Raw genomic sequence first — 57,671 nt, forward strand, 5'->3', positions numbered from 1 at the left:
ACCTCGGTGAATGCGGCGTCGGCCAGCACCGACGCCATATCGTCCGCGGTGAAGAAGCTCAGGAACGGTTCACCGACCGCGCCCACTCGATCGGCGCGGGCCTTGAGGTCGGTCGCTTCCTCGGAAGTTGTTGCGGGAACCAGGTAGTCGAGCACCACCTGGGTCGGCGGCGTCTGCTGGGCGATGTACTTCAGCGTGCCCGAGATAGCATCGCGGGTCAGGTACATGACCACGCCGAGCCAGACGAAGACAGCAGGCTCGTCACGCGGGAACCCGGCCTCGGCCAAACCTTCTGCCAACGTGCGCGTTTCGAAGTCGATAGGGACGAAGGCGAGGGAATCGGGCACGTCGATACCCGATTCCGCCAGCCGATGACGCTTCCACTCCTGGGTATCGGGATGGTCGACCTCGTACACCCGCAGCTCGGGAAACGGATTGCGGTAGGCGAAGGTATCCAGGCCCGCACCGAGGATCACGACCTGCCGCGTACCGGCCGCGACGGCGGCGCGCACCGTGTCCTCGGCGAAGCGCGCCCGGCCCGCCAGGAACATCCGCCGCCGGCGCGGCCATCTGGGGTCACCCGATTCCAGCGTCGCCGTATTACGTTCGATCAGCTCGGCCTCGTCCACGCCGAGAATCTGCATGGCCAGCGGATCGGTGAATACCCGTGGCTCATCGGCGATCTGATGGTAGGCGCGCTGGTATGCCGTTGCCAGTGCAGTGCGGCTCGGTTGACCCAGTTCCATATAGCGTTCCTCTGCCATTCCTGATTCGGTTCAGCGACTGCGTATCTCGACTCGCACCTACGCTTGCCGCTTACAGCAGCCCGCGCAATCGGAGATCCGTCACGTACTTGCGAATCAGCTCCGGCCCCAGATGCGGGATATCGTGATCGACGCCGATCTCGGCCTCCTGCACGGCGGCCTGGAATCGCTTGGCGGGCAGTACCGATCCCGGAATCGGAACGCCCGGATACCGGTACGCGTGCAGCAGCGGCAACACCGAATTCTGCCGCTGCTGCTCGGGCAGCGCCCGCAGTGCCGTCTCGAAGCGGGCGAACCAGGCGTCGTAATCGTCGAACCGTTCGATGGGATGACCGTCCTCGATCAGCCAGTCCACGAACTCGTCGAGCGAAATCCCGTCGTCGTGCGGATTGAACACGTCGAAGGTCCGGAACCCCGCGGTGGCACGCGCCCCCAGCGTGGTGATCGCCTCGGCGGTGAAATCGGCGGGCAGGCCGTCGTAGTGGGCACGCCGCCGACTTCCGGCACTGTCGGTGCGGTAGAACGACTTCGGTGCGATCCCGGTGGCGAGCAGGCTCAGCAGCAGGCGGCTGAACATATCGGTCAGATTGAACTGGCCCGCGAAGGTGCTGTGCGCCAGGATCATATCCGAACGGAATACCGCGACCGGCAGTCCGCACAGATCGTTGGCCTCGCGCAGCAGGACCTCGCCCGCCCACTTGCTATTGCCGTAACCGTTCGCATACCCGTCGCCGACAACACGTTCCGCGCTGATCTCGCGAATATCGCCGTCCTCGTCGAAGAACTCCGGGTCGACCTGATCGGCCACCCCGACGGTGGACAGGTAGGTGACCGGCTTCAACCGGGTCGTGATCGCCAGCCGGATGACCTCGGCGGTACCGACCACATTGGGGCCGAACAACTGGTCGTACGGCAGCACATGATTGACCAGCGCGGCCGGATGCACGATCAGGTCGGCCGTTTCGGCGAGCTGCTGCCAATCCGCCTGGCTCAGGCCGAGATTCGCATCACCGATATCACCGGCGAGTACCTGTAGTCGCCGGTCGGCCAGGTCCCGGTAGGTACGCAGCAGCTCTGTATCACCGGTGTCGAAGGCCGCGTCCAGCCGTGCCCGCGCCGCTTCGGCGGTGCTGCCGCGGACGACGCAGACGAGAGTGCCGTCCACCTCGTCCATGCGCCGCAGCCATTCCAGGCACAGGAACCGGCCGAGGTAGCCATTGGCTCCGGTCAGCAGCACCGTGCGCGGTCGCTCGACAACCCCCGGAACCTCCGTGGCGGCAGCGAGTGTCGCGGCATCGATGAATTTGCCCAGGGTCAGATCGGCGGCGCGGATCTGCGGACCCGCACCGTGCACCGAGGCGGGCGTGGGGCGGCGGACAACCGAATTCCGCTCTTGCTCAATATATTTCGCCAGTCCGGCAAGATCGTTGGCCGGGCTGACAATCACGCCCACCGGCACCTCGACCCCGAAGATCTCCTGCAGCAGCGTCGAGAACGACAGCGCCGACAGCGAATCGCCGCCCAGATCGGCGAAGTGCACATCGGGCCGCAGATCCGTTTCGGCGCAACTCAGCAGCGCCCGTGCCGCGCGCCCGACACTCTCGAGCACCGGGCGCTGCGCGGCCTCGGACCGCAGAGCCGCCAGCTCATCGGCCTGCTGGGTGGCCAGGTCGGTGTACAACTGCTCGAGTCGCTCCCCGTAGCGCTCTTTGAGCTTGGGCCGCAGGGCCTTTCCGATACCCGACAGCATGCCGTTCTCCATGGTGAACGGCTCGGACTCGATGAGGAAGGCGCGCGGAATCTCGTAGGATTCGAGCTCGGCATCCTTCGCCAGCCGCTGCAGCGATTCACTCAGCGCCGATTGCAGCGAATCACCGAGTGCGCCGCGCAGCGCCTCCTCGGTGGGCACGATCATCGCGAGCAGATACGCGCGCTCACTGCTGCCGTAGACATAGACCTGCTTGATCAGCGGGCTGGTCGAGTACACCGCCTCCAGCTTGGCGACGGTCACGAACTCGCCCTGCGACAGCTTCAGCACATTATTGCGGCGGTCGACGTAGACCAGCTCGTCCGGCCCGAGTTCGGCGACGATATCGCCGGTCCGATAGAAGCCGTCCTCATCGAATATCTCGGCGGTGACCTCCGGCCGCCGGTAGTACCCGGGGATCATGACCGTGGACTTGAGCAGCAGCTCACCGCGCGGGTGCGGCTTATCGGTGCGGAAGTAGCCGAGATCGGGTACATCGACCAGTTTGTAATCGATGACCGGCGGACGATTGATCCGATTGTCCATTAGAATCCCGCCGCCGGCCTCGGTCGAACCGTAACCGTCGTGCAGTTCGAACTCGAGCACGGACTCCATGAAGGACTTCATATCGGCGGAGATCGGCGCACTGCCGACGATCGCGCCGAACAACCGGCCGCCCAGCAATTGTTCCCGCAGTTCGGATTTCACCTGCCGTTCCGTCGTCTCCGGGTCCGCACCGGTGACGAGTCGGCGGGCCACCTCACCCTGGTAGCGCTGGAAGATCATGTCGCACACGCGCGGTACGAAGAAGAACTCCGTCGGCCGCACCAGCGCGATATCTTCGAACAGGGTCGACAGATCGCTCGCGGCCGCGAAGTGGGCGGTACCGCCCCGGGCGATCGCCCCGATAAGCGCCATGCGACCGGCCACATGGCTCATCGGCATGTAGTTGAAATTGATTGCGGGCACGGGAGATCGCGCCGGTCCGCCGATCCACATGGACGCCACCAGGCGCTGCGGGTACATCGCGCCCTTCGGCGCACCGGTGCTGCCGGAGGTGTAGATGAGCAGTGCGAGCGGATCCTCGTCCGGGCCCGGCGTGAACGGCTGCGCGGGCGGCAATGCCCGCCCGCGCTCGAGCACCTCTTCCAAGGTCTCGACGGTCACGGCACTGCCGGCCTCCGCCAGCCGTGCACGCGCGGATTCCAGTGCCGCACAGTGATAGTCGTCATCGCCATGATGATCGAAGACCAGCAGCTGCAGCGGTTCCCGGGCGGCCAGCACCGAGTCGACCGCGGCGTCGAGCAGCTCCGAGCTGGTGGCGAGCAGTCGCGGCCCAGTTTCGGCGATGATCGAATTCCACTGCGCCACCGAACTACTGGACTGCAACGGCACACAGACCAGACCCGAGATCTGGCAGGCCAGGTCCAGCACGATGTAGTCGGCGCTGGTGAAACCGAGAATGCCGACGAAATCACCGGTGCGCAAGGGATTTCGCGAATCGTGCTGCCAGGCGGCGGCAACGGCGCCGATACTCGCCGACAGCTCCCGGTAGGTGGTCGTCGTGAACCCCGGTAGCAAGCGCCGGGTCCGCCGCCCCGCGTCGTCGGTCACGAGTTCATAGGCGCGCTGCCCGAGAGCGGGGCGATCGGCGTATCCGTCCAGCGCCGTCGTGATGATCTCCGCCAGGCTCTGTCCGGGCTGCTGCATGGCCGCGCTCACCTCGGGGCGCTGCACAGCGGAACTGATCTGTTGATCGGCGAGCAATTCGGCGATGCGCTGCGAGCGCACGGCCTCCGGCGTGTCATTACCCACGTTGACCCTCCTGCGTATCCCCGACCGTGATCACACCCCTGGGCATACCGGTGTCGCCCAGTACCCGAGCGCAATCCGACACATTTAGCCTAGCTAATCAATTCACGGTGCGCTCGCGCCGCCGGAATGTCAAGCACCGGCCGTCGGTGTGATGACGGTGGCGGGCAACAGGGTGCTGACCGCCACCACCATCATGACTCAGGAGGGGTGGATCACGACGACTCAGGCCGCATAGCGAACGAGGGCGAAATTATCGCCCTGCGCGGGGTCGGTGGTCGTTCCGGCCACCAGGATCTTGCCGTCCGCCTGCACCGCGGCGGCATTGCCGTGGTCGGCCTGGGTCCCCAGATCCGTCGACACCGTGCCGCCGGTGCCGAAGCTCGGATCGAGCTTGCCATCGGCGGTGTACCGAGCCAGCGCGATATTGTCGCCGGTCTGCGTGCCGTGGCTCGTTCCGACGGCCACGATCCTGCCACCGGACTGCAGTACCACCGCCTGCGCGATATCGGCCTTACCGCCGAAGTCGGTGACCGTCTTGCCATTGTCGCCGAAGGCGCTGTCCAGCTTGCCATCCGAGGCGTAGCGGACCACCGCGAAATTATCGCCCTGTACCGGATCGTGCGTCGAACCGGCCACCACGAACTTGCCATCCTGCTGCAGTGCCACCGCATTGGCGCGATCGGCGGTGGTGCCCAGATCGCTGACCACCTTGCCACCGGCGCCGAAGGTAGCATCCAGCTTGCCGTCCGAGGTGTAGCGCGCGATAGCGAAGTCGTCACCGGAGGTCGTGCCCGCGCTGGTGCCGACCGCGAGAATCCGGCCGTCGGTCTGGACGGCCACCGCATTGGCGACATCGGCCTGACCGTCGAAATCGGTCACCGTCTTACCGCCGTCACCGAAGGCCATGTCCTGCTTGCCATCCGCGGTGTAGCGCACCACCGCGAAATTATCGCCCTGCACAGCGTCGTGCATGGATCCGGCGACCACGATCGCGCCATCCGTCTGCAGCGCAACGGCATTGGCATGATCGGCATCGGTGCCCAGATCCGTCACGACCTTGCCGCCGGTGCCGAAGCTCGCATCCAGCTTGCCGTCCGAGGTATACCGTGCGACGGCGAAATCATCACCGGCCGTCGCGCCCGTGCTGGTGCCGACCGCGACGATCTTGCCATCGGATTGCACCGCAACCGCGTGCACCACATCGGATTTGCCGCCGAAGTCCGTCACGGCCTTGCCGCCGTCGCCGAAGGTGGTGTCCAGCACGCCCTCCGCGGAATAGCGGACCACCGCGAAATTATCGCCCTGCGCCGGATCCTGGGTGGACCCCGCCACCACGATCTTGCCGTCGGACTGCACCGCGATCGCATGGGCGCGATCGGCCGCCGATCCGAGATCGGTGGTCACCTTCCCGCCGGATCCGAACGTGGTATCCAGCACACCGGACGCCACCGGAGTCGAACCCTGCGAGCTCGAGCATCCGCTCAGCGCCAAAATCGCCACCGCGCCGAAAACCATATGGCGCACTGCTTTTCCGCCCGCACCGGGCCGTGGTGAACAAAACATGAGCTACCTCGTTCCACAATTGAATGGGTAGGACGTTGTTCGGCAGATCCACGAAAAACCTGGTCAGTATGGATGCGGGCGGGCACCGGCGTACGCGGTATGAACACGTTCCGCGCGCGCCCGGACGACCGCGCGGCGTGGCGGCATACGGCTCGCGGTCAGACCTCGATGCCGTAGTCGCGGGCGATTCCCGCCAGCCCGGAGGCGTAGCCGCGGCCGATCGCGCGGAACTTCCATTCCGCGCCATGGCGATAGAGCTCACCGCACACCACGGCCGTCTCCTCGGCGGCGTCCTCGGTGAGGTCGTAGCGGGCCAGCTCGGTCTCGGTGGCGCGGTCGACCACCCGGATATAGGCATTGCGGACCTGGCCGAAGGTCTGGCCACGCAGCTCGGCATCGTGAATCGATACGGAGAAAACGACATTCGTGACGGTGGGCGGCAGGGCGACCAGATCGACGGTGATCACCTCGTCGTCGCCCGCCCCGGAACCGGTCAGGTGATCACCGGTGTGTTCTATCGCACCGTCCGGTGAGCGCAGATTGTTGTAGAAAACGAAGTGCTGGTCGGTCGGTACACGTTGATCGCCGCCCACCGCGAGGGCGCTGGCGTCCAGATCGAAATCGTCACCGACAGTGGCGCGTACATCCCAGCCCAGTCCGACCGCCACCGCGGCGAGGTTCGGCGCGCGCCCCGAGAGCGAGACATTGCCGCCGCGCAGCAGGCGCACCCCGCTCGCCTGCGCCGGATCCCAGGGGAAGGCGTTCCACGGCCAGTCACCGGCGGCTTCGGATTCCGGCGGAGCGCCGCTCGCCTCGACCGCCGCGGAACCGTCGTCGAGCTGGTCGGCAATCCGAATGATCCGGCGCTGCAACTCGATCAGTTCGACCAGATCCCGATTCACCGCCAGCCCGGACCCCTGCGCCGCGGTCATCGCCCGGACCGCATCCTCGTGCGCCGCGGATACCGCATCCCGCAGCCGGGCCGCCACCCCCGCTCTGCGCGTGGATGCCGACCGAACCCGAGGTCCCCCCTCATCGGTAGTCACCCTCCCACCGTACCGCGCCGCCACCGCGCCGAAACGCCGCGGCAAACCCGAACTGGCCGTGTTGCTTTGGCCGCACTACCAGCAAGATCGTCCGCGCGGCGGCTACCGGGCCTGTGGCGGCAGCGCGTCGCGCAGCACCTGGACTCCGGCGGTGAGGGCGGAGCCGGCGGTCTGCAGGCTCATGGTGGGTTGTGAACTCAGGACGACCACGGCGTAGCGCAAGTCGGAACCGACCAGTCCAGTTGTGTTGAGGATCAGCGAGGAGGACATCCACATCCAGCCCTGCTTGACCGCCCACGGCGAATCGGAGAGCGCGTCGGGAATGCCGAAGTACTGATCGACGCCGTCGGCCGCGGTCTGGCTGGCATTGCCGAGCGCGTCCAGCACCACCGAGCGCACCGGCGCGGGTGCGCTCGAGGTGAGGTAGCGGTACACAGCCACCACATCCCTTGCGGTGGTGAGCGTTTCGCCCCACTGCCCGGAATCGGCGGCGGGCGTGGTGCCGGACAGGCCGATACGGTCGGCCATGCGCGTCACGATCGCCGCGCCGCCGTGCGACTCCCACAGCTGGTCGGCGATACCGTCGTCACTGGCCGACAGCATGCGCCGCACGGCATCGGTCGTGCTCGAATCGGACTGTGCCGCAGGATCATCGAGCACATCCAGGGCGATCAGCAGTTTCACCACCGAGGCGGTGTAGAACTGCTGATCCTGATTGGTCGCGGCGAGCATCATCCCGCTCTGGGTATCCATGACCTCGATACCGGCCTCGGCGCCCGGCGAGGCGTCCTGGATCGCGGCCAGCATGCGCTCGGCCAGCGCGACCGAGGATACGGTCGACGTGGCGGCGGGTTTCGCATGCGACGGCGGCAATGACGGCACCGGAGCCGGATGCGCGAACGACACCGGCACAGCGAACAGAGTCGAAATTCCCATCGTGGCTACCGCGGCAGCAACCCGTACAACGAAAGCCATGACTCTCCCTCACAACGAACCGGCTGAGCGAGACAGAGCCCGGCAGCTCTACGTCTCGCCGCCGCAGCGAACCATTCGGATAGTACTAATTCCGAATTAATTCGCAAATCCGATGGGTGGGGTATTTGTTACGTTCAGAAGAAGCGACTATTTCCGTAAAATTTCGAGGGCGAACGATTTACCGTGCTACCTCGTAGTAAGAGGACAGGTGAGGCTTCCGCTCACCCGAGATCCGCAGAACTCGGAGATGTGCCATGCACCTTCTGACCACCGAAACGAAAGCCGGACCGGCGCCCTCCCCCCTCGGCGCCGTCGTTCTCGGCCTGTTCCGCATCCTGATCGGCGCCTCGTTCGCCCTGCACGGCTACTCCGAACTCTTCGGAAAACCCGTGCACCCCTACGGCGCCCAGCTCCCCGCCTTCGGCAGCTGGCCGCACTGGTGGGCGGGCATCATCGAGCTGGTGGGCGGCATCGCCGTGGCCCTGGGCCTCGGCACCAGAATCGCCGCCCTGCTCTGCTCTGGGGCGATGGCCTACGCCTTCCTCACCGTGCACCTCAAACACGGCATCCTTCCCATCGTCAACGGCGGCGAACCCGCGGTCCTGTTCTGCTGGTCCTTCTTCCTGATCGCCGTCCTGGGCGCGGGCGCCTTCTCCGCCGACGCCCTGATCACCCGTTTCACCCGCGCACAGCGACATCCGGCCCCGGCTCGGGCGGTAGCGCCACACCTGGGATGAGAATCTCAGCGCCGGCTGAGGAACAGGGTTTGCGTGCTGCGGCCGATCGGGCCCTTCTCGTCGAACAGACGGGATTCGGCCAGCCCCACGCCGGTGCGCTCCGGGTAGGTGGCGGCGTCCAGGCAGACCCATTCGCCGACGGGCTCGCGGTGCAGGGTCACGGTGAGGTCGGTATTGATGAAAACATAGCGGTCCCAGTCCAATACGGCGCTGACGCCATTGCCGGAATCGGCGGCGGCGAGGGTGCGCTCCAGGGGGCTGGGGGTGGTGCCCGCAACGATGGGGTGGCGCAGGCGAATCCAGCAGACGGCCGGACCGGGATCGGTGAAACTTCCGGTGATGAAACGGTATTCGATGGCGGTGTGGAAGCCGACCGGCTGGGTCGACGGGAAGCGCGCGCTGCCCGAGGCGGTGTCCGGGCCGGGGCGGGTGCCGGTGGGCAGAACTTCGGCGGGCAGGTCCAGTTCCGGATCGGCGCTGCGCAGTCGCCAGGCATTGGCCTTCATGACCGGACCCTGCTCGGAGCTCAGCGTGGCCTCGATCAATTCGACGCTGCGACCGGGGCGGACCACCCGCGCCTCGGCCGTGAGCGGGGCGATCGGAATCGGACCGAGGATTTCCACGGCGACGCGGCCGATGCGGAACCCGTCCCGCGGCTCACAGCGCTCGATGACATGCCCGAGCAGCGCCGACGGCGGACCGGCATGCTGCGCGTCCGGCGACCAGGGACCGCGGGTGAGGTCGGTGGAATGGAACCGATCGGGGCTCTCGGGATCCGGTAGGTAGAAGGCATCCATAGTGGTCCCGAGCCTACGTCGGGCTTCCCGAGGGCTGCTGCGGGCAGTCGGTGGTGAGCGGCGCGCCCCGCAGGGCAGCGTCGATCAGCTCCTGCAGTGCGCCGTCGATGGGCTCCTCGCCGTGTGAAACCGTCCGGCCGGGGCAGAACGACTGGATGCTGGCATTGGTCGCGCCGGGCAGCGAATTCTTTTCCGCCCCCGCGCTTTCGGAGAAGAAGTGATAGGCGGTCAGGCCCGGGGGCACCGCGGGATCCGCATTGAGCCGGGTCAGAAAGGGAGAACCGGGGACCAGATCCCGGCACCCCGGTGATACCGCGGAGCAGACCGATCCGAGGTCGTCGCCCTGCTCCGGCGTGCCGTAGTCGACATAGACACCCACGGAATCGAGTCCGCCGAGGAATTTCACGTAATCGCGCTGGGCGAGGCCGCCCATGGAATGCCCGACCAGATCCACCCGCTGCGCACCGGTCTGCCTGCGGATATCGGCTACCTTATCGGCCAAAGCCTGCGCCGAATCCGAAATCGCCGCTGTGCCAGTGGGATTCCCCAGCAGCACCATCGAATACGCGGTATACCCGTGTGAACCGAGCCAGGCTCGAAGGGTTTCCAGTCTTGCCTGATCGGCGTAGATGCCACCGATCACCAGCACCGGATTCCGGCTGTCGCCGCCCGCCGTGGCGGTCGCGTGCGCGGACACAAGACCCATTGCCACACACAGCATTACGACGATCGAGCGCGCGATTCGTGCGAGGGAGTACATCGACCTGCTTCCGAGTAGGACCCGACCACCTCCGAAGCTAGCAGTCGCACCCTCGCCGATCTGCCCCCAGTTTGTGTGAACCTGCTAAAAAATTGAGGCCGGAACGCCGATCAACGCGCAGTGTTGCTCACCGACGCGATTGTTCGCCGTGCGCGCTGTGCCGATTGCTCCACGTGCTCCCGTGGCGCGCCCATGCCCACCAGCAGGTCGATGGTCGCGGGCACGAGAACCGTTGTCTGGCCGCGGCCTTCGGGCCCGAGACTGCCGGTCATCTCCAGCAGGACCGCGCCGTGGATGAGCGCCCACAGCCGTGCCGCCACCTGGCGCGGCGGATCCGCGCGCAGGTGTTCGCCGGTGATCATCCGCTCGACCACGCCGACCAGCTGCTCGAAGGTCTCCGCACCGACGGCGTCGACAGGGCTCTCGGCGGTGAAGTCGCAGATCGGCGGCGATTGTTCGGCGTGCGGTGCGGTGAGGCCGAACATGAGCCGGTAGCGCTGCGGGTTGGCCAGCGCGTAGCCGCGATACGCGGCGCCCATGACCAGAAAGTCGGCTACCGGATCGTCCGACGCCGGGACCGCGGCCAGCGCCGCACCGAATCGCGAGAAGGCCTCGGCCACAACGGCGCCCAGCAGTCCGGTCATACCGCCGAAATGCGTGTAGACCGCCATGGTCGACGCTCCGACGGCGGCCACCACCCGCCGGGTCTGCAATGCCTCCGGGCCGTCCTGTTCGAGCAGCCGGATGCCGGCCTCGATCAGTTCCGCCCGCAGGGCCGCGCCGCGGGGTGGATTCGACGGGCCGATTCGGGAACTCACTGTTGAAACACCTCCATAACAGCGTTATCCTAGTCCGCATAACACTGTTATTCCTCTTGGGGGCAGGCTATGGAGAATCGGTATCTCGAGGGCGGCTTCGCCCCGATCGAACACGAGTACACGCTGACCGAACTAGCGGTCACCGGCGCCATCCCACCCCATCTCGACGGCCGCTATCTGCGCAACGGCCCCAATCCCATCGGTGAGATCGACCCGCAGCTCTACCACTGGTTCAGCGGCGACGGGATGGTGCACGGCATTCGCCTCCGCGACGGGCGGGCCGAGTGGTATCGCAATCGCTGGGTGCGCGGGCCCCAGACCTCGGTCACGCTCGGCGAGCAACCGCTGTTCGATCCGCAGACCGCATCGGGGATCGGCGCGAATACCAATGTAATCGGCCATGCCGGAAGAACTTTCGCACTTGTCGAAGCGGGTCTGGCCAATTACGAACTGTCCGATGAGCTCGACACCGTCGGCATCTGCGATTTCGGCGGCACGGTGGGCGGCGGGTACACCGCGCACCCCAAACGTGATCCGGACACCGGTGAGCTGCACGCGGTGTCGTATTCGTTCATGCGCGGCAACAAGATTCAGTACTCGGTGATCGGCACCGACGGCCACACCCGCCACAGCGTCGATATCGAGGTCGGCGGCGCACCGATGATGCACGACTTCTCACTCACCGAAAAGTACGTCGTGCTCTACGATCTGCCGGTCACCTTCGATGCGCGCCAGGCCGCCGAAATGACGGTGCCCCGCGGACTGCGCCTGCCCGCACGACTGCTGCTGTCCGCACTGATCGGGCGGGTACCGATCCCGAGTCCGCCGCCGCGGCAACCGGAACCGCCGCACGACCGCCGCCTGCCCTACGCCTGGAATCCGAAACACCCCGCGCGCATCGGCGTCCTACCGCGTAATGGATCGGGCTCCTCGGTCCGCTGGTTCGACGTCGAACCGTGCTACGTCTTCCACCCCATGAACGCCTACGACGACGGCGATACCATCGTGCTCGACGTGGTCCGGTATCCGAAGATGTTCGACACCAATCGATTCGGACCTGACGACGGCGCACCCACCCTCGACCGCTGGGAGGTCGACCTGCTCGCCGGCAAGGTGCGCCAGTCCCGCTTCGACGACCGCGCCCAGGAATTCCCCCGCATCGACGAGCGCCGGATAGGCAAACAGCACCGCTACGGCTACGTACCCGCCGTAGGCCCCGGCGTGAGCGGCGATTCGATGCTCTACAAACACGACCTGATCAAGGGAACCACCGCCACCCGCTCCTTCGGCTCCGGAAAATCCTTGGCCGAGTTCGTCTTCGCACCCTCCGCCCCCGACGCCGCCGAGGACGAGGGCGTCCTGATGGGCTTCGTCTACGACGCCCCCACCGACACCAGCGAACTGGCAATCCTCGACGCCGAAACCCTGGAATCGATCGCCGCCATCACACTCCCCCACCGCGTCCCCGCCGGCTTCCACGGCAACTGGGTCCCCGCGACCTGACCGAACCGGCCGCCGATCTCGGTCAATTCGCCTAATCCCAAGGGGGTCATCATGTCACCGGCCGGGCGCGTTACCGAGATCCTGGAACCGGTAGTGCACGCCGGTCATCCGCTCGGACTCTTCCCACAGGCGCGCGGCCAGGTCGAGGTCGCGAGCGAGGGGACCCGGCTGGCGTAATACCGGGTACCCCTTGGTGCGGCCGGAGGGTCCGAAGTATTCACCGCCGCGTACGCCCGGATCGGTGGCTGCGCGCAGTGACGGCAACGCACCCATCTCGGTGGTCTGCGTGATCAGACGCGAGAGCGGGCGCAAGGCCGGGTGGGCCAGGATCCTTGCGGTGAGGCCGAGATTGCGGTTGAAGTCCGAGGTCGCGACCCCCGGGTAGACGGCCGCCGCGACAAGTGCCGCACCGGCCGCCTCGAGCCGCCGCTGCAGTTCGAAAATGAACAGCAGGTTCGCCAGTTTGGACTGCCCGTAGACACGCATGGGCTTGTACTCGCGATGTTCGAACCCCAGATCGCCCAGATCCACAGTGGTGCTGCGATATCCGGATGCACGGCTACTGACCGCCACCACCCGCGCCGCCGGCGCCAGCAGATCCAGCACCAGCCCGGTCAAGGCGAAGTGCCCGAGATGATTTGTCGCAAAGGTGGTTTCAAACCCATCCACACTCACCGACCGCACCCGAGTCAACGTTCCGGCATTGTTGACCAGCACATCGATCCGCTCGAACCGCTCGCGCAACCAGCCCGCCGCCTCCCGCACCGAATCCAGTGACGCCAGTTCCACTCGCACCACCGCCAACTGCGCCCCAGGCACCCGAGCCCGAACAGCCGCCGCGACACCCTCCCCCTTCTCGATCGAACGACACCCCATCACCACCGTCGCCCCACCCGCAGCCAACTCCCGCACAGTCTGCGCCCCAAGCCCAGCACTGGCCCCGGTCACCACAGCAACCCGCCCACTCAAATCCGGTACATCAGCCGCAGTCCAAACCATCCCCGACAATATCCCGCCACCCACCGATATCGCGTGGGGTGCACCCGATTTCAGGGCGCTTCTCACCGACCGCAGCCTCCCGCACGACATCTCACCCACTGGGCCGGATTCGGTTCCCGCCGACTTCTGACTGCGGTCCCAGAAGGAGATGACGCAACGCAGCTGCATGGCGCGCTGTCGGGCGCATCGGGATCAGGCGGCGCTTGCACCGAGAGGTGACGGATCGGCCGGTGGATGCCAGCGAACAAGATCACGCCGGAAATGGACGCACACCGAATTTGTGGAGACTTAATGGAGAGTTTCGGGGTCAGGAAACGAGTCCGGCCCCTGACCAAGGTGATTTCTCACGCTGGTCAGGGGCCGTTTCGAGCTCCCCCAGATGGACTCGAACCAACAACCTGCCGATTAACAGTCGGCTGCTCTGCCAATTGAGCTATAGGGGATTGGCGGTGGTTACCCTCTCGGGCGACCGGAGAAAACTTTAGCGTATCGGTTGTTCACTTCCCAAATCGTGTCTCTACCTGGGCACATGTTGATGAGAACGTACGGAGAGGCGGATCGACAGGGGGGTGGGGTGTCGGGCAGGATAGAGGCGCGGACAGGCCTATGGGAGGAGCTTCTCGAGATGCTGCGGTTGATCATCGGTGTCGCGGCCGGGTATGTGCTCGGCGCGAAGGCCGGGCGGGTTCGGTACGAACAGATCAGCAAGACCACCCGTGCGATCGGTGAGAGCCCCGTCACTCGGAAGCTGGTACAGGTCGGGCGGCAGAAGCTGTCGGACAAGCTGAGTACGGAGCCCAAGCTGGAACCCATGGTTCCACTGGACGAGCGCACCACCATTCTGGTGCCGCACGACCAGCTGCGACGGTAGGAAGTGCGGCCGCGCGCTAGCGGCCGCTGTTGAAGTCGGATGAATTGCCCATGGCCTGCGTGAGCAGGCTCTTGCGGTACTGCTCCAGCGCCACCAGATCGCCGAACAGCGCGAAGTACGCCTCGGACTGTTCGGTCGAGGAGATGCGCTGCAGCTTGGACTTCAGTTCGGCGATCTGGCGGCCGACCCATGCCTCCTGGACGCGGGCCAGCACCCCCGTGATCAGACGCGGGATATCGGCCTCGGTTTTCACCGGCAGCTGCTCTGCGGCCAGTTCGGAGACCAGGGAGCGCATGGTGAGGTCGTCGGTATTGTCGGCCACCGCGGCCACCCATTCCGCGCCGCCCAGACCCTTGCCGGTGCCGCCCGCCGCCGCGATGGCGGCGAGCATCGCCTTGTAGGCGGGATGCGTAAAGGCTTCGGGCTCCAGCGAATCGAAGACCGGTCCCGCGAAAGCCGGGTACTGCAGTGCGGCGGTGAGCGTCTGGCGCTGCACGATGAGCGCCGGATCGCGCGGGCTGGGCAAGGCTGCGGGTGGCGGGGTAACCGGTTGTGACGCTTCGCGTTCCGCACCGGCGCCGCGGCGAGCGGGAGTGGCCGCCGGTCCGCGGGCGTTCTTGCGCGCCTCGTCGCCGACCCGCCGGACCACCATCTGGATATCATCCCAGCCGACCCAACCGGCGAGCTTGGTCGCGTACGCCTTGCGCAGCGCATTGTCCTTGATCTGCGCCACCACCGGCACGCCGCGGCGCAGCGCGTCCACCTGGCCCTCGGGGGTGTCGAGATTGTGTTCGGCGAGCTGACCGCGGATCACGAACTCGTACAGCGGAACCCGGCGCGCCACCAGATCGCGCACCGAGCCGTCGCCGCTGCGCTGGCGCAGTTCACACGGATCCAGACCGTCGGGGGCGACGGCGATATAGGTCTGCCCGGCCAGCTTCTGGTCGCCGGAGAACGCCTTCAGGGCCGCCGCCTGGCCGGCCGCGTCACCGTCGAAGGTGTAGATGATCTCGCCGCGCCAGAAATTATCGTCCATGAGCAGCCGCCGCAGCATGGCGAGGTGTTCGTCGCCGAAGGCCGTACCGCAGGACGCCACAGCGGTTTTCACGCCGGACAGGTGCATGGCCATCACATCGGTGTAGCCCTCGACCACAACGGCCTGATGCCCCTTGGCGATATCGCGCTTGGCCAGATCCAGGCCGAACAGCACCTGAGACTTCTTGTACAGCACCGTTTCCGGCGTATTGACGTACTTGGCGGTCATGGTGTCGTCATCGAAGAGCCGGCGCGCGCCGAAGCCGATCACATCGCCGCCGAGATTGCGGATGGGCCACAGCAGCCGGCGGTGGAAGCGGTCCATCGGGCCGCGCTGGCCCTGTCTGGACAGACCCGCCGCCTCCAACTCCTTGAAGTCGAAACCCTTGCGCAGCAGGTGCTTTGTCAGCGTGTCCCATCCGGCGGGCGCGAAACCGCAACCGAACTGGCGGGCGGCATTGGCATCGAAATTGCGCTCGGTGAGGTAGTTGCGAGCCGCCTCGGCGTCGGGCTCCGCCAGCCGCGCCATATAGAACTCGTGCGCGGCGGCATTGGCGGCGACCAGGCGCGAGCGCGTGCCGTGGTCGCGCTGCACCGAGGTGCCGCCGCCCTCGTAGTTGATCTTGAAGCCGATACGGTCGGCCACCTGCTCGACCGCTTCGACAAAGCCCACATGCTCGATCTTCTGCAGGAAGGCGAAAACATCGCCGCCCTCACCGCAGCCGAAGCAGTGGAAATGACCGTGATTCGGACGCACATGGAACGACGGAGATTTCTCGTCGTGGAAGGGACAGAGCCCCTTCATGGAGTCGGCACCGGCACGCTTCAACGTCACGTACTCGCCGACCACATCCTCGATCCGAGCACGTTCACGAATCGCCGCTATATCGCGGTCTGGAAGTCGGCCGGCCACGATCGCGAGTCTAGCTGTACCGCCTCCCCGGAACTTTGGCGCACGGCTTGGGAGCCGTGGACTGTTGGGGACGCGTAGGAGAGTTGGGGGGCGAGAGGATTTTGGGGGTGCCCCAGGAGTTACCCCGAGCTTGCGAAATCAGGCGTTGCGTATCGGAGGATCGGAGGGCTTCGTGGTGCGGCGGGCTGGTCTGTCAGGATTTAGCGGTGCTCAGCCTGTTTCATGATGCCCGGACGCCGGTGCACAGCGCGCCTGCGGGGGTGAAGGTGCTGGTGTTGGCTGTGGCGGGGGCGGGGCTGTTCTTTGTGTCGTCGATGGTGTGGCTGGCTGGGGCGCTTGTGGTGGTGCTCGGGCTGTATCGGGTGGCGTGCATTCCTTGGCGGGTGACCGGGCGGGCGGTGCTCGGGATTGCGCCGTTCCTTGGGCTGATCATGCTGGCGCAAGTTCTCTTCACCGGTTGGCAGAGTGGCGTGCTGGTGGGTGAACGTGTGCTCACTCTGGTCTTGCTGGCGAATCTGGTGACGTTGACCACTCGTACCTCTGCCATGGTGGAGACCATCGAAAAAGCGCTGCGCCCTTTGCAACCGCTGGGGGTGCGGCCTGATCGGGTGGGGCTGCTGGTGGCGATGACTATTCGATTCATTCCCGTCATACGTGAGCAAGCCGAGATGGTGCGTGACGCGCAGCGTGCGCGTGGGATCGAGCGGAGCACGGTGTTCCTCATCCCGCTGCTGATTCGCACGCTGCGGATGGCGGACCAGGTTGGCGAGGCGCTGGATGCTCGCGGGTTGGATTGATGCACGACGGCTGAGGCCGATGCCGCTGCCGGATGCGCCGGATTTGCCCGAACCCACGTCCCCTTAGAATTCCCCGGGTGCGTAGTAGGGATTTGGCGCAGATAGCGCTGTTCGCGGCAATTATGGTGGTGCTCGGGTTCTTCCCGCTCATCCAGTTGCCGGGGGCGTTCGCGCCGTTCACCTCGCAGACGCTCGGCGTGATACTCGCGGGCTCGATTCTGGGAGCGCGGCGCGGTGCGCTGGCGATGCTGCTGTTCGATGTGCTGGTGCTGGCGGGGTTGCCGGTGCTGCCGGGTGGGCGCGGTGGGTTGTCGGTGATCATGGGGCCCACCGGGGGATTCATCATTGCGTATCCGATCGGTGCGCTGGTGATCGGGCTTCTCACCGAACGGCTGTGGAAGCACTACAACCTGCCTATCGCCGTGGTGATCAACTTTGCAGGCGGGGCGCTGGTGCTCTATGTGATCGGCGTGCCCTGGATGGCGGTGGCGGCGGATCTGCCGCTGCACAAGGCGATTGTCACCTCGGTGGCGTTCCTGCCGGGCGATGTGGTCAAGACCGTCATCGGATCGCTGGCCGCCATTGCCGTGCGCCGGGCCTATCCGATGATTCCGGCACGCGCGTGATCGAACTGGAGGGCGTCTCCCATCGCTTCGGCGAGCGCGAGGTGCTGCAGCGCCTCGATCTGACGCTGGCCGAAGGCCGCATTGCCGTCGTCGGCTCGAACGGCTCGGGCAAATCCACGTTCGCGCGCCTGCTGAACGGCTTACAGGTGCCCACCGAGGGCAAGGTCCGGGTCGATGGACTCGACACCCGAAAGCAGGGCAAAGCCGTTCGCCGCCAGGTGGGTTTCGTCTTCCAGGACCCGGACGTCCAGATCGTCATGCCCACCGTCGCCGAGGATGTGGCCTTCGGCCTCAAACACCACGGCCTCACCAAAACCGAAATCCCCGAACGGGTTTCGGAGGTGCTCGCCGAATACGGTCTCAGCGAATTCCGCGATCACCCCGCCCATCTGCTCAGCGGCGGCCAGAAGCAGCTGCTCGCGATTGCCGCGGTGCTGTCGGTCCGGCCGCGCTATGTGATCTTCGACGAACCCACGACCCTGCTCGATCTGCGCAATAAACGCCGCATTTCCCAACTGCTGCACGAACTTCCGCAGCAGATCGTGGTGATCTCGCACGACCTGGATCTGCTCGCCGACTTCGATCGTGTGCTCGTCTTCGATGAGGGCCGCCTGGTCGAAGACGGCCCGCCCGCGGAGACCATTCCCCGCTACGTGGACCGCTGCCGAATCTGACCCGGTTCAACGAGGCAGTTTGCCGGTCAACTGCCCACCGTTCACGTCGATCGCGACGCATTGCACCAGTGGATTGACCCGCCAATCGTTTTGGTCATACGGGTGGTACATGACATAGCTGATGTTCGAGCTCTTCGCGGCCATCGGGTCGAACAGCTCCGCGCATTTCGTCTCGGCGTAATCCCGGACCTGCTGCTCGCTCTCCCAACTGGGCAGCGAAAAGATGCGAAACACCTCTCCGTCATGCGGCGCCGAGCAATCCGTGACCTGGGCACCGGTGATCGCGGTAGCGCGGTGGACGCCGTTCAGGCAGTCACCGTCTTTCCAGTCGTGGATCAGGGTGAATACGCCGGGGGCGGTGGGCAGCAGTGACGCCGAGGTCAGCGGGGCCGATGTCGGTGACGCCGACGTCGGTGACGGTATCGAATACGACGGTGGCGCAGCCGATTCGTCATTGCCGGCCGATGTTCTCAACGCCACTCCCGCCACAGCCACCGCCGCGACCGCCCACACACCCGCCAGCACCAAACCGACGATCGCCAGCCTCTTGCCGCGCTGGTTGCGGTCTTTGATCTGGATGAGCGCGATGACACCGAGCGGCACCGCCACCAGGCACAGCCCGAACAGACCGGTGATCAGGGTCGCGATCGCCCACCCGCTGGTGCCCTGCGGCGGAACCGGGAGGGGCGCCTGATAGGTATACGACGGCGGGGCGGGGTACACGGGCGCAACGGCAGGAGGCGGTGGCGGCGTGGACGCGTCCGCTGATCTTTGCCATATCAATTGCCCGGAGTTATCCGGTTGCTCTGGTGTGACCGGTTCTCCCGGAGTCGAATTCGGCGGCACAATCCCCCCTTACCGAAAGCAACTGATTTTATCGCATTCCGGCCCAAACCTGTGTTCGGTCAGGGAATTACGGCGGCGACCCGCTCGAGGCGACTTTCGGTGTAGGAGGCGATCTGATCGACGATGACGCGGACGCGGGCGGTGTCGTCGGCCGCCTCTTCCCACCACGGCAGCAGCAGACGGTCCAGGCCGCGCGGGGCGACGTGCAGGAGGTGGTTGGCGACCAGGTGGATGCGTTCGCGCTGACCGGCTTGGCGGACCTGGTGAATGGGATCGGACAGGACGTAGCGCAGGGCCATGGTCTTGAGGATCGCGACCTCGGCGGCCACTATGCGCGGGACTTCGAGATCCGCTGTGTAGCGGCGCAATTGGCGACCACCCCAGGCGGCGCGAGTGGCTTCCACGGCGGCGGTGGCGAAGCGGCCGACCAGATCGCTGGTAAGACGCTTCAGGGCCACCGACGCGATCAGCGAACCGTCGTAGGCGGCCGCGGCTTTGACGACCGGCAGTTCCGAGAGACGCCCGGCAGCGGCGATCAATTCGTCGGCCGTCGGCGACTTGTGCTGGCGGGCACCGATTTCCGCGAGGGCGGCCTGTTCGATGGGATCGGCCAGGGCGCGCAGGTCGATGCGGCCGACGATAATGCCGTCCTCGACATCGTGCACCGAATACGCGACATCGTCGGCCCAGTCCATGACCTGCGATTCCAGGCACTGGTGGCGATCGGGCGCACCCTTGCGCACCCACGCCATCCGATCCATATCGACGTCGTACGCGCCGAACTTGGTACCGGGACCTGTTCTGCCCCAAGGGTATTTGATGACCGCATCGAGCGCGGCCCGGGTCGGATTGAGCCCGTAGCTATTGCCGTGCTCATCGAAGACCTTCGGTTCCAGCCGGGTGAGAATGCGCAGATTCTGCGCATTGCCCTCGAAACCGCCGTGTGCGTCGGCGAATTGGTCCAGCGCCGTCTCGCCATTGTGCCCGTACGGCGGATGCCCGATATCGTGCGCGAGCCCGGCCAGATCGACCAGATCCGGATCACAGCCCAGTCCGTCGGCGATACTGCGGCCGATCTGCGCGACCTCCAGGGAATGGGTGAGCCTGGTGCGCGGCGTATCGCCATCGCGCGGGCCCATGACCTGGGTCTTGTCCGCGAGCCGCCGCAGGGCCGCCGAATGCAGCACCCGTGCCCGGTCGCGCGCGAATTCACTGCGCCGGGCGGGGGAAGGTGACCAGCTCAGTCCGGCGGTCCGCTCGGTTTCAGGAACCAGGCGTTCCCGGTCGTGATCGCTGTAGACCTGGTCGTAATCGATGCGCGCACTCATGTCACTGCTCCGCCGTGTAGGTGAAATCGGCCGAATAGTGGGTGAGCTGGTACCACAGCAGCGCGAAGGTCTCGCGGAAAATGCCGTGCGCCTGCGATTCCCGCGTGTAGACCGCGGGCCCGGTGCGCACCGGCGCGGTCCACGCCGAGAGCCCGGCGTCGCGGGCCATGGTGCGGGTGCGCAGCGAATGCCAGGGGTCGCTCACCAGCACCACCGAGGATTTCCCCCGGGCCAGTAGCGCTTTGGAGACCGCTTCCACACTCTGCAGGGTGTCCGAGCCGGTCTCCACGGCCAGAATGTGCTCGGCCGGGACGCCCAGATCCTTCAGATAGATCTTGCCGGACGCGGCCTCGGTGTAGTTGTCGCCCAGCTGTTTTCCGCCGACGGTGACGATCATGGGCGCGACGCCCTTCTGAAAGAGCTTGTGCGCCTGATCCAGTCGAGCCTGGAAGACCGAGGACGGGGTGCCGTCGTACTGGGCCGCGCCGAGCACCACAATGGCGTCCGCCCGCGTGTAGTCGTCGATGCGGGCGACCTGCCACACCCGCACCGCCGTGCCGGCGACCACCAGCAGCGCCATCAGCAGCCCGCCGATCAGCAGCCTGCGCGCCCAGCGGGCCGCGCCCACGCCGAAGCCGCCCCGGGGTTTATCGGCCGGTGCGGGCGCCCACGTGGGCTCGGGGTCGCGGTTGCGGAGTTTTACCAACCGCGCCGCCGCCACTCGGGCACTTGCGGGCGCTCCCCGCCGAGGGTGGTATCAGCGCCATGGCCCGGGTACACGACGGTGTCGTCCGGGTAGCGGGCGAACAATTTGGTCTCGACATCGCCGAGCAGGGAGGCGAATTCCTCGGGCGTACCGGTTTTCCCGACCCCGCCCGGAAACAGCGAATCCCCGGTGAACAGGTGGGTGCGACCGTCACCGTCGGTGAATGCGAGCGCCACCGAACCGGGCGTATGCCCGCTCAGGTGGATGACCTCGAGCTCGAGGTCGCCGATGCGCACCTTGTCACCATCGGTGAGCAGGCGGCTCGGCGGCACGGGTAGGCCCTCGGCATCGAGTTCGTGGGCGGCGCTGGGAATCCCGGTGGCGGCCAGCACATCCTGCAGGGCCCACCAGTGGTCCGGATGCCGGTGCGTGGTGACCAGCAGCTCGACCCCGTCGGGGGCCTCCTGGGTGAGCAGTTCGAGAATGCGTTCCGCCTCGTTGGCGGCATCGATGAGCAGGGTCGCACCGGTATTCGCACACTGGACCAGGTACACGTTGTTGTCCATGGCGCCGACCGACATCTTCACGATGCGCGCACCCGCGACGGCCCGCTGCTGCGGGTTGGAACCGGGAGCGACATGACCCGTGTACGGGGAATCGATCGTGATCACGTCCTCGATCGTAGTCATCGCCGCCGACACGGGTGACCGGAAGAAAGTGTGTGCCGCATTCGGGCGGATAGATTTATGTGATGCGGCAACCGAAGCACCGCCCCGCCTCCCCGCGCTGGTCCGTGCTCGCCTCGGGCTTCGTGCTGGCCCTGGCGGTGCTCCTGGGCGGCGGGAGCGCCCCCGCGGGTGCGGAACCGCCACAGCGACTGCCCGGCTATGTCACCGATACGGCGGGCGCGTTGCGCGGCGGGCAGAGCGCGGAGCTGCAGGCCGCCATCGATGCGCTGTATTCGAAAGACCATGAGCGGCTGTGGGTTGTCTATGTGCACAACTTCGCCGGGCTGAACGCGCAGGCCTGGGGTGAGCAGACCGCGCAGGCCTCGGGATTCGGGGACCGGGACGTGCTGCTGTCCGTCGCGGTCGACGATCAGGCGTACGCCTTCACCGGGAGCGCGCCCAGCTCGGTGACCGATAAGCAGCTCGACGACCTGCTCATCGACCAGGTCGAGCCGAAGCTGCGCGCGGGAGATTGGGCCGGGGCCGGGGTGGCGACCGCGCACGGGCTGTCGGCGGCGATGAACGGTTCCGGCGGCGGCGTGAATATCTGGGTGGTGCTGCTGCTGGTGCTGGTGGTGGCCCTGGCGGTGGGCGCGCTGTGGCTCTGGTCGCGTGGTCGCAAGGAGCGGCGGGCACGGGCCGATGTGTCTGCCGCCCGCAAGGTCGATCCGGCCGATACGCAGGCGCTGGCGGCGCTGCCGCTGGCGGCGCTGGACGCGCGCTCCAAGGAGGTGCTCACCGATACCGATGACGCACTGCGCACCAGTGGTGAGGAATTGCGGTTGGCCACCGATGAATTCGGGGCGACCGCCACCGCACCGTTCACCGCGGCGCTGACTGCCGCGAAGAACGCGCTCGCCAAGGCCTTCGCCATCCGGCAGGAGCTCGACGACGATATTCCGGAGACGCCCGATCAGCAGCGGACCATGCTGGTGGAGCTCATCAGCACCTGCGGGCGCGCCAATCGCGAACTCGATGCCAAGGTCGCCGAATTCGATGCCATGCGCAATCTGCTCATCAATGCCGGTGAGCGCCTGGATGCGCTGACCCGCGACGTGGTCGATCTGACGACCCGGGCGCCGAATTCCGAAGCCACGCTGGCCCAGCTGGTGGCCACGCAGCCCGGCTCGGTGCTCGCGCCCATTCACGAGAATGTGACCATGGCGCGGGAGCGAATCGCGTTCGCGGAGCGGGGAATCGAGGACGGGCGTACGGCGGCCGCCAAACCCGTCGGGCAGCAGGGCGCGGCGGTCGCGGCCATTCGCAGTGCGGAGTCGGCTATCAATACCGCGCGCACGCTGCTGGATGCGGTGGATACCGCCGCCACCGATATCGAGCAGGCGCGCGGCGGACTCCCCGGGATCATCGAGGAGCTGCGCCGCGATCTCGGCACGGCCGCGACCCTCACCCAGCACGGCGGACCCGAACTCATGACCGCCGCCACCAATGCTCGCACCGCCCTCGACCTGGCGAGCACCGAGGGCGCGGCCAATCCGCTCGGCGCGTTCCAGCAGGCTGTGGCCGCGGATACGGTGCTGGACAAGGCAATTGCCGATGCCACCGATCGCAAGGCCGCCGCCGAGGAGGTCGCGCGCCGACTCGACCAGGCCCTGACCGCCGCACGCAGTCAGATCAATGCCGCCACCGACTTCATCAGCACCCGCCGGGGCGGTGTCGACGCCGAACCGCGCACCCGCCTCGCCGAAGCTCAGCGCAGCCTGGACCAGGCGCAGCAGCTCGCCGCCACCGACCCCGCCCAAGCCCTCCCCCACGCCCAGCGCGCCGTGGAACTCGGCACCCGCGCCCTGCAAACCGCCCAGGCCGCGGTCCGCGATTGGCAGGCGAGCCAGCCGCGCCCGAACTCCCAGACCGGAGCGGTCCTCAGCGGCATCCTCATCGACGGCATGCTGCGCGGCATGGGCAGCGGATACCGCGGCGGCGGAGGCGGTTTCGGCGGCTCCCGCGGCGGCGGCAGCTACGGCCCCGGCTCCTTCGGCGGCTCCGACGGCTCCCGCCGCATCAGCCGCGGCGGGCGGTTCTAGCGCCGCCGAACAACTGCCGGCCGGATCAGCTGCGGCTCCCACCTGCCGGGCGTCCTACTCGATCAGGACGAATCGGACGGTGAATCCCCGTCATCCCGGCGCGTTTTGGACGGGATCGACAGCGGCGCACGCACTGCGGTGGATCCCGACAAAAAGCATGCCGGGGGCACGCCGGGATGACGGGTGGGTCAGAGCCAGCCGAGGCGTTCTGCTGCGCGGACGGCCTCCGCGCGGGTGCGGGTGCCGGTTTTTCCGATGGCGGCGGAGAGGTGGTTGCGGACGGTGCCCTCGGAGAGGTGGAGGGATTGTGCGATGGCGCCCGCCGTCGCGCCGTCGGAGGCGGCGGCGAGGACTTCGCGTTCGCGGGTGGTGAGGGGTGAGGTTCCGGTGGTGAGGGTTTCGGTGGCCAGGGCCGGATCCACTACGCGCAGGCCCATGTGGACGCGGCGGACGGCGTCGGCGAGTTCTCTTGCGGGAGTGTCCTTCACGACGAAGCCGCTGGCTCCGGCGTCGATGGCGCGGCGCAGGTAGCCCGGGCGGCCGAAGGTGGTGACCATGAGGATGCGGACCTGCGGATGGGCGAGATGCAGCTGCGCGGCGGCGGTGATGCCGTCCATTCCGGGCATTTCCACATCGAGCAGCGCCACATCCGGATTCGTGCGTTCGACGGCCGCGAGCACCTCGTCACCGCGGCCGACCTCGCACACCACCTCCAGATCCGGTTCCAGGCTCAGCAGTGCCGCGAGCGCACCGCGCACCAGCGCCTGATCATCGGCGAGTAGCAGTGTGATCATCGCGACGCCCCTATCGTTCCCGCCGGAAAGCTTGCCAGCACCCGCAATCCGCCCTCCGGCCGATTCGACAGGGTGAGCGTGCCACCCGCCGCCTGCACCCGCTCCCGCAGCCCCGACAATCCGGAGCCGGCGCGCGCGCCGTCGCCCATACCGCCGCCGTCGTCGCTGACCTCGATGCTGGTCGGCGTGACCCGCACGGCGGCATGCGCGGCTCCGCTGTGCCGCACGACATTGGTGATGGCCTCGCGCAGCACCCAGCCGAAGACGATGCTGTGCCGGATCGGCAGTTCCTCACCGTCTGGCAGATCGGCGTCGATTCCCGCGGCGCGCAGGGCGGTCCGCGCATTGACCAGCTCACCGGCCAGCGATACCTCGCGCAGGCCGCCGACCGTGGAGCGAACCCCGGCGAGCGATTCCCGCGCGAGTCGCTCGATATCGGCCAGTTCGGTTCGGGTGCGCTCCGGGTCGATATCGAGAAGTCGTTGCGCCAGTTCGGTTTTCACGGTGATGACGGTCAGCGAATGGCCGAGGATATCGTGCACGTCCCGCCCGACCCGCAGGCGCTCCTCGGCGACCGCGAGCTCGGTCAACTGTTTGCGGGCCAGATCCAGCGCCTGATTATTGATGATGATCAGGCGAACTCCACCGACAGCGATGGCCGACAGCGCCATACCCTGCATGATCGACCAGTCCGGCGCTTCGCCCACAATCAGCTGCGGCACCACCGCGGTCGCCAGCAGCAGCACGACCACCAGCGGTACCGCTCGCCGTATCGGCAGGGCAAAGGCGACGAAGGTGCCGATATAGGTGGTGAGTCCGTTCGCACCGGTATGCAGCGTGACCGTCGCCGCCAGCAGCAGGGCGACGAGCACGGCCAGCACCCTGCCCACCAGCCACGGGCTCGGACTCGGCCAGGTGGGTCCGTGCATCGGCAGCCGGAACAGCACCCAGTAGGAACCCAGGTAGCAGATGACGAAGGCGATGAGCACCGCGATCGTGTAGATGCGCGCCACCGGCTGATCGAGCGCCCAGGCGTTCTTCAGCGGGTCGATCAGATACACCGTCCACACGATCACGAAGATCCACCCGACCCGCCGTCGCCGGCCGATCTGCTCATCCTCGTAGGTCATATCGCCGGACGCTACCGCAGGTCCAGGCGCTGCGAGCCGACGCAGCGTCCGGATCGCGGCGGCGTCGTCCATACCCGAGGCATCGCCGGTCGATCGCATGCGCTTCATGGACTCAGCGTGCCGTATCGCGACGGAAGAGGAACGCCGACCCGAGGGTGAAGACGGTCGCCCAGGCGAGCACATTCACCACCGCGAGCACTATCGCGGCGCCGCTCGGATCGGTGAACGGCGCGCGTGCCAGGACCGCGATTCCATTGGTGGGGAACACCTTCGACACGGTGTCGAACCAGCCGTGCAGCGGCATGAACAGACCACCGGCGAACGCGAGCAGCGCCAGCACCACGCCGAGCAGCTGCATGACGTTCTCCGAGGGCAGCAGGTATCCGATGAAGAGCCCGAAGGCGGCGAACACCGCGGAGCCGAGCCAGGCGATCAGGAAGCAGACCAGCCAGGCCGAGGCCGGGAGCTGCGCGCCGAATACCGCGCCGACGGTGAAAACCACTGCCACCGAGGCCAATCCGAGCGCCATGGCGACAATGATCTTGGTGGCGATGTAGGCGAGCGGCGGCAGCGGAGTCAACCGCAATTGGCGGCTCCAGCCCTGCGCCCGCTCCACCGCCACCATGGCCCCGCCGCTGGTGGTCGCGAGCATGGCGCCGTACACGGCCATGGACACCATGACGTAGCCGGTGGTGTTGCCGGAACCGATCATCTGGGTCTTGTAGCCCGATTGCAGTCCGAAGGACAGGAAGAACACCGGCGGCATGATCAGCGAGAAGATCAGCGCCCGCTTGTTGCGCAGCATGCGGCGCATTTCCAGAGCCACGAAAGCCGGTCGTATTCCGCTGCGGCGCATCCCGGTTCGGGTATCGAGGACGGTCATTTCAGTGGTCTCCCGTCAGAGCGAGGAAGGCGTCCTCGAGGTTGTGCGCGGAAATCTCGAGATCGGCGGCCGTGGTGGCGGTGAGCAGATAGCGGGCCACGAGGTCGGAATCCTTGGCGCGCACGGTGATTCGATCACCACGCTGTTCGACGTGCTCCACGCCCGGTATCCGCAGCAGCACCGTCGCATCGGCCGCGGGCAGCGTCGCGCTGATCGTGCGCCCCGAGGCCATGTTCTTGACCTGAGCGGCACTGCCGTCGGCCACCACCCGGCCCGCGCGCATCAGCACGATGCGGTCGGCGTAGGCATCCGCCTCATCGAGGTAGTGGGTCGCGAACAGGACCGTCCGGCCGCGCTGCGCATCCTGCCGAATGGCATTCCAGAAGTCCCGCCGGCCCTCCACATCCATGCCGGTGGTCGGCTCGTCGAGAATGATCAGGTCCGGATTCGGCAGCAGGGCCAGCGCGAATCGCACGCGCTGCTGCTGCCCGCCCGAGCATTTGCCCACCGGGCGGTCTGCGATATCGTCGATCCCCGCCCGGATCAGCACCTCGTTCACGGGCCGGGGCCGCGCATGCAGCGTGCCGATGAGCCGCACGGTCTCGGCCACCGTCAGATCCGGCAGCAACCCACCGGATTGCAGCACTGCCGAAATCCTGCCCGCCGCAATGGCATCCGCCGGATCACCACCGAAGACCCGCACCACCCCCGAATCCGGCCGCGCCAGCCCGAGCACCATATCGATGGTGGTCGTCTTCCCCGCGCCGTTCGGCCCGAGAAACGCCACGATCTCCCCCGGCCGCACCACCAGATCCAGCCCGTCCACCGCGCGCACGGTCTCCCCGCGCACCTCGAAAGTCTTGACCAATCCCCGCATTTCGATGGCCGCCGCGGGCGCGACCCCGGACCGCGCATACACGGTCCCCTCAGCTGGAGCGTTCATACCCCAACTCTCGGCCGAATCCGCCCCGCCCACCTCCCCCGACCGTCACGACTCCCCCATGACAGATGTCATCCCCGCCAGAATGACGGGGGACTTCGTCAGATGGTGACGGTGACGGAGTGGAACCCGCCGGGCCCCTCGGGGAACGGGGCGCGGACGGCGCCGTCCTGGACTTCACCGGAGCGGCCGGTGACGCGGGCCTGGATGGTGTGGGTGCCGGGTGGGAGGTCTACGACGGTGCGCCAGCGGCGCCAGGCGGCGGGGGCGGTTTCCGCACCGAGTTCCACTGAGAGCCAGTCGGTTTCGTCGATGCGGATTTCGACACGGGCCACACCCCGGGGTGGGGCCCAGGCGACGCCCGCCACGGTGGTTTTGCCCGGACCGTCGCCGCCGGCGGTGGCCACGTCGATGCGGGCCTGCGGGCGCACCCAGAGGGCGTCGCTGGGCCAGCCGCGCTTCCACCAGTAGTCGACCTGGGTGTCATCGGAGAGTTCCAGTTCGGCAAGCCATTTCACGCCGGTGTACTGACCGTAGAGGCCGGGCACGAAGACCCGGGCGGGGAAGCCGTGTTCGGGGGGCAGGGCTTCGCCGTTCATGCCGATGACCAGGTAGCCGGGCCATTCGCCGGTGCGCAGCGGTTCCAGGGGCAGCGAGATGGTGTAGCCGTCGACGGCGCGGGTCACCAGGCGGGTGGCGGTCGAATCGGGCATGGTGTGTTCGAGCAGGGCGGTCAGCGGGACGCCGAACCAGCGCGCATTGCCGGCACGGCCGGCGCCGGGGGTGTTGTGCACGCACACCATGACGGCATCGAATTCCACCGCCTGCTCGGCCAGATCGGCGAGCGAGAACCGCAGCGGGTGCGCGACCTTACCGGTGATCGCAAGGCGCCACTGACCCGGATCGATGCGCGGCGGGCGCGAATTCACGTCTGCCACATAGAATCTGCCCGCCTTGGTGATCAATGGCGTCAGACCCGGCTCCGCCCCGAAACCGTCCTCCGCCATGGGCGGATGCGAACCCATCGGCCCGAGCTGCCGGACCCGCTCGGTATGCCGCCGATCCTCGCGGCGTATGAGCGTTTCGGCGGCGGCGAGCAATCCGGCGCCTGCTGTGGCCCACAGCAATTCACCGCCCGCCGTGGTCGGCGGCCGGCGCAGTCCGGCGCGCAGTACACCCGCGGCCGCGAGCCCACCGATCGCCGCGGGCACCGACTGATTCGCGCCCCGCAGCGCCAAGGCGGCGGCTCCGGCCCCGAATGCCGCTGCGGCAGGCGCGCGCAGGCGCTGCGGCAATAACGCCATACCGGCGGTGGCGGCGAGGGTCCCGAGCACCACCCCCGCCCGCGTGGTCTCCTTGTCGTACCGGCCGGCCATGGCCACGGTCGTCTCGACCACCGGAATCGGCGCGGTATCAGCGAGCAACCGCCCGACCCCGTCGATGACCGAGCCGCCGTGGGTCGCGGCGATCAACTCTCCGGCGCCGAGCGCACCGAGCCCCACCGCCGCCGCACCCAGTAGCCGTCGCTTACCGTTGACCGACACAGTACGAGCCTCTCCTAGCCGAGCGGGTTGTCTGCGCCCATTGTTCCCCAGCCCAGTGTGTCCCAGAAGGTTTCCCGGCTTACCGCTCCAGATACGCGCTGATGATCGGGCCGATGAAGGTCAGCGCCGCCTCGGTGACAAGCTGATTGTGACCGAAATCGATGAGGTGATCGGTGATCGGCCCGGTGATATACGGCCGCCACGTCGCGACATTCGGCAGCGGGGCCGGATTGCCCGCCGCGCTGAAGAACAGCAGATCACCGTCGAAGACGCTGGGGCGATGGTCGGAGATCTGCCGTAGCAGGTGTTGCATATCACTATAGAAGTGCTCGATTTCGGTGGCTGTGAAGGAGATTCCGGATGCCGCCAGCAGCTCCGCGGCCTGCGAGGCGGTGACCCCCGAGGCGCCGGGCGGCGCCTCGATACCGCCGAATTCGGCCAGCAGCAGCGCCAGCGGCGGAATATTGCCGTCATCGAAGATCTCCACCTCGGCGCGTCCGTCCATCATGATCAGCGACGGCACCCGTGCACCGCGCCGGCGCAGCTCGACCGCCATGGCATGCGCGAGGACGCCGCCCGCCGAATAGCCGAGCAGGTGGTACGGGCCCTCCGGTTGCACGCGGCGGATCTCGTCGACATACCGCACAGCGAGATCGCCAATGGTCCGATCGGCGGTGCCGCCGTCCACCACACCCGGCGACTGGAGACCGTAGACCGGGTGCGAGCGATCGATATACCGCACCAAACCGCCGTAGCACCAGGCCAATCCGACGGCCGGATGAATGCAGAAGAGAGCGGGACCGGTCCCTGCCGGGCGCATGGGCAGCATGACCCGCATGGACGGATCGACCTCCGGCTGTTCGGCGGCCTCGGACAGGCGCAGGGCCAGCGCCGCAGGCGTGGGGTCGAGGAACATCCACTGCAGCGGCAGGGGGATGCCGGTGCGCTCGCGAATCAGGGTGACCAGGCGCACGGCGGCCATAGAATTGCCGCCGACCTCGAAGAAGTTGTCGTCCACACCGATTCGGCCGGATTCCAGGACGGTTTCGAAGGCTGCTGTGAGCGCACTCTCGGCGTCGGTGCGCGGGGCCCGGTAGGCGCGACGCTCCGGGCGGACCTGCACCGTGGGCGCGGCATCGTCGTGAATCTCCCCGGCCAGTTCCGGTAGCCCGCCGGGCACCGCGATCACACCGACTGCGGCATCCGGAGTTTCGGTGAGCGCGGCGAGCAGTTCGAGGAAGCCGTCGGCCATGGACTGGGCGGTGACGCGATCGAAAAGATCGGTCGCGAAGGTCAGTGAGGTGGTCATGCCCGCCGGTTCGCCTGCGGGACCGAACTGTTCGGCGATCATCCATTCCAGATCAAACTTGGCGCCGGGAGCGGGCGCCTCGACCGGGCGAATCTCCAGACCGGGCAGCGTGGTTCGCGCGGGCTGGACATTCTGGAAGGCCAGCAGCACCTGGAAGAGCGGGTGGTGAGCGGTGGAACGGACCGGGGCGAGCGCCTCCACCAGCCGTTCGAACGGCAGATCCGTATTGCCGTAGACGGCCAGATCGTCGCGGCGGACGGCGTCGAGGACAGCGGCGAAACCGGCGGCCGGATCCAGGCGCGAACGCAGGACGACCGTATTCACGAACATGCCTACGAGGTCGTCGAATTCGCCGTCACCGCGCCCTGCGACGACCGAGCCGAGGGCGATATCCCGGGTGCCGGAGAGCCGGGCCAGCAGGACCGTCAGGGCCGCGTGCACCACCATGAACGGGGTCGCGCCGTGGGCGCGCGCCAGTACCTGCATGCGGTCGTGAACCAGTGCGGGGACGGTGAATTCGATACGGTTACCAATTCCGGACGGTAGCTCGGGGCGGGGGCGATCGGTGGGCAGCCGATGGACTTCGGGCAGTCCGTCGAGACGGGTGCGCCAGAATTCCAGCTGGCGGTGGGCGAGGCTGCCGTGGTCGGCATCGGCGCCGAGCAGTTCCCGCTGCCAGAGCGCGTAATCGGCGTACTGCAGCGGCAGTTCGGCCCACTGCGGCCGCCCTCCGGCGGCGCGAGCCACGTACGCGGCCAGCACATCTCGTGCGAGCGGGGCCATGGACCAGCCGTCGGCGGCGATGTGGTGAACGGCGAGTGCGAGCACCGCATGCTGCGGGGCGGTGTGCAGCACACAGACCCGCAGCGGGACCTCCCGGGTGATGTCGAAACCGCGGGACAGCTGAGCGAAGAGCTGCTGCGCGACTTCCGCTGGAGTCGTGTCGATTTCGACGATCGGCGTGGAACTCGCGTATGCGGGAAGGATGTTCTGGTACGGCCTCCCGTCGGAGTCGGCCGGATAGACGGTGCGGAGCGTTTCGTGACGGTCGGCCACATCGCCGAGGGCACTGCGCAGCGCCGGAATGTCCAGGCTCCCTTGGATTTCGAAAGCACCGGGGATGTTGTAGACCGGCGATCCGGGATCGTAGCGGTTGAGGAACCACATACGCTGCTGTGCGGCGGAGAGCGGAATCCGCTCCGGACGGGTACGAGGTCCGGGCCGTGGTCGATCTGTCATGGTTTCGGCGGCAACGAGTGCCGCCAACTCCGCCACCACCGGTGCATCGAAGAGCGCCCGCACCGGGACGGTCGTCTGCAGGACGGTACCCAGCCGGGCAGCCACTCTCGTGGCGATGAGCGAATTTCCGCCCAGGGCGAAGAAATCATCGTCACGCCAGATCTGGTCGATACCCAGGACTTCGGCGAAAACGGCGGCCACGGCCTCCTCCTGCGGGCCGATAACCGGTTCCCGAGCTCCTGCGGTGAGCTGCGGCGCGGGCAATGCGTCGCGATCCAGCTTGCCATTGGCCGTGCGCGGCAGATCATCCAGCGCTACGAGGGCGGAGGGCACCATATACGACGGGACCCGCTGTGCGACTGCACTCTTCAGGGCCGCGAGCGAGATCTCCGCGCCAGGCTCGGGCATCACATAGGCGACCAGTATTCCGCCGTGTGCGTCCTCGCGTACCAGCGCGACCGCACGGGCCACCGCCGGATCGGCGGTGAGCGCGGCCTCCACCTCCCCGAGTTCGATGCGCAGACCGCGCAGCTTCACCTGAGTGTCGGTGCGGCCCAGGTACTCCAGATCACCGGCACGCCTGCGCACCAGATCGCCCGTGCGGTACATGCGCCGCCCCGGTGCGGTGGGGTGGGCGACAAAGCGGGCGGCGGTCAGGTCCAAACGGCCGAAATAGCCCCGTGCCAATGCGATGCCTGAGAGATAAAGCTCACCCACCACACCGTCCGGCACGGGCCGCAGGCGGTTGTCCAGGACCAGTGCGTGCACTCCGGGGGCAGGCTTGCCGATGGTGATCGGCGCGCCCGGCTGCAATGGTGCGCTGCCGGACGCCCAGACGGTCGACTCCGTGGGGCCGTAATCGTTGAAGTGCAGGCGGTTCGGCGCGAACCATGCCGCGACCAGTTCGGGCGGGCAGGGCTCGCCGCCGGTGACGATCGTGTGCAAGTCGTGCAGCCCCGCCGGTTCCACAGTGGCCAGCGCCGACGGGGTGAGCGCGATGTGCGAAACATGCTCGCGTGCCAGGAGTTCGGTGAGATCGGGACCGGCGAAGACGGTGGGCGGTGCGATGACCAGGGTGGCTGCCGCGCCGACCGCCATGACGAGTTCCACAACCGAGGCATCGAAACTCGGCGAGGCGACGTGCAGTACTCGCGAATCGGAGGTGATGCGGTCGCGGTCGCACTGCGCCATCGCGAGATTCGCCAGACCCGTATGGGTGACCACCACGCCCTTGGGAGCACCGGTGGAACCGGAGGTGAAGATGACGTACGCCGGGTTCTCGGGGCGGTGCTCTCGGGATGAGATCTTCTTCGACTGTGCCGCAGACACTTCGGATGACGAGGGGTCGTCCACGCACCACCAGTCGACGGCGTCCGGAAGCCGGTCGCGCTGAGCGCTCACGGTCAGGCCGACTCCCACGCCCGAGACCTCGACGATCCGCTGTATGCGATCGAGTGGGTATGCCGGATCGATCGGGACGAATGCCGCTCCGGTGCGGGTGATCGCCCAGACGGCGAGCACCGATTCGATAGAGCGTGGAATGCCCACGGCCACCAGTGTTTCCGGCCCCGCACCGACCTGCAGCAGCCGCTCGGCGAGGAGGCTCGCACGTGTGTCGAGTTCCCGATAGGTCAGCTGCCGGTCGCCGCACACCACCGCCACACCGCTCGGGTTGGCGGCGACGGCGTCCGCCATGAGTTCCGCCAGCGGGCGCGGTGCGGCGACCGGCTCGGGTTCGATACGGGTCTGTTCCTGTTCGACAGCGGTGAGGAGGTCGATATCGCCTACCGCAGAGGTGCTTTCGTCCGTGACTGCGGTGAGTAGTCGCACCAGGCGGTCGGTAAAGGCCGCGACTGTGGATTCGTCGAACAGGTCGGTGGCATAGCAGCAGCGCAGCCGCAGACCGTCCGGATCGGCGATAACGGTGATACTCAGGTCGAATCGACTGCTGGTCTGCGGCAAGTCCATGGGGATGACCGTTGTTTCGGGCAGCTCCAACTCCGGCATCGCCAGATTCTGGAAGACGAGCATGACCTGCGCCAGCGGATGACGGGCCTCGGAGCGGGCCGGGGACAGCACCTCGACCAGCCGTTCGAAGGGGATATCGGCCCGTTCGAAAGCGGCCAGATCGGTATCGCGGACCCGGTCCAGCAGTGCGCCGAAGGTCTCACCGGCGTGAATGCCGGTGCGCAACACCAGCGTATTGACGAACATGCCGACAAGGTCGTCGAGACCGCGATGGCCACGACCGGCGACGGGGGTGCCGATCACTATGTCCGCGCTGCCGCTCAACCGCGACAGCAGCACCGCCAGGGCGGCGTGCACGACCATGAAGGGAGTGGCCCGGTGGGTCCGGGCGCAATGCTCGATCGCGGCGTTCACCGCGCTGTCCACCCGGGCCGTGCATTCGGCGGCATGATGGGAGGCTTGCGGCGGCCGTGGGCGGTCGGTGGGCAATTCCAGATGATCCGGCAGGTCCGTCAGGGTGCGGGCCCAGTAGTCGAGCTGTTGTGCCAGCAGGGATTCCGGATCTTCTTCGGCACCGAGCCGGGCGTGCTGCCACAGGGTGTAGTCGGCGTACTGCACCGGGAGCGGCTCCCATCCGGGCTGCTGACCTGCGGCGCGGGTCGCGTAGGCCGCTGCCACATCGCGGGTCAGCGGGGCCATCGAGAAGCCGTCAGTCGCAATATGATGTGCCACCAGCACGACCACATGTTCGTCGGGTGCTGTGCGGAAGAGCCTGAAGCGCAGGGGAACTGCTGCTGTGACGTCGAATCCCTCAGTGACTGTGCGCATCACGGCCGCAGGCAGCTCGTCGAGAGTCATCGGCACAGGTTCCAGATCCAGGGGTACCTCGGACGCCGGCAGAATGCGCTGCCCACCGACCCCGTCGATATCGGGGTATACCGTCCGCAGCGTCTCGTGCCGCTCGATCACGTCATAGAGCGCCGTCCGCAATGCGGCGAGATCCACACGGCCCGAAAGCCGCAGTGCGACAGGCACGTTGTAAGCCGGGGACGACGGGTCGTAGCGGTTGACGAACCACATGCGCTGCTGCGCCGGGGACAAGGGCACCGGGTCCGGCCGGGGCCCTCGAACGAGCTCCGGACCCGCCTCCCGCCGTCCGGCAGCGGCCAGCAGCCGCGCCAGCTCGCCCACCACCGGCGCCTCGAACAGTAGCCGCACCGGAACCGCAGACCCCAGCGCCGCACCCAGTCGAGCCGCCACCCTGGTCGCAATGAGCGAATCACCGCCCAGCGCAAAGAAATCGTCCCCGGCGCCGACGCGCTCATGCCCCAGCACCTCGGCGTAGGTCTCGGCGACAAGCACCTCATCGCCCACCGGCGCCACATATACGGACTGCGCCACTTCAGGTTCCGGCAGCGCCCGCACATCGATCTTCCCCGTCCGGGTACGCGGCAAGTCCGCCAGCACCTGAATGCTCGACGGCACCAGGTACCGCGGCAGCCGCACCGACACCCAGGCCATCAGCACGGCGGCAGTCGGCGCGACAGCGCCCGACGGCGAAGAATCCACACCGGTAGCCGCACCCACAGCTCGTAACCCACCACCGGTGTCACCCGCAGTTCGCGGCACGGCAGCAGCCCCGCCGGCCGATCGCACAGCGCCAGCAGCCCCGCCGGCCAATCGCACAGCGCCGGCAGCTCGGCCGGGTGATCCAACCGGACCAGAAGCCCCGCCGGTCACTCCGATCCGACCAGCGGCATCGGTGGGATCGAGCAGGTCGGAGTTCGTAGCGGCGTGCCAATTCAACCGTCCGGTGCCTGCCGCCGGATCGGGCTGGCGGCCGGGTCGGGCCGAGAGGCCGGGGCGTCCGGACTCGATCGGATCTCGGCCGGGCACCGCGCGTTCCCAGGGCGGGGCGGTCGCGGGAACGACGAGGGTGACGTAGGAGTGCAGGGCCGTCGCGGCGGTGCGGGTGCGGCGGGCGACTGTGATCGAGGTTTCGACCTGGGGGTGGGTCGACAGAACTGCGTCGACCTCACCGGGTTCTACGCGAATGCCGCGGATCTTCACCTGGAAGTCGCTGCGGCCCGCGTATTCGAATCCGGCTGGGGTGCAGCGCATCAGGTCACCGGTGCGGTACAGACGGCCGCCTGCGGAGTAGGGGTCGGCGATGAAGCGGGCGGCGGAAAGCGCTGGGCGGGCTGAGTATCCGCGGGCCAGACCCTGGCCGCGAACGTACAGCTCGCCGACGGCTCCCGGAGGGACAGGGCGCAACCAGCGGTCCAGGACGAGAAGGCTGGTGCCAGGGACGGGGGCGCCGATGACGGCCGCTGTCTCCGGTGTCATATTCGCGCGGTAGGCAGCGGCAATGGTGGTCTCGGCGGGGCCGTAGGAGTTCACCAGGAGGCGGCCGGTGCTCATGCGGGCGATGAGGGCGGGCGGGCAGGGTTCGCCGCCGGTGGCGATCACCCGGACCCCGTGCAGGTCTTCGACATCCAGGGTGGCCAGCACCGTGGGCGTGCACAGCAGATGGGTGGCAGCGCCGTCGATGAGCGCCGCCGCCAATTCGGCGCCGGCGTTGGCATCCGGTGGAGCGACCACCAGCGTGCCGCCTGCCGCAAAAGTGGAGAGCCACACCAGGATCGCCGCATCGAAGGCGGTATTCAGGCAGTGCAGCACACGGGATTCGCGATTGATCGAGCACTGCTCCACCGCAGCCGACGCCATATCGGCCAGGCCGGTATGGGTGACGACCACGCCTTTGGGAGTGCCGGTGGATCCGGAGGTGAACACGATATACGCCGCATGCCCGGGGTGCAGAGGGCAGAGCCGGTCCGTATCGGTTACGGGGTCTGTCGGCGAGGCCTCGATGCGGGCAGCGATATCCGGGTCATCCAAAACAACCCAGGACAGCTCGGGTGGCAGATTCTCGCCGACGGGACTGTCTGTAACACCCAGCACCGCAGCACATTCGGTCGCAATGACCGCGGTACGGGCAGCGGGCTGGGAGATATCGACGGGTACGAAGGCCACACCCGTTTTGGCCACCGCCCACAACGTCACCATGGCTCGCACCGACCGCGGCAGCGCCACCAGCACCGCCCGCTCCGGCCCCGCACCCGCCTGGATCAATACCCGCGCCAAACGATTCGACAGGGAATCCAGCTCGCCATAGGTCAGCTCACCGGCCATGCCGAGTACATCGCGATCGCCCGCCATATCGTGCACGACGCCGGAGTTGTATCCGCCGCCTGCATCCTGTCGATCGGTGGACACGGTGCGTGCCGGCGCATGTGGGTCGACGACCGCGACGGTGCTGTGGATTCCGTTGCCTGCGAGAAGGTCCGGAAGCAATTGGATCCGGCCGGCGCCAGCGCCGTGGCGGATGGCGGGCGACTCCACGGGATCGATGCTTCGTACCGCGGCAGTGCGGCGGTGCGGATCCTCCGCGAGGGTCGCCAGGAGCCGCGCCACTCCGGCGGCGATCGAATTCGCCTGTGCTGCCTCGAAATACCGGGGTGAGCGGGTGAGTTCCAGGCGGAGGCCGTCGTTCGCGTACGCGGCCAGCGACAGCGGGTAGTGGGTGCCGTCGTGGGCGCGAATGCCGGTAACCGCCAGCTGTGCCTGGCGGGTGGCGGCGGCGAGGGAGGCCGCGTCGACGGGGTAGGACTCGAAGACGGTGGCGGTGTCGAAGAGTGGGCCGAGGCCGGTGCGCGCGTGGATTTCGTCGAGGCCGAGGAATTGGTGTTCGGAGAGGGCGGCCTGCTCGCGCTGGATGCGGGACAGCAGGTCGGAGAGGCGTTCGGCCGGGTGCAGGGTAATGCGGACCGGGACAGTGTTGACCAGCATGCCGACCATGCGCTCCGCGCCCGACAGTTCCGGCGGGCGACCGGAGACGGTGGCGCCGAAGACGATATCGGCGGAACCGGTGAGCTCGGACAGCAGCAGCGCCCAGGCGACCTGCACCATGGTGTTGACGGTGACCTGGCAGTTCGCGGCGGTCGCGCGCAGCCGATCCGCGAGGTCACTCGGCAGTGGAATCTCGTGAGCGACAGGCATGCTGGGCGCATCGGTGTGCAGAGCGGCCGGGGCGAGCAGGGTGGGGCCGTCCAAGTCCGCCAGCGAGTGAGCCCAGGCCGTACGCGCTCGATCGATATCACGGCCGGACAGCCATTCGAGGTAACGCCGGAAGGGCACGGGTGGCGCGAATCCGCCGTCGGCACCGCCGGTTTCGTACAGTCCGACGAGTTCGGCCAGCAGCAATGGCATGGACCAGCCGTCGAGGATCAGGTGGTGGTTGGTAATGACTATTCGGAAACGGCGCTGCCCCAAGGCGATACACAGGAACCGGAGGAGCGGGGGCGCATCCACCGCGAAAGGTGTTCGCAGTTCCGCTGCTGCCATCTCGTCGAGTTCGGCCTCCGTCGCGCCATAGGCCTCGCGATACACACACGGCACCGCCACCTGCGTGGCGATCACCTGCACCGCACGATCACCGGCCTGCACGAATCCGGCACGCAGCACCTCGTGCCGCCGAACCAGCGCCTCGGCCGCCGCCGTCAGACGGTCGAGTTCGAGATCGGCCTCCACATCGATGACCGCCTGCACCGAATAACCATCCGGCCCGCCCTCGGCCAGCTGCGCCTGGAACAGCAGCCCGCGCTGCAGCGGCGTCAATGGCAGAACATCATCGAGCAGGCCGTAATCCCGCTCCCACGAATCGATTTCGCTCTGATCGGCATCCACCAGCGGGAGATCACTGGGCGTGAAACCACCCGCCTCCGGCGCACTCACCAGCTCGGCGAGCTCCACCACCGCCGAAACCCACTCCCGCGCCAGCGCTTCCACCGACGCACCGCTGAGAGCACCCGGCGCGAACTGCCACACGGCCCGAATCCGCGACCCCTGCTCGCTCTCGAGCGTCACCGCATCCACCGAAAGCACCGCCGCCAGCGGCATATCCGCAGCCGCGTGGCCACCCAGCCGCGCCGCCATCCCCACCGGCAGCCAGTCTCCCTCCACCTCCATATCCGGTACCTGCCCGAGATAGTTGAACCCCACCTGCGGCTCCGGCAACACCCCCAACTCCCCCGCGGTCCCACCATCCAGATACCGCAGCACGCCGAATCCGAACCCACCCCTGGGCACCGCCCGCAGCTGCTCCTTCACCAGCTTCAACGCCGCTTCCGCAGCACCGATCCGGGCCGACCCGCCACGCCACAGACCGGCCTGCGTTGCCAGTGCCGGTGCGGAGATATTCGACTCGACTCCGCGCTCACCGGCACAGACAGGCGGTAGAAAGCCCGCCCCCGCTACTGATCCCAGCCGCACGGGCACCTGCGCGGTGAACCAGCCCACCGTGCGCGACAGGTCTGCCCCGGCAATCGCGGTCTCATCGCGGCCGTGCCGCTCGACGGCCACGACGGTGGCCGCCGCGCCGGCGCCGAATTCCCCACGCGCGGAACGCCAGCGCGCCAATGCCAAAGATAGTGCAGCCAGCAGCGCATCCTCCACACCGCATCGATAGGTCGAAGCCATTCGCCCGGCCAGTGCGGCCGAGGCGACGCCGGGTATCTCGACCTCGACCCGTCCCGCAACCCCGTACGTATCGACCTCCGGGTCCAGCCGGCGCGTACCGAGTAGTGGATCCGTCGCCAATACCGCACGCCAGTAATCGAATTCGCACGCGGGCCACTCACCGACAGCGCGGGGTGCATCGCCCGCGGAGAGTGTTCGCCCGTAGGCCGGTTCGGCCTCTCCGTCGACAGGTCCCGCCGAGGCCGCCACATCCCCCGGCATGAGGAGAGCACGGAGGGCGTGTGCCCAGGTGCGCACGGAAGTTCCGGTTTCCTGCAGGGTGGGGGTGGTGCCCGCCGAGGCTTGGGTCCAGGCGGACATGAGGTCGGGGAGCAGGATGCGCCAGGAGACCGCATCGCAGGCCAGGTGGTGGATTGCGATGAGTAGGCGGCCGTGGCCGGCTGGACCCGGATCCAGCCAGGTGAAGGCGGTCATGGCGCCGCCGCGGGGATTCAGGCGGGCGACAGTCGCTTCGAGTTCGCGGTCGATGTCGTCGGTGGCGGCAATCCTGGTCAGCAGGTCCGCGGCGTCGACGCGGTGGGGCGGCGGGACCTCCAGTTGGATACCGGAGGCGGTGTCGACGACGCGGGCACGGAGCATGTCGTGGCGGTCGAGCAGGGCTTGCAGGGTGTGGGTGAGGGCTTCGGGTTCGATGCCGCCGGGGAGTCGGACCACCATGGACTGGGCGAAGCGCTCCCAGCCGGGGCGGGCCAGCAGCCAGGCGGCGACCGGGGTGAGCGGGAGCCGGCCGAGGCCGCCGCCGGGGAGTTCCGGGAGCTGTTCGGTGCGGTCCGCGATCTGGGAGACCACGGCGGCCAGGGCGGCCGGGGTGCGGTGCTCGAAAACCTCACGCGCGGAGAAGACCAGACCGGCGGCGCGGGCGCGAGAGACCAGGGTGATGGCCATGATCGAATCGCCGCCGAGGGCGAAGAAGGACGTGTGCGGGCCGATGTCGGAGGCGCCGAGGATCTCCGCGTAGAGGGTGCAGAGGATGCGCTCGGTATCGCTCACGGGTTCGCGCTGCAGGACCGGCTGTGCGACAACGGGTTCGGGGAGGGCGCGGCGGTCCACCTTGCCATTGGCGGTCAGGGGGAGCGCACCCAGCACCGTGACGGTGGCGGGCACCATGTACGGCGGCAGCCGGCGCGAGACATGATCGAGCAGGTCGGCTTCGGTGACCGTCGCCCCGGAATGCGGTACGACATAGGCCGCCAGCAGAGTGCCGCCGCTCGGTGCGGGACGTGCGACGGTGACCGCGATCTCCACTGCCGCATGCGTATCCAGTGCGGCGTCGATCTCGCCGAGCTCGATGCGCATACCGCGCAACTTGATCTGGAAGTCGGCGCGGCCGACGTACTCCAGAATCACCTGCGCTCCGCCGGTAGCCTGCGTGCCACCGGCCTTCCCGCGCACCACAGCGGTCCAGCGCACCAGATCTCCGGTGCGATACATCCGACTGCCGGGGAGGCCCACGGGTGCGGGGACAAAACGTTCCGCTGTCAATCCCGGGTGGCCGACATAGCCGCGAGCGACCCCCGGACCGGTCACGTACAGTTCGCCCGCGACGCCGATCGGCACCGGACGCAGCCAGCGATCCAGCACCAGCATCCCCGCACCGGGCACCGGGTCACCCAGCCCCGAATTCCGGCCGGACACCAGGCCTTCGGTATAGGTGACGGCCACCGTCGTCTCGCTCGGACCGTACGAGTTCAGGAGATCGCGGCCGATCCCGAAGCGCGCCACGATATCCGGCGGCGTGGGTTCGCCGCCCGAGGACACCGCACGCACCCCGTCCAGCGCATCCGGTTCCAGCGTGGACAGCACCGCCGGGGTGGAGCAGACCTGGGTGATCCCGTACTCACGCACCAGCGCGGCCAGCTCGGCACCGAGAACCGGATCCGCCTCGGCCACAACGAGTGTGGCGCCCGCGGCGAAGGCCATCAGCCACTCCAGGACAGCGGCATCGAAGCTCGGGTTCAGACATTGCAGCACCCGCGAGCCCGGAGCCACTCGATACGAATCCACTACTGCGGCAGCCAGACCCGCGAGACCGGCGTGGGTCACCACAACCCCCTTGGGCACACCCGTGGAACCGGAGGTGAAGACGATGTAGGCCGGGTTCGACAGCCTCGAAGGACGCGGCAGGTCGGTGGCGTCCAGCGGCTCGGAGGACAGCTCGGCCCAGGCCGTTCCGGACAGCAGATCGTCGAGGGCGATCCACCGCACCGCATCCGGAAGATCGGCGACCTCCCCGATGGTCAGCCCCACCCGGGCTCCGCATTCGGCGGCAATGCGCGCGACACGATCACCGGGCATCGCGGTGCCGAGCGGCACGAAGGCAGCTCCGGTCTTGGCCACCGCCCACAGCGCGACCACCGCCTCGACGGAGCGTGGAAGCGCCAGCAGCACAGCCGATTCCGGACCGATCAGATCCGAGAACCCAGGACTCCGCAGCAGCCTGCGGGCCAGCCGATTCGACTGTTCATCCACTTCGCCGTAGGTCAGCGACCGACCACCGCCGACAACTGCCACCGCATCACGGCCCGCACGCCGCAGTCCCGCGCGCAGAATCTCCGGCAGCAGTTGCGGTTCCGGCGCCTGCACACCCTGGGCACCCGCGAGAACCCCCTGCTCGTCCGTGGTGCAGTACGCCAACTCCGCCAGCGGCGTATCCACCTCCGCCGCGAGCAATGAATCCAACAGCGTCAAGAACCGCCGATGATGCCGTCCCAGCGAATCCTCGTCATACAGCCGGGGATTCGCCGCGAAGTCGACATGAATAGGCGCACCCGCACCGTGCTGATAGAAGTTGACGAACAAATCCTCGATCGGCCCGGACGTCAGCACATGCAGACTCGACCGCACCCCCGCGAAGTCGATCCCCGCCGGAAACAGCATGATATTGATTACCGGCCCGACAAACCCCCGCCCAAGCTCCGGCTGCCCCTCGGCACCCGACTGGGCCGCCCGATCCCCCGCGGCCCCGTGCTCAGCCACCCCCGACTGGGCCGCCCGATCCCCCGCGGCCCCGTGCTCAGCCACCCCCGACTGGGCCGTCCGATCCCCCGCGGCCCCGTGCTCTGCCACCCCCGACTGGGCCGTCCGATCCCCCGCGGCCCCGTGCTCAGCCGCACCCGACTCGGCCGCCCGATCCCCCGCAGCCCCGTGCTCAACCACCCCCGACGCGGCAGCGCTGCGCCCGGCAGCACCCGGCTCCGCAGCACCCCAGTGCATATCTTCGGCGCGGAATCGCTGATGCCGCAGGGCGCCCGAGGCGGCGACACGGACCGCGTCCAGGACTTCGCCGACTCGGCCGGTGCGCGGCACCCGCACCCGTAGCGGCACCACATTGGCGATCATGCCGCCGGAGCGGCGGAGCAGCGCGGTGGTTCGGCCGGAGACCGGCAGGCTCAGTACGACGTCTTCGGTGGCGGTGAGGCGGGCGTAGTACAGCGCGACCGCTGCCATCACGACCATGGCCGAGCTGGCGTCGAAGCGATGGGCGGCGTTCTCCAGGCGGGTGGCGGTGCCCTCCCCCAGTTGTGCGCGGGCTTCCCGTCCCAGGGCGCAGGCGGGAGCCGTGGCGGATACCAGGCTGCAGCGCTGTGGCATGCCGGCGGTCACCTCGCGCCAGTACTGTTCGTCGGCCGTGAATCGGCTCGACTCCCGGTACGTCATTTCGGCCTCGTGCACCGCGAGCAATGAGGCGGCGGTTCCGGCGGCAGCGGGCTCGTGGCGGACGGCGGCGTTGTAGAGCTCGGCGACGCGGTACAGCATGGTTACCGAACCGAATCCGTCGATGAGAATGTGGTGGGCGCGGGTGAACCACAGGTGGTGGTCGTCGCCGACCCGGATCACCGTGGAGATTCCGGCGCGGGCGCCGAGCAGATCGATGGGCGCGGCGACATCGGCGCGCATCCACTCCAGTGCGGCCGCAATCGGTTCCGGTTTGTCTCGGAAGTCCAGAAATCCCACCGCGGGCGCCAGACCGGGATCCACCACCTGATACGGCCGATCGTCGATCTCGGCCAGACGCAGTACGCCGGAACCGAATTCGCGCCCGGCGACCAGTGCGGCGCTACGCAGCGCCGCGAGATCCAGTGGCCCCCGCATCTCTATGTACTGGGCCTCGGACAGTGGCACGCTCGGATCCAGTTGCTGCGCATACCACATGCCGAGTTGCGCGGGAGAGAGCGGAAAAACCGTGGCGGTCTGTTCCGCCGTTGATTCGCGCGTCATAACGCCTCATCGAGTCGAACTCCGTCATGAAAGAGACTGGGCGTCTTGCGGCTGTTCGCGATAAGCCGGAACCCAGTTGTCGGGGCGAGCTGTCAACCGCCCCACCATGACTGCGCGCACATGTGCGGGCAGCCCAGGTGCGAACTTGCGCACGTAAGCATTCATCCATTCCGGTCGGTCCAAGAGGAATGGGAAATCTGTTGTCATCATGGATCGGACGACCAACATAGGCATGGGCGCGTCCAAAGGCCGAAAGTCCTTGTTCCACAGGCCCGGTTGATCACATCCCGGGTAGAATTGGCCGAGCATCGCACCGCGTTCGACGAATCTGGTCTTGAATTCCACGTGCATCTCGTCGATCAGCGACAAGTCGGTCAGATTCGGGAACACGGTTATCAACGCGCGCAAGACCGATGTGGAGTTGCCGTTCCCTGTCGGCAATTCGGGATAAACCTCGAGTGCGTCCTCGATAATGGCGTGCAGCCATAGCGGCTGCGGCTCCGCGGCGGGGACCTGTGCGAGCCACAGCAGGTCCCGCCGCATGGACGGTCGTACATACGGGCATACGGGCCCGTCTCTTCCCAGGTCTTCGCTGGGTTGGGTCAGAAAGGATTCAGCCCAAGATCGAAACGCCGCCACTGTAGACCTGGCGGCAGGACAAGATGATCCGGAATCCCCCAATGAGACCCATTGCAGCCCCGAGCGGGGCCCGATTACACGCTCGCTCATGACTCACCTCGGCAGATCGAGCACAGCGGCAGACGCCGTTGCCCCATACATATAAATATGCACCGATGCCGAGCCGTTAACACGAGTAGTGCGATACCTGAATTATTAATCAGCGCCCCAATTTTCAGGGGCAACCGAATAAAGAAAAGACCGGTCAGGCATTGACCGGTCTTCTCGGAGTGTCTGGGGTCAGGCGCCGATGAGGCGTGCTGCCAGGTAACCCTCTACTTGATCGAGAGCAATTCGCTCCTGCGCCATGGAATCACGCTCACGCACGGTGACGGCGTGATCCTCGAGCGTATCGAAGTCCACCGTGATGCAGAACGGCGTACCGACCTCGTCCTGACGGCGATAACGGCGGCCGATGGCGCCGGCATCATCGAACTCGACATTCCAGTTCTTACGCAACTGAGTAGCGAGATCCTTGGCCTTCGGCGAAAGATCCGCATTGCGCGAGAGCGGCAGCACCGCGGCCTTGACCGGAGCCAGACGACGATCCAGGCGCAGCGTGGTGCGATCCTCCAGCCCGCCCTTGGCGGTCGGAACCTGCTCCACGTGATAGGCGTCCACCAGGAAGGCCATCAGCGAACGGGTAAGACCGGCCGCCGGCTCGATCACATACGGCGTGTAGCGCTCGCCGGTGGTCTGATCGAAGTAGCTCAGGTCCTGCCCCGAATGCTCGGAGTGGGTCTTCAGGTCGAAGTCGGTGCGGTTGGCGACACCCTCGAGCTCGCCCCACTCACTGCCCTGGAAGCGGAAGCGGTACTCGATATCCACCGTGCGGGTGGAGTAGTGCGAGAGCTTCTCCTTCGGGTGCTCGTACAGCCGCAGGTTCTCCGGATCGATGCCCAGATCCGTGTACCAGGCCAGGCGCGTATCGATCCAGTACTGGTGCCACTGCTCGTCCTCGCCCGGCTTGACGAAGAACTCCATCTCCATCTGCTCGAACTCGCGCGTGCGGAAGATGAAGTTGCCGGGGGAGATCTCGTTGCGGAAGCTCTTGCCCATCTGGGCGATACCGAACGGCGGCTTCTTGCGCGCGGTGGTCTCGACGTTCTTGTAATTGACGAAGATGCCCTGCGCGGTCTCCGGGCGCAGGTAGTGCATGCCGTCTTCGGTCTCGACCGGGCCGAGGTAGGTCTTGAGCATCATGTTGAAATCGCGCGGCTCGGTCCACTTGCCGACGGTGCCGCAGTCGGGGCACACGATGAGTTCCATGGACACCGAATCCGGATCCTCGATGCCCTTGTGCTTCTCGGCGTACGCCTCCTGCAGGTGATCCTGACGATGCCGCTTATGGCAGTTCAGGCATTCCACCAGCGGATCGTTGAACACCGCGACGTGACCGGAGGCCACCCACACCTGGCGGGGCAGGATGATCGACGAGTCGAGGCCGACCACATCCTCGCGGCTGGTGACCATCGACCGCCACCACTGCCGCTTGATGTTCTCCTTGAGCTCGACTCCCAGCGGGCCGTAATCCCACGCCGATTTGGTGCCGCCGTAGATCTCACCGCTCGGGTACACGAGACCCCGGCGCTTGGCGAGGTTGGCGACGGTGTCCACCTTCGACTTGGGTGCCACTGAAGAAATCTCCATCCGGTCCGGAAAACTACAAGGGACGTCCTCAAGCCTATCGGTACCGGGCTAGCCAATTTACGCCCACTCCCACCCCTCCGGCCGCGCCCCGCACACCCTCTCGCGCGCGCGCCGGATTCAGGTCTCACGCCCGTGTCAGCGCGTCGCGTTTGACATGCATATGCTTGCATATAAGAATGGCATCGGTTTCCAATAAGGAGTTGGTTCGATGACCACGGACAGCGGTGCCCCTCTGCGGCGCTCCCGCGTCGCGACCGAGGCACCAGCCGCGATTCCGCACGACCCGTACCCGTACCGGTCGCCCATGCCGCCGATCGTGCCCTCGCGCACCATCCTGGACTCGGCCGGCGAGCTGCTGCGCGCGCTGGCCGCACCGGTGCGCATCGCCATCGTGCTGCAGCTGCGGGAGTCGCCGCGCTGCGTGCACGAGCTGGTCGATACGCTCGGCGTGACCCAGCCGCTGATCAGCCAGCATCTGCGGATCCTCAAGTCCGCGGGCGTGGTGCGCGGTGAACGCACCGGGCGCGAAGTGATCTACGAACTGGTCGACGAGCATCTGGCGCACATCGTCATCGATGCCGTCGCACATGCCGAGGAAGGGTGATCGTGGGAACAACCGAGAAGACGGTCGGTGTCCGCAGCACTCGCCAGCGCAGCGCCATCGCCGCCCTGCTCACCGATATCGACGAATTCCGCTCCGCCCAGGAACTGCACGATGAGCTGCGCCGCCGCGGCGAGGGCATCGGGCTGACCACCGTCTACCGCACGCTGCAATCGCTGGCCGAGGCCGGGCTGGTCGACGTATTGCGTACCGACTCAGGCGAATCGGTGTACCGGCAGTGCTCCACCGGGCATCACCACCACCTGGTCTGCCGCAGCTGCGGGAGCACCGTCGAGGTCGAGGGCCCGACCGTCGAGGCCTGGGCGGACTCCGTCGCCGCCGAACACGGGTTCACCGATATCAGCCACACCATGGAGATTTTCGGCACCTGCCGAAACTGCTCCAGCCGCAACAGCTGACGCCCGAAACCGCTCGATGTCCGAGGTTCGGGACAACCCGGACATCGAGCTGTCATCTTGTTGCGAACGGATATTCGTTTTAGTTTTGGGTCCATGCCCAGAGTCAGCGAAGAACACCTCGAACGACGCAGACTGCAAATCCTCGACGCCGCGCAAATGTGCTTCGCCCGCAAGGGAATTCACACCACCACCATGCAGGACGTGTTCGCCGAATCCGGCCTCTCCGCAGGTGCGGTGTACCGCTACTTCAAATCCAAGGACGACCTCATCGCGGCCCTCACCAGCGAGGCGACCGTCGATCTGCGCGCCGCTCTGAGTGAAGCCGTCTACAGCGATCCGCTGCCCACACCGGCGGAACTGGTTCGCTCCATTACCGAAACCATCGTCCGCCTCAGTGGGGCGAGCGGGCCCGTGCGCGTCATTCCGCAGGCGTGGGCGCTGGCCCTGACCGACGCCAATATCGGCGACTATGTCCGCACCAGCATCAGCGGTATCCGGCGGCTGTGGATCGACTACGCCATTCGCATGCGCGATATCGGCTGGCTGCCGATCGATGCCGATACCGATGCGGTGGGAAAGGCCTTCCTCGGGCTGCTTCCCGGGTTCATACTGCAGCACCTGATCCTGGGCGATACCGATCCCGAATCCTTCAGCCGCGGTGTGGCACAGCTGCTGCCCGCCTACGGGCCGATCAGCGCCGTCGCCGAAATCTCGCCCAACTGAACAGGATTCAGGGCAGTACCAAACCCTGCCGGGCGCGGCCCGCGCCCGAGAGCACCAGCAGCAGCATGGTGGCGAGCGCCTCATCCTCCAACCCGACAGCCGGGAAGGTGTAGCGCAGGATGATGTCGGCCAGCCTGTCGTGGCCGACGATGGTGATCGAGCCGAACTGCAGGGCGGCATTGCGCTCGGCAACTCGCTTGTGCAACTGCGGTTTCAGCGGGCGATCCCAGGCCAGCACACAGGTCAGGGTCAGCACGTCCAGGCCGGGGGCCAGGTTCACGCCGCGCAGGGAGCACAGCGAGCCGTCGAATTCGAAACCGAGGCCGCCGCCCTCCTCGACGCGGACGTGCACCTCGTAGCGGGCCAGTGCGACACCGGCGCGCGCCTGCAGGTCCTCGGCCGGGGACAGTTCGTCGCTCACTTCGCGCCACCGAAACGGCGGTCGCGCTTGGCGTACTCCAGGCACGCGGCCCAGAGATTGCGGCGGTCGAAATCGGGGAAAAGTGTTTCCTGGAACACGAATTCGGCGTACGCCGACTGCCACATGAGGAAGTTCGAGGTGCGGAACTCACCCGACGGGCGCAGGAACAGATCCACATCCGGCATATCCGGCTCGTCCAGGTAACGGGCCACCGTCGCCTCGTTCACCTTCTCCGGATCGATCTCGCCCCGTGCCACCCGGCGCGCGATTTCCCTTGCGGCATCAGCGATCTCGGCACGGCCGCCGTAGTTGACGCACATGGTCAGGGTCATCACCGTATTGTCCTGGGTGAGCTCTTCGGCGACCTCGAGCTCCTTGATCACGCTGCGCCACAGGCGCGGTCGCCGCCCCGCCCAGCGCACCCGCACACCCATCTCGTGCATCTCGTCGCGACGGCGGCGGATCACATCGCGATTGAACCCCATGAGGAACTTGACCTCATCCGGGCTGCGCCGCCAGTTCTCGGTGGAGAAGGCGTACGCCGACAGCCACTTCACACCGATCTCGATACAACCCTCGACGGTGTCCATGAGGACCGCCTCGCCGCGCTCGTGCCCCGCGGTGCGCGGCAGACCCTGCTCCTGCGCCCAGCGGCCGTTGCCGTCCATCACCAGGGCCACATGCCTGGGCACGAACTCCAGGGGAATCTCCGGCGGCGTGGCGCCGGAGGGATGCGGCGAGGGCGGACGCACCGTGCGCTGGGCTGCGGAAGGCTTGCGAGTACCGATCACGCCCCCCATCCTGCCCGACGCTCCCCACCGCTCGACCACGCCCACGGAATTCGCGCAGCATCTCCACAAATCAGCCCGGTTGGGGCCGACCGCACAGCCCGTGTCACTACCGAACAGTCGTCATCGGCGCTGTTCGGTAGTGAAGGACTCTGCGAGATCAGCGAGGGACTTCTGTGTGATCGCTCGGGTCAGGAGACCGGCCAGGTGTCGAGGTAGGCGCGGTAGGAGCCGAAGGGCAGGGAGGCGTCGTAGACGAGGTCTCCCGAGGGGCTGAATTCCGAGATGCGCGGGACCATGCCCCAGCTGACCAGGGTATTGCCGTTCGGGAGGGCTTGGGCATTACCCATGGCGAAGGTCGTCAGCTTCTCGGGATGCTGCTGATTGCGGACCAGGGTGGCCTGCTTGGCGACCGGATCGATGTGGATCCACTCGACGCTGGAGGGACCGCGCGACTCCAGGCCGTCGGAGTTGTTGTTGAACAGCCGCAGGGTGGAGGCGTCGCTGAACTCGGCGTCGTGCTGGAAGGCGAATTCGATATCCGGGCTCGCGGTGAGGGTCGGATTCTTGCCGCCGAGCTGCCAGCGGATCGTGCCGGTGTGCGGGTCGATATCGTAGACCGCCGCCGTATTACGCAGTGAGACAACCAGATTGCCCGACGGATCGAGGCTGATGGAATTCATGTGGTACGGGTCGTACACATCGCCGCCCAGTTTGCCGGGCGTCTCGGAATCGGCCAGCGGCACATGTTCGGCCGCACTCCAGTGCGAGATCTCCTTACCCGTCGCGACGTCCATCACCACGGCGACGGTGTCGAACATCTTGCCGTCCTTGGGGCCGCCGATAGCCGTGAGATCGGCGTTCACCTGCGGATAGGAGGTCAGCAGGGCCCGGCCGTCCGGGGTCAGCCGGAATTCGTGCACATCCGCGCCCGCCCCGCCCGGATCCACCGTGGTGATGACATTGAAATTCTCATCCGCGATCACGCCGACACCCGACCCGTGCCCGGCCACGGTGCTGCCCTGCCACCAGGTGAGCACCTTCCGGCCCTGATAGACCTGGCTGCGGAAGTTCGAAACATCCTGTCCCGCAGGCGGAGTGAATCGCTTGATCTCCCTGCCCGAGCGATCGGCGATCACATTCGCCGGCTGCCCGCCCGGCAGCGCCTGCGCGATGGTCCCCAGCCCGGGCACCAGCGCCGCCGCGCTCACACCGCTGGTGTAGTAGATGTACCCGTCGGCGATCCCCGGCTGCTGAACCTTGACCGTGTAGGACAGCCCGCCGAAGGGCAGACTCGGCAGTACCGGATCGGCCGCCGCGGGAGTGGCGGCCACAACGGCCGCGAGGGCACAGGCGGCGAGGGGAACCGGCAGGCGACGAAGGGCACTGCGGGAGGACTGTCGAGCATGGGAGACCAACACGCACTGAACTTTAGGCTCGCTAATGTTCACAGTCGCTGTATCGAATCTCACTGATCCTGACGTCCACCCGAGTATCACTGAACGAGACTCTCAGGGCGAAACCGAAAAACCGGCCAACTCGCAGACAAGCTTGGAAGAAATACCGGATTCAGCTGACGGCGGCGGATTCGACCGCTTCATGGGGGCGGGTGCGCTCGATCAACGGCAGGGTGCGGAGTTGGCGTTCCAGGTGCCACTGCAGGTGGGCGGCGATGAGACCGCTGGCCTGGCGGCGCATATTGTCCGGAATCGCTTGTACGCCGGACCAATCGCCGCGATTGAGGGCGCTCATATGCTCCAGGACGCCGACCATGGGGGTGGCGGAGCCGGGTGGACGGCAGTGCACGCAGACCGCGCCGCCGGCGGCGACATGGAACGCCCGGTGCGGACCGGGGGTGGCGCAGCGGGCGCATTCGTCGAGAGAGGGGGGCCAGCCGGAGAAACCCATGGCGCGCAAGAGAAATGCGTCCAGGATCAGCTCGTGGGGGCGATGGCCGAGGGCGATGGCGCGCAGGGCGCCGGCGGTGAGGGTGTGCAGGCGGGGCGCGGGGGCGCGCTCCTCACCGGCGAGGCGTTCCGCGGTTTCCAGCACCGCGCAGGCGGTGGTGTAGCGGCCGTAATCGGCGACGATATCGGAGGCGAAGGCCTCCACGGTGTGCACCTGGGTGACGACATCGAGATTGCGGCCGGGGTGCAGCTGCACGTCGATATAGGCGAAGGGTTCCAGCCGCGCACCGAATTTGGACCTGGTCCGGCGCACGCCCTTGGCGACCGCGCGCACCAGACCGTGCTGGCGGGTGAGCAGCGTGACAATACGGTCGGCCTCGCCCAGCTTGTGCTGGCGAACCACTACCGCATGGTCTCTGTACAACTGCACCGCAACAGTCTCGCACGCCCTCCCGACCGATTGCGCCCGCATCGCTCGCGTCGTCGAATCCGCTGTTCGTGAGGTCAGCGACATGTCCGAATACCGCCGGTCATGTCCGGGCGGCTGGGGCAGATTCGAGAGCGGAACGACAATCGAGAGGAGAGACGCCATGACCGTGTACGCGACAATCGACAGCCCGCTCGGCGAACTGCTGCTGGTCGGCGAGCGCTCGGCGACCGCGCCCGGCGGTATCGCCCTGACCGCACTGTCGGTGCCGGGACAGCGGGGCGGAGTCACCGTGCGGCCCGAGTGGACCGAGGACGCCTGCGCATTCGTTCCGGTCATCGTCCAGCTGCGGGCCTACTTCGCCGGCGCGGAGACCCGCTTCGATATCGAATTCGCCTCCAGCGGAACCGATTTCCAGCAGCGGGTGTGGCGGGCGCTGGACGAGATCCCGTACGGCGCCACCGCGACGTACGGTGAGATCACCGCGCGGATCGGAGCGCCGCGGGAGCGCACCCGCGCTGTTGCGGCGGCGATCGGCGCGAATCCGCTGCTCGTGGTGCGGCCCTGCCATCGGGTGATCGCGGCGGGCGGCGCGCTCACCGGCTATTCCGGCGGACTCGAACGCAAGCAGCGACTGCTCGAACTCGAGCGGGTCCTCCTGCCTGCGTGAAGGCCCGGCGCCTTCGGACAGTGCCTCGCTGGACGTGTGACCAGAATCGCGCTACGTTTCCCAGCGAACGGCAGGGAGACGGGACTCAGCATGACGACGGCGGCGGTAAACGAACTCGGGCTGGCGCAACTGGCGGCAGCATTGACACAGGGGAAGATCACCTCGGTAGCGGCGACGACCGCCGCGCTCGATGTGATCGACGCAAGTCAGGCCGGGCTCAACGCATTTCGGATCGTGCGGCGCGAACAGGCGCTGATCGAAGCCGCCGACGCCGACCGCCGGCTCGCCGCCGGGGAGCGCGCGCCGCTGCTCGGAGTGCCGCTGGCCATCAAGGACGATACCGATATCGCCGGTAGCCCAACGGCTTTCGGATGCGGCGGCGACTTCCCGGTGAAAACCGAAGACGCCGAATCGGTTCGGCGACTGCGCGTTGCCGGTGCGGTGATCGTCGGCAAGACCAATACCTGCGAGCTGGGGCAGCTGCCGTTCACCAGTGCGGAGGCCTTCGGGCACACCAGGAATCCGTGGAGCGCCGAGCACACGCCGGGCGGCTCGTCCGGCGGTTCCGCGGCGGCCGTCGCGGCCGGATTGGTGCCTGCCGCACTGGGTTCCGACGGTGCGGGCTCCGTGCGCATACCCGCGGCCTGGAACAATCTGGTGGGCATCAAACCGCAGCGCGGGCGCATTTCCACCTGGCCGCTGCCCGAGGCGTTCTACGGGCTCACCGTGAACGGGCCGCTGGCGCGCACTGTCGCCGATGCCGCGCTGCTGCTGGACGTCGCCGCCGGACCGCATCAGGGCGATCTGCATACGCCGCCCGCCGTGCGCGTCTCCGAGGCGGTCGGCCGTGATCCGGGACGGCTGCGCATCGCGCTCTCGCTGCGAACTCCGTTCACCGCCATCAAGACCGAACTCGATCGCGAGGTGCAGGCGCGGGTGCACGCGACCGCCGATGCCCTGCGCCGCCTCGGCCACGAGGTCACCATCGCCGATCTGCACTACGGCGTGCTGCTCGGCGCGACCTTCCTGCCCCGCTCCATGGTCGGCATCCGCGAGGTCCTGAACCGCATGCCCGGAGCCGAGGTCGACCCGCGCACCACACACAATGCGCTCACCGGCCGTATCCTCTCCCCCGCGCTCTTCGCCGCCCGCCGTGCAGAACCCTTGCTGCGCAAGCGAATCGGCCGCTTCTTCAACGACTACGACGTAGTCCTGGCCCCCACCACCGCCACCCCGCCGCCCGGCGTCCACGACATCGACAACATCAGCTCCTGGGCCACGGATCAGCTCATCACCACCGCCTGCCCCTACACCTGGCCCTGGAACGTCCTCGGCTGGCCCTCGGTCAACGTCCCCGCGGGCTTCACCGCCACCGGCCTCCCGGTCGGAGCCCAACTCATGGGCCCCGCCAACTCCGAACCCCTACTCGTCTCCGTCGCAGCCCAACTCGAAGCCGAACTCGAGTGGCACAAGCACCGCCCGACGCCCTGGTGGACCCCCGCCGCCTGACCCACGCGATCACCGCGGGTTGTGCTGGTCGAGGCAGCGGCGCTCGGCCTGGTCGGCGACCTCCCTGAGCTGGGCTTGCCAGCCGGGCGCTATGCGAACAATCGCCCTGTTTGCGCCCCGTTGGATCACTTGGCCGCGTGCGATGCCCCGCCGTATGAAGTAACCCGTCGCGTGAGTCACCCCGTCATCCCGGCGCGCTTTTGGCCGGGATCCAGACCCGATGCGGCTCAGCCGAGTTGGGTGGATCCCGGCCGAAAGCATGCCGGGATGACGGGACTTCCCCGGGGGGGTGACGGAGGCATGCCGGGATGACGGGGACTCCCCGGGGGTAGCGGAGGTTCCGGAGGGGTTCCGGACCTCCCGCGGAGCTAGAAGCCGAGCTTGCCGAGCTGCTTGGGGTCGCGCTGCCAGTCCTTGGCGACCTTGACGTGCAGGTGCAGGAAGATGCGGGTGCCGAGGATCTTTTCGATCTGCAGGCGGGCGTTGGTGCCGATCTCCTTGAGGCGGGCGCCGCCGCGGCCGATGATGATGGCCTTCTGGCTGGGGCGTTCCACGTAGAGCAGGGCGTGCACGTCGAGCATGCCCTCGTGGGTGCGGGTGCCGTCGGTGTCGGTGTCCTCGTTCTCCTCACGCTCGAGCACATCCTCGATCACGACCGCGAGGGAGTGCGGGAGTTCGTTGTCCAGGCCCTCGAGCGCGGCTTCGCGAATGAGCTCGGCCATGAGGGTTTCCTCGGGCTCGTCGGTGAGATCACCGTCGGGGTAGAAGGCCGGGCCCTCGGCCATCTGCGAGGCGATGACGTCGACCAGAACCTCGACCTGCTCACCCTTGACCGCCGAGACCGGCACGATTTCCGAGGCCGGGCCGAGCAGTTCGGAGAGCGCGATGAGCTTGGCCGCGAGCTGATCCCGGCTCACCTTGTCGATCTTGGTGAGCACGCCCATGAGCTTGGTCTTGGGCGCCATCAGGCGGATCTGCTCCACGATCCAGCGGTCGCCGGGGCCGATCTTCTCGTCCGCCGGAATGCACAGCGCGATCACATCGACCTCGGTGTACGTATCACGCACCAGATCGTTGAGCCGCTGCCCGAGCAGCGTGCGCGGCCGGTGCAGACCGGGGGTGTCCACCAGAATGAGCTGCGCGTGCTCGCGGTGCACAATGCCGCGAATGGTGTGCCGGGTGGTCTGCGGGCGCGAGGAGGTGATGGCGATCTTCTGACCCACCATCGCATTGGTCAGCGTGGACTTGCCGGTATTCGGCCGTCCCACGAAACATACGAAGCCCGAACGGAATACGTCTTTACTGCTGCTCACTCGAATACCTCCGACTCGGATTCCAGATCGAAGCCCTCGGGGATTCCGGGCCGCGTTGCCGGATCGCTTTCGACCGGCCCCTCCACTACCTCGAATACCGCGCCCTTGGCATCGGTGAAAACGATCCGCGCCGCCGCCGACACCTCGCGCACCGCGGGGACACCGGGGTCGGAGAACCGGCCCGCCACCACCACCGCGGCCTCGAAACCCTCTGCGCCACTGGAGATCGCGGCCGCCACCGCCGCCTGCAGGGCGGTCAGCCTCAGACTCGCCAGACCCACCTCACCGGCGGCGTAGGTGCGCCCATCGGTATCGCGCACCGCCGCGCCCGCGCTGCCGCCGGTGCGGCCCATCGCGCCGCGCGCGAGGACCAACAGCTTGTTGTCCTCGGCATCCAGATCAGTCATCGGTCTCTCCATCTTCCAGTGCGCCGTCCGGCTTACCTTCGGCCGCTTCGTTTTTGGTCTTCTCCGGGGCCCGCCGCACCACGACCGTGTGCACCCGCACCCGGCCGCGCGCGTCCGAGCCGCCCTCACCGCGCAATTGCAATCCGTGGATCACGGCCTTGGAACCCGGCAGCGGCACGCGGCCCAGCGCGTGCGCGAGCAGGCCGCCGACGGTGTCGACATCTTCGTCGTCGATCTCCAGGCCGAACAGATCACCGAGGTCTTCGACCGGAAGTCGCGCCGAGACACGGTATTTCCCGTGCCCGATCTCCTCGACCGGCGCGGTCTCATCGGTGTCGTACTCATCGGCGATCTCGCCGACGATCTCCTCCAGCACATCCTCGATGGTGACCAGCCCGGCAATGCCGCCGTACTCGTCCACCAGCACCGCCATATGGTTGCGGACGCGCTGCATTTCATCGAGCAGCGCATCCAGCGGCTTGGAGTCCGGCACGAAGATCGCCGGGCGCATGACCTCGCGCACATGCACCTTCTTGGCCCGATCCGCATACGGGACAAGGTCTTTCAGATATACGACACCGAGAATGTCGTCGACGTTCTCCCCCACCACCGGAATGCGCGAATGACCGGACCGCACCGCCAGCGACATCGCCTGTGCCGCAGTCTTGTCCGCCTCGATCCACACCATCTCGGTGCGCGGCACCATGACCGCGCGAGCGGCCGTCTCGCCGAGTTCGAACACCGACTGGATCATGCGGCGCTCCTCGGCATCCACCACCCCGCGCTCACCGGCGAGATCAACGACCTCACGCAGCTCGATCTCGGAAGCGAAGGGGCCGTTGCGAAATCCCCTACCGGGAGTGATCGCATTACCGACCAGAATCAGCAGACGGCTGATCGGGCCGAGCAGCGTGCCGATGGCCTGCAGCGGCAGTGAGGCGCCCAGCGCCAGCGAATACGCGTGCTGGCGGCCCAGCGTGCGCGGCCCGACACCGATGACCAGATAGTCCACCAGCACCATGACCGCCGCGGTCACCACCAGCGCCGTCACCTCGGGCAGCCAATCCATGAGCACCGCCGCCAGCAGCACCGTCGAGGTGATCTCGCACAGCACGCGCAGCAGCACCATGAGATTCACATAGCGCGGCCGATCGGCGATGATGCGGGCCAAGCGCGCCGCACCCGTCCGATCGGCCCGGACCAGATCGTCCACCCGCGCAGGGGAAATCGTATTCAACGCCGAATCCAGCGCGGCGAACGAACCGCCGGCGGGCACCAAGATTATCGCCAGCAGTAAGAGGACGAACGAATTCACGCGGGATCCAGTGGATCACCGGGTGCGGTGAATCCGGTCTTCCCCAGCAGTTGCGCATCACGCTGTGCATCACGTTCGGCGAGCTCGGCGCGGTGCTGCGCCTCGCGCAGGCTCTCGTACCAGCCTTCGAGCAGCGAGGCCTGCAGCGCGAACATTTCCTTCTCCTCCTCCGGCTCGGCATGGTCGTAGCCGAGCAGGTGGAGGACGCCGTGCACGGTCAGCAGGGCGAGTTCGTGGCCCATGGCATGGCCGGCCTTCTCGGCCTGCTGCGCCGCGAATTCGGGGCACAGCACGATATCCCCGAGCATGGACGGGCCGGGCTCGGCGGCGTCGGGACGCCCGCCGGGCTCCAGCTCGTCCATGGGAAAGGACATGACATCGGTCGGACCCGGCAGGTCCATCCAGCGCATGTGCAGGTCTGCCATGGTGTCGAGATCGACCAGCACCATCGACAGCTCGGCGGCCGAATGCACATCCATCTGACCGATCGCGAACCGCGCGACGCTGATCAGTTCCTCTTCGGATACTTCGATACCCGATTCGTTGGCGATCTCGATACTCACCCGCTCAGCCTATCGGCCGAGCTCAGTGACGCCCCTCCCGGCTCGCTGCACGCCGCTGCGCCCGGTTGCCCGGATAGTGGGCGACCTGCGGGCGGGAGTCGTTCTCATAGCGGTCGTAGGCATCGACGATCTCTCCGACCAGTCGGTGACGAACCACATCACTGCTGGTCAGGTAGGAGATCGCAATATCGTCGACATCGGTGAGGATCTCGGTGGCCGCCCGGAGCCCGGAGCGGGCACCGGTGGGTAGGTCCACCTGACTGACATCGCCGGTCACCACCATTTTGGAGCCGAAGCCCAAGCGGGTGAGGAACATCTTCATCTGCTCGGCGGTGGTGTTCTGCGCCTCGTCGAGAATGATGAACGCGTCATTGAGCGAACGACCGCGCATGTACGCCAGCGGCGCGACCTCGATGACACCCGCGGCCATCAGCTTCGGAATGGCCTCGGGATCCATCATGTCGTGCAGGGCGTCGTAGAGCGGGCGCAGATACGGGTCGATCTTGTCGTTCAGCGTGCCGGGCAGGAAGCCCAGCCGCTCACCCGCCTCGACCGCCGGCCGCGTCA

43 protein-coding genes and 1 tRNA gene (2 of these 44 only partly in view) are annotated in these 57,671 nt (G+C 67.2%); 12 read left to right on the forward strand and 32 right to left on the reverse strand.

Annotated elements, in window-relative coordinates; all coding sequences use genetic code 11:
- The 5 genes from OG326_RS35065 to OG326_RS35085 form a co-directional block, all read right to left on the reverse strand.
- Positions 1-746: the 5' portion of a class I SAM-dependent methyltransferase gene (locus OG326_RS35065; protein WP_327141410.1), read on the reverse strand. Its footprint begins 100 nt before the window's first position; only the first 746 of its 846 coding nucleotides appear in the window; the start codon lies at positions 744-746; the stop codon falls past the left edge of the window.
- Positions 747-816: 70 nt separating this feature from the next.
- Positions 817-4,326, reverse strand: coding sequence for a carboxylic acid reductase (gene car / locus OG326_RS35070; protein ID WP_442790865.1), 3,510 nt, complete (start codon positions 4,324-4,326; stop codon positions 817-819).
- Between the two features lie 222 nt (positions 4,327-4,548).
- Positions 4,549-5,841 carry a hypothetical protein gene (locus OG326_RS35075; RefSeq protein ID WP_327141411.1) on the reverse strand — a complete coding sequence of 431 codons (1,293 nt, stop codon included), beginning with the start codon at positions 5,839-5,841 and terminating at the stop codon, positions 4,549-4,551.
- A gap of 206 nt (positions 5,842-6,047) precedes the next feature.
- Positions 6,048-6,617: a TerD family protein gene (locus OG326_RS35080; RefSeq protein WP_327146676.1), complete on the reverse strand. Its 570-nt coding sequence runs from the start codon at positions 6,615-6,617 to the stop codon at positions 6,048-6,050.
- A gap of 420 nt (positions 6,618-7,037) precedes the next feature.
- On the reverse strand, positions 7,038-7,871 hold the full coding sequence (locus tag OG326_RS35085) for a hypothetical protein (RefSeq protein WP_327141412.1): 834 nt from the start codon (positions 7,869-7,871) through the stop codon (positions 7,038-7,040).
- Positions 7,872-8,164: 293 nt separating this feature from the next.
- Here OG326_RS35085 and OG326_RS35090 point away from each other — a divergent pair, with 293 nt between their 5' ends.
- Positions 8,165-8,647 carry a DoxX family protein gene (locus tag OG326_RS35090; protein ID WP_327141413.1) on the forward strand — a complete coding sequence of 161 codons (483 nt, stop codon included), beginning with the start codon at positions 8,165-8,167 and terminating at the stop codon, positions 8,645-8,647.
- A gap of 5 nt (positions 8,648-8,652) precedes the next feature.
- On the opposite strand, the gene OG326_RS35095 is transcribed toward OG326_RS35090, so the two are convergent.
- The 3 genes from OG326_RS35095 to OG326_RS35105 all read right to left on the reverse strand — a co-directional run bounded on the left by OG326_RS35095 (position 8,653) and on the right by OG326_RS35105 (position 11,022).
- Positions 8,653-9,444 (reverse strand): thioesterase family protein, encoded by a 792-nt coding sequence (locus tag OG326_RS35095; protein WP_327141414.1) that lies wholly within the window; start codon positions 9,442-9,444, stop codon positions 8,653-8,655.
- A gap of 13 nt (positions 9,445-9,457) precedes the next feature.
- Positions 9,458-10,204 carry an esterase/lipase family protein gene (locus tag OG326_RS35100; protein ID WP_327141415.1) on the reverse strand — a complete coding sequence of 249 codons (747 nt, stop codon included), beginning with the start codon at positions 10,202-10,204 and terminating at the stop codon, positions 9,458-9,460.
- 110 nt (positions 10,205-10,314) lie between these two features.
- Positions 10,315-11,022, reverse strand: a complete 708-nt coding sequence (locus OG326_RS35105) for a TetR/AcrR family transcriptional regulator (RefSeq protein WP_327141416.1) — start codon at positions 11,020-11,022, stop codon at positions 10,315-10,317.
- Positions 11,023-11,091: 69 nt separating this feature from the next.
- Between OG326_RS35105 and OG326_RS35110 the strand changes: the two genes are divergently transcribed.
- Entirely contained in the window at positions 11,092-12,525 is a 1,434-nt protein-coding gene (locus tag OG326_RS35110; RefSeq protein ID WP_327141417.1) for a carotenoid oxygenase family protein, read from the forward strand.
- Between the two features lie 54 nt (positions 12,526-12,579).
- Here OG326_RS35110 and OG326_RS35115 read toward each other — a convergent pair whose 3' ends face one another.
- Together OG326_RS35115 and OG326_RS35120 are read right to left on the reverse strand one after the other, a co-directional pair.
- Positions 12,580-13,524: an oxidoreductase gene (locus tag OG326_RS35115; RefSeq protein WP_327141418.1), complete on the reverse strand. Its 945-nt coding sequence runs from the start codon at positions 13,522-13,524 to the stop codon at positions 12,580-12,582.
- 370 nt (positions 13,525-13,894) lie between these two features.
- Positions 13,895-13,967 (reverse strand) — tRNA-Asn (locus OG326_RS35120).
- Between the two features lie 182 nt (positions 13,968-14,149).
- Here OG326_RS35120 and OG326_RS35125 point away from each other — a divergent pair.
- Positions 14,150-14,395 carry a hypothetical protein gene (locus OG326_RS35125; RefSeq protein WP_297627006.1) on the forward strand — a complete coding sequence of 82 codons (246 nt, stop codon included), beginning with the start codon at positions 14,150-14,152 and terminating at the stop codon, positions 14,393-14,395.
- A gap of 16 nt (positions 14,396-14,411) precedes the next feature.
- Here the strand turns inward: OG326_RS35125 and dnaG are convergent, their stop codons facing one another.
- Positions 14,412-16,343 carry a DNA primase gene (gene dnaG / locus OG326_RS35130; protein ID WP_327141419.1) on the reverse strand — a complete coding sequence of 644 codons (1,932 nt, stop codon included), beginning with the start codon at positions 16,341-16,343 and terminating at the stop codon, positions 14,412-14,414.
- Between the two features lie 206 nt (positions 16,344-16,549).
- On the opposite strand from dnaG, the gene OG326_RS35135 reads away from it, so the two are divergent.
- The 3 genes from OG326_RS35135 to OG326_RS35145 all read left to right on the forward strand — a co-directional run bounded on the left by OG326_RS35135 (position 16,550) and on the right by OG326_RS35145 (position 18,440).
- Complete coding sequence (locus OG326_RS35135) at positions 16,550-17,140, forward strand: energy-coupling factor transporter transmembrane component T family protein (protein ID WP_327141420.1); 591 nt, start codon at positions 16,550-16,552, stop codon at positions 17,138-17,140.
- Positions 17,141-17,217: 77 nt separating this feature from the next.
- Positions 17,218-17,766, forward strand: a complete 549-nt coding sequence (locus OG326_RS35140; protein ID WP_327141421.1) for a biotin transporter BioY — start codon at positions 17,218-17,220, stop codon at positions 17,764-17,766.
- Positions 17,763-18,440, forward strand: a complete 678-nt coding sequence (locus OG326_RS35145; RefSeq protein ID WP_327141422.1) for an energy-coupling factor ABC transporter ATP-binding protein — start codon at positions 17,763-17,765, stop codon at positions 18,438-18,440. The genes OG326_RS35140 and OG326_RS35145 overlap by 4 nt, the downstream gene beginning before the upstream one ends.
- A 6-nt stretch (positions 18,441-18,446) precedes the next feature.
- On the opposite strand, the gene OG326_RS35150 is transcribed toward OG326_RS35145, so the two are convergent.
- From OG326_RS35150 to OG326_RS35165, 4 genes are all read right to left on the reverse strand, one after another.
- Positions 18,447-19,163 carry a DUF4190 domain-containing protein gene (locus OG326_RS35150; RefSeq protein WP_327141423.1) on the reverse strand — a complete coding sequence of 239 codons (717 nt, stop codon included), beginning with the start codon at positions 19,161-19,163 and terminating at the stop codon, positions 18,447-18,449.
- A gap of 182 nt (positions 19,164-19,345) precedes the next feature.
- Entirely contained in the window at positions 19,346-20,614 is a 1,269-nt protein-coding gene (locus OG326_RS35155) for a deoxyguanosinetriphosphate triphosphohydrolase (RefSeq protein WP_327141424.1), read from the reverse strand.
- A 1-nt stretch (position 20,615) separates the two neighbouring features.
- Positions 20,616-21,194 (reverse strand): YdcF family protein, encoded by a 579-nt coding sequence (locus tag OG326_RS35160; RefSeq protein WP_327146677.1) that lies wholly within the window; start codon positions 21,192-21,194, stop codon positions 20,616-20,618.
- Positions 21,195-21,313: 119 nt separating this feature from the next.
- Positions 21,314-22,009 carry an MBL fold metallo-hydrolase gene (locus OG326_RS35165; protein ID WP_327141425.1) on the reverse strand — a complete coding sequence of 232 codons (696 nt, stop codon included), beginning with the start codon at positions 22,007-22,009 and terminating at the stop codon, positions 21,314-21,316.
- Positions 22,010-22,071: 62 nt separating this feature from the next.
- Here OG326_RS35165 and OG326_RS35170 point away from each other — a divergent pair, with 62 nt between their 5' ends.
- On the forward strand, positions 22,072-24,090 hold the full coding sequence (locus OG326_RS35170) for a TPM domain-containing protein (RefSeq protein ID WP_327141426.1): 2,019 nt from the start codon (positions 22,072-22,074) through the stop codon (positions 24,088-24,090).
- Positions 24,091-24,278: 188 nt separating this feature from the next.
- Here the strand turns inward: OG326_RS35170 and OG326_RS35175 are convergent, their stop codons facing one another.
- The 8 genes from OG326_RS35175 to OG326_RS35210 all read right to left on the reverse strand — a co-directional run bounded on the left by OG326_RS35175 (position 24,279) and on the right by OG326_RS35210 (position 46,026).
- On the reverse strand, positions 24,279-24,884 hold the full coding sequence (locus OG326_RS35175; protein WP_327141427.1) for a response regulator transcription factor: 606 nt from the start codon (positions 24,882-24,884) through the stop codon (positions 24,279-24,281).
- A complete protein-coding gene (locus tag OG326_RS35180; protein WP_327141428.1) occupies positions 24,881-26,122 on the reverse strand; it encodes a sensor histidine kinase in 1,242 nt (413 codons plus the stop codon). The genes OG326_RS35175 and OG326_RS35180 overlap by 4 nt, the downstream gene beginning before the upstream one ends.
- 4 nt (positions 26,123-26,126) lie before the next feature.
- A complete protein-coding gene (locus tag OG326_RS35185) occupies positions 26,127-26,897 on the reverse strand; it encodes an ABC transporter permease (RefSeq protein WP_327141429.1) in 771 nt (256 codons plus the stop codon).
- A gap of 1 nt (position 26,898) precedes the next feature.
- A complete protein-coding gene (locus OG326_RS35190; protein ID WP_327141430.1) occupies positions 26,899-27,840 on the reverse strand; it encodes an ABC transporter ATP-binding protein in 942 nt (313 codons plus the stop codon).
- A 98-nt stretch (positions 27,841-27,938) separates the two neighbouring features.
- Positions 27,939-29,381, reverse strand: coding sequence for a molybdopterin-dependent oxidoreductase (locus OG326_RS35195; protein WP_327141431.1), 1,443 nt, complete (start codon positions 29,379-29,381; stop codon positions 27,939-27,941).
- Between the two features lie 79 nt (positions 29,382-29,460).
- A complete protein-coding gene (locus OG326_RS35200) occupies positions 29,461-43,713 on the reverse strand; it encodes a non-ribosomal peptide synthetase (RefSeq protein WP_327141432.1) in 14,253 nt (4,750 codons plus the stop codon).
- A 24-nt stretch (positions 43,714-43,737) separates the two neighbouring features.
- On the reverse strand, positions 43,738-44,442 hold the full coding sequence (locus OG326_RS35205; protein ID WP_327141433.1) for a DUF6875 domain-containing protein: 705 nt from the start codon (positions 44,440-44,442) through the stop codon (positions 43,738-43,740).
- 189 nt (positions 44,443-44,631) lie between these two features.
- Entirely contained in the window at positions 44,632-46,026 is a 1,395-nt protein-coding gene (locus tag OG326_RS35210) for a glycine--tRNA ligase (RefSeq protein WP_327141434.1), read from the reverse strand.
- 319 nt (positions 46,027-46,345) lie between these two features.
- Here OG326_RS35210 and OG326_RS35215 point away from each other — a divergent pair, with 319 nt between their 5' ends.
- From OG326_RS35215 to OG326_RS35225, 3 genes are all read left to right on the forward strand, one after another.
- The gene (locus OG326_RS35215; protein WP_297613800.1) at positions 46,346-46,645 is read left to right on the forward strand and encodes an ArsR/SmtB family transcription factor; all 300 of its coding nucleotides are present in this window, start codon (positions 46,346-46,348) and stop codon (positions 46,643-46,645) included.
- Between the two features lie 2 nt (positions 46,646-46,647).
- Positions 46,648-47,061, forward strand: coding sequence for a Fur family transcriptional regulator (locus tag OG326_RS35220; protein ID WP_327141435.1), 414 nt, complete (start codon positions 46,648-46,650; stop codon positions 47,059-47,061).
- A 93-nt stretch (positions 47,062-47,154) separates the two neighbouring features.
- Positions 47,155-47,784, forward strand: a complete 630-nt coding sequence (locus OG326_RS35225) for a TetR/AcrR family transcriptional regulator (protein ID WP_327141436.1) — start codon at positions 47,155-47,157, stop codon at positions 47,782-47,784.
- 7 nt (positions 47,785-47,791) lie between these two features.
- On the opposite strand, the gene OG326_RS35230 is transcribed toward OG326_RS35225, so the two are convergent.
- The 4 genes from OG326_RS35230 to recO all read right to left on the reverse strand — a co-directional run bounded on the left by OG326_RS35230 (position 47,792) and on the right by recO (position 51,330).
- Entirely contained in the window at positions 47,792-48,205 is a 414-nt protein-coding gene (locus OG326_RS35230) for a hypothetical protein (protein WP_442790866.1), read from the reverse strand.
- Entirely contained in the window at positions 48,202-49,005 is an 804-nt protein-coding gene (locus OG326_RS35235) for an isoprenyl transferase (protein ID WP_327141437.1), read from the reverse strand. The genes OG326_RS35230 and OG326_RS35235 overlap by 4 nt, the downstream gene beginning before the upstream one ends.
- Positions 49,006-49,184: 179 nt before the next feature.
- The gene (locus OG326_RS35240) at positions 49,185-50,414 is read right to left on the reverse strand and encodes an arylsulfotransferase family protein (protein ID WP_327141438.1); all 1,230 of its coding nucleotides are present in this window, start codon (positions 50,412-50,414) and stop codon (positions 49,185-49,187) included.
- 148 nt (positions 50,415-50,562) lie between these two features.
- Positions 50,563-51,330 carry a DNA repair protein RecO gene (gene recO, locus OG326_RS35245; protein WP_327141439.1) on the reverse strand — a complete coding sequence of 256 codons (768 nt, stop codon included), beginning with the start codon at positions 51,328-51,330 and terminating at the stop codon, positions 50,563-50,565.
- Between the two features lie 160 nt (positions 51,331-51,490).
- Between recO and OG326_RS35250 the strand changes: the two genes are divergently transcribed.
- Positions 51,491-51,997: a methylated-DNA--[protein]-cysteine S-methyltransferase gene (locus OG326_RS35250; protein WP_327141440.1), complete on the forward strand. Its 507-nt coding sequence runs from the start codon at positions 51,491-51,493 to the stop codon at positions 51,995-51,997.
- A 90-nt stretch (positions 51,998-52,087) separates the two neighbouring features.
- On the forward strand, positions 52,088-53,506 hold the full coding sequence (locus OG326_RS35255; protein WP_327141441.1) for an amidase: 1,419 nt from the start codon (positions 52,088-52,090) through the stop codon (positions 53,504-53,506).
- A gap of 368 nt (positions 53,507-53,874) precedes the next feature.
- Here OG326_RS35255 and era read toward each other — a convergent pair whose 3' ends face one another.
- The 5 genes in view from era to OG326_RS35280 are tightly spaced (at most 22 nt apart) and all read right to left on the reverse strand, a layout consistent with a single transcriptional unit that may run on beyond the window.
- The gene (gene era / locus OG326_RS35260; protein WP_327141442.1) at positions 53,875-54,819 is read right to left on the reverse strand and encodes a GTPase Era; all 945 of its coding nucleotides are present in this window, start codon (positions 54,817-54,819) and stop codon (positions 53,875-53,877) included.
- Complete coding sequence (locus tag OG326_RS35265) at positions 54,816-55,226, reverse strand: cytidine deaminase (protein ID WP_327141443.1); 411 nt, start codon at positions 55,224-55,226, stop codon at positions 54,816-54,818. The genes era and OG326_RS35265 overlap by 4 nt, the downstream gene beginning before the upstream one ends.
- The gene (locus OG326_RS35270) at positions 55,219-56,541 is read right to left on the reverse strand and encodes a hemolysin family protein (RefSeq protein WP_327141444.1); all 1,323 of its coding nucleotides are present in this window, start codon (positions 56,539-56,541) and stop codon (positions 55,219-55,221) included. The genes OG326_RS35265 and OG326_RS35270 overlap by 8 nt, the downstream gene beginning before the upstream one ends.
- Positions 56,538-57,104, reverse strand: a complete 567-nt coding sequence (gene ybeY / locus OG326_RS35275) for an rRNA maturation RNase YbeY (RefSeq protein WP_327141445.1) — start codon at positions 57,102-57,104, stop codon at positions 56,538-56,540. The genes OG326_RS35270 and ybeY overlap by 4 nt, the downstream gene beginning before the upstream one ends.
- A gap of 22 nt (positions 57,105-57,126) precedes the next feature.
- Positions 57,127-57,671, reverse strand: the 3' portion of a protein-coding gene (locus tag OG326_RS35280; RefSeq protein ID WP_327146679.1) for a PhoH family protein. 514 nt of this gene lie beyond the right edge of the window; 545 of the gene's 1,059 nt are visible here — the last part of the coding sequence; its start codon lies beyond the right edge, outside the window — the gene reads right to left on this strand; its stop codon occupies positions 57,127-57,129.

The organism is Nocardia sp. NBC_01327 (assembly GCF_035958815.1).
Classification (GTDB): domain Bacteria; phylum Actinomycetota; class Actinomycetes; order Mycobacteriales; family Mycobacteriaceae; genus Nocardia.

Coding starts and splice junctions, on each gene's coding strand:
- OG326_RS35075 (WP_327141411.1), bottom strand. CDS start 5,841: ATGGTTTTCGGCGCGGTGGCGATTTTGGCGCTGAGCGGATGCTCGAGC.
- OG326_RS35085 (WP_327141412.1), bottom strand. CDS start 7,871: ATGGGAATTTCGACTCTGTTCGCTGTGCCGGTGTCGTTCGCGCATCCG.
- OG326_RS35090 (WP_327141413.1), top strand. CDS start 8,165: ATGCACCTTCTGACCACCGAAACGAAAGCCGGACCGGCGCCCTCCCCC.
- OG326_RS35095 (WP_327141414.1), bottom strand. CDS start 9,444: ATGGATGCCTTCTACCTACCGGATCCCGAGAGCCCCGATCGGTTCCAT.
- OG326_RS35100 (WP_327141415.1), bottom strand. CDS start 10,204: ATGTACTCCCTCGCACGAATCGCGCGCTCGATCGTCGTAATGCTGTGT.
- OG326_RS35110 (WP_327141417.1), top strand. CDS start 11,092: ATGGAGAATCGGTATCTCGAGGGCGGCTTCGCCCCGATCGAACACGAG.
- OG326_RS35115 (WP_327141418.1), bottom strand. CDS start 13,524: ATGGTTTGGACTGCGGCTGATGTACCGGATTTGAGTGGGCGGGTTGCT.
- OG326_RS35125 (WP_297627006.1), top strand. CDS start 14,150: ATGCTGCGGTTGATCATCGGTGTCGCGGCCGGGTATGTGCTCGGCGCG.
- OG326_RS35155 (WP_327141424.1), bottom strand. CDS start 20,614: ATGAGTGCGCGCATCGATTACGACCAGGTCTACAGCGATCACGACCGG.
- OG326_RS35160 (WP_327146677.1), bottom strand. CDS start 21,194: ATGGCGCTGCTGGTGGTCGCCGGCACGGCGGTGCGGGTGTGGCAGGTC.
- OG326_RS35165 (WP_327141425.1), bottom strand. CDS start 22,009: ATGACTACGATCGAGGACGTGATCACGATCGATTCCCCGTACACGGGT.
- OG326_RS35170 (WP_327141426.1), top strand. CDS start 22,072: ATGCGGCAACCGAAGCACCGCCCCGCCTCCCCGCGCTGGTCCGTGCTC.
- OG326_RS35175 (WP_327141427.1), bottom strand. CDS start 24,884: ATGATCACACTGCTACTCGCCGATGATCAGGCGCTGGTGCGCGGTGCG.
- OG326_RS35180 (WP_327141428.1), bottom strand. CDS start 26,122: ATGAAGCGCATGCGATCGACCGGCGATGCCTCGGGTATGGACGACGCC.
- OG326_RS35185 (WP_327141429.1), bottom strand. CDS start 26,897: ATGACCGTCCTCGATACCCGAACCGGGATGCGCCGCAGCGGAATACGA.
- OG326_RS35190 (WP_327141430.1), bottom strand. CDS start 27,840: ATGAACGCTCCAGCTGAGGGGACCGTGTATGCGCGGTCCGGGGTCGCG.
- OG326_RS35200 (WP_327141432.1), bottom strand. CDS start 43,713: ATGACGCGCGAATCAACGGCGGAACAGACCGCCACGGTTTTTCCGCTC.
- OG326_RS35205 (WP_327141433.1), bottom strand. CDS start 44,442: ATGAGCGAGCGTGTAATCGGGCCCCGCTCGGGGCTGCAATGGGTCTCA.
- OG326_RS35215 (WP_297613800.1), top strand. CDS start 46,346: ATGCCGCCGATCGTGCCCTCGCGCACCATCCTGGACTCGGCCGGCGAG.
- OG326_RS35225 (WP_327141436.1), top strand. CDS start 47,155: ATGCCCAGAGTCAGCGAAGAACACCTCGAACGACGCAGACTGCAAATC.
- OG326_RS35235 (WP_327141437.1), bottom strand. CDS start 49,005: ATGGGGGGCGTGATCGGTACTCGCAAGCCTTCCGCAGCCCAGCGCACG.
- OG326_RS35250 (WP_327141440.1), top strand. CDS start 51,491: ATGACCGTGTACGCGACAATCGACAGCCCGCTCGGCGAACTGCTGCTG.
- OG326_RS35255 (WP_327141441.1), top strand. CDS start 52,088: ATGACGACGGCGGCGGTAAACGAACTCGGGCTGGCGCAACTGGCGGCA.
- OG326_RS35265 (WP_327141443.1), bottom strand. CDS start 55,226: ATGACTGATCTGGATGCCGAGGACAACAAGCTGTTGGTCCTCGCGCGC.